The following is a 56,475-nucleotide window of genomic DNA, read 5'->3' as shown; positions in this document are numbered from 1 at the left end:
TCTTGGGGGGCGCTGATCAATATGGGTGCGGCGAACATGCGCAACGATACCCCTTGGATGCTGGGCTTTCCGCTGGCGTTCTTTGTGGTGTCGCTGTTTGCGTTTTTCTTCATTGGCGACGGGCTGCGTGATGCCCTCGATCCAAAGGACAGATAATGGCTTTGCTTGACGTAGAAAACCTTGCGGTAACCTTTCGCACCGCTGACGGCACGGTGAATGCCGTGAACGGGCTGTCGCTGTCCATTGAGGCGGGGGAAACCCTCGCTATCGTCGGCGAATCCGGTTCGGGCAAAAGCCAGACGGCCTTTGCGGTTATGGGGCTTCTGGCGCGTAACGGCTTGGCCAGCGGTTCGGTTCGTCTGGACGGGGATGAGCTGTTGGGCCTGTCGCAATCGGCGCTCAACAAGCTGCGGGCGCAGCAGATGGCGATGATCTTTCAGGACCCGATGACCTCGCTGAACCCCTACCTAAAGGTCGGTGACCAGATGGCCGAGGTTCTGACCCTGCATAAGGGCATGTCGAAACGTGACGCGCTCAAGGATTGTGTCGCCATGCTGGACGCGGTGCGCATCCCCGATGCGGCGGGTCGTTTGCGCATGTACCCGCATGAGTTTTCGGGCGGGATGCGCCAGCGGATCATGATCGCCATGGCGCTTTTGTGCCGCCCGCGTCTGTTGATCGCGGATGAGCCGACGACCGCGCTGGATGTCACCGTTCAGGCCCAGATCATGGAGCTTCTGGCCGAGGTCCGCCAAGAGTTCGGCACCGCGATGATCCTGATCACCCACGACCTTGGCATCGTTGCCGATACCTGCGAGCGCACGGTGGTAATGTATGGCGGGCGGGTGATGGAACAGGGGGCGACGACCGACCTTTTTGCCACCCCCTCGCACCCCTATACGCTGGGGCTTTTGCGGGCCGTGCCGCGGTTGGATATCGATCAGGATGAGCTGGCAACAATCCCCGGCGATCCCCCCGATATGTCGCGCCTGCCCAAAGGCTGCCCCTTTACCCCGCGCTGTGCCTTCCGGCTGGATCATTGCGGCGATGTGCAACCTGAACTGCTGGCCTACCGCGATGTGCGCCGTGCCTGCCATGCCGATCCGGAGGTGGTGAAATGACCCTGCTGCAAGTGCGTGATCTGGATGTAACCTTTGACGTGACCCCGCGCGGCGCTTGGCCCTGGACCAAACCGGGCAAGTTGCAGGCCGTCAGCAAGATGAGCTTTGACCTTGAGGCAGGGCAAACCATGGGAGTGGTCGGGGAATCCGGCTCGGGAAAATCAACGCTTGCCCGCGCGATCGTGGGCACCGTACCCACCACCGGCGGGCAGATCCTGTGGGAAGGCCGTGACCTGCGGCAAATGTCCCCGCGCGACCGGCGCACCCACCGGCGCGATGTGCAGATGGTGTTCCAAGACCCGCTTGCCGCCCTTAACCCGCGCATGACCGTGGGCGAGATCATCGCCGAACCCCTGACCACCCATCAGCCCGACATCAGCAAAAAGGACGCCCGCACCCGTGTCGGTGAGATGATGGAACGCGTGGGGCTGCTGCCCAACCTCCTCAACCGTTATCCGCATGAGTTTTCGGGCGGGCAGTGTCAGCGCATCGGCATCGCCCGCGCCCTGATCCTGAACCCCAAGCTGGTGATCTGTGATGAGCCGGTCAGCGCGCTGGATGTCTCGGTGCAGGCGCAGGTGGTGAACCTGCTCAAACAGTTGCAGCGCGAGATGAAGCTGTCGATGATCTTTATCGCCCATGATCTGAGCGTGGTGAAACATATCAGCGACCGCACCTTGGTGATGTATCTGGGCCGCCAGATGGAACAGGCCGAGGCCCGCCAGCTGGTTCGCGAACCCCGCCACCCCTACACACAGGCGCTGATTGCCTCGGTGCCGATCCCCGACCCTCTGCTTGAAGCCGCACGCAAACGCCCCGTGCTGGGCGGAGAGCTGCCCTCACCGCTGAGCCCGCCTTCGGGCTGTGCGTTTCGGACCCGTTGCCCCAAGGCACAGCCCGATTGCGCCGAGAGCCGTCCCTTGATGCAAGAGGCCGCGCCGGGGCATTTCGTTGCCTGCCCCTATCATGAGGTAATCTCCCCTCTCGCCACCACATAGCGCCCCAAGGCCCACGGTTGCCTGATCTGGCCTTGGGGGGGGGCTGAAACTGGTCTTGCGACACAACTTGAAAGATTTTTTTATCGATTTTTCTTGAAATTGTAACGATGCCGTGATTACGGCACTCAGCCGTCAGCAAATTATTAACCAACCGACAATTTCTGGTCGCAACAGGTGGTTTGCCGGTGGGGAAGGGCGCGGCCCTGATAGCAAAGGTATAAAAAATGAACAAAAACTTTTTAACTGCACTTGGTGCGGTTCTTGCAGTGAACGCCGGTTTGCAAATGCCGCGACTTTCGATCTGATCGTTAACTACCTGCCCGCAGGCGTCATCGTTGACAGTGACGGCGACGGAGATCCCTCAACCGGCGCGCAAAACGCGACAGAAGCTTTCTCGGCACGTCAAAAGCAGCTTTTCGGCGCGGCAGAGACATTCTGGGAAACCGTTTTGACCGGCTTCACCGGGTTGACCGATGCCGTCTACACGCTTGATGCCTGGATGACCTATGAAGATGGTTCCAGCGGATCGCTTGCTTTTGCCGGTCCCCTAGCCTTTGCGACGCAGTCTGGATTTGAGCGGGCTGTCGGCGGCTTCATGCAATTCGACGCAGCCGATTTTGGCGCTGATGCCGAATTCCCGCAGTCCGAGCAGCTTTTCCTCGACTCCGCTGTTCACGAAGTTGCACATGCGGTTGGCTTTGGCACGATGTTTGCCGACAACGATCTGACAGATGCTTCGGGCAACAACTACATCGGCGCAAATGCGCTGGCTGCATTCAATACGACGAACGGCACGTCGCTTTCGTCCATCCTGCTTGAAAATGGTGGCGGACATTGGAACGAATGCTGGATTGCCGGTTTGGACGGCGCGGCATGTTCGCCAGAAGACGGCTCCCCCATTTCGGGCCTTTATAATGATCCCGAACTGATGACACCTTATGCAGTGGATGACCCAGCGACTGTTTCGGCCGCGACCATCGCTGCGTTTCAGGATCTCGGGTATCTGACCATCGACCCCTTTACGGCTGTCTCCATCCCGCTGGCAGCCGATATCGGCACCACGCCAAGCCCGGTTCCATTGCCTGCAAGTGGCCTGTTGCTGCTGGGCGCACTCGGGTTTGTACCGGCCCTTCGCCGCAAGTCCAAACGTGCGTAATCGTAGCTAGGTTCGTTTCGTTTCAGGGGCGGTGCCATCGGGCATCGCCCCACTTTTTTCAGGAGGTATTGATGCGGTTTCTTTTGGTGATGTTGTTGGTATTACAGGGGCTTGCGACAAGCGCCCAAGCGCGGGATTTCGGCATGACACCTAACGCAATCGTGCTGACGTTCGATATGAGCAGCGGCCAGAAACCCCGCAAGGGCGAAGCGCCCATTTTGACCATTACATCGGATGGCACAATCACCGCACGCGGCCAGCGGCCGGGGGATCCCCCTGTGGTGTCGCATCTGGATGAAGCCGCCAAGGATACGCTTTTCAATGAACTGATTGATGAAAATGCGGCTTTGGCCATCTCCACCACGGCAATCGAGGCAGAGGTTTCCAACAGCGGGTTGCGCCTGCGCAATGTCCCGGATGCCCCCACCACAAGCCTTACGATCACATTGCCCGAAGGACAGACCCCGGTCACCCTGAAAGGCGTCTCTGCCATGGCAAGGCAACTGCCCGACGCCGCCGTTTTGCACCGGTTCTTCCGGGTTCAAACGCGCCTTCTGGATATTGCGGCGGGCTTGGCCAAACCCGCGCCATAGGCCGCTATTTCAGTAGTGTCGGCAGGACCAGCGACAGGTTTGGGAAGGCCGCCACAACTCCAAGCCCCAGAATGCTGATCAACAAGAACGGCAGACTGGCCCGCGCGATGCGTTCAATCGGCAAACGCGTGACATTGGCGGCTACATAAAGGTTGATCCCCACCGGCGGCGTGATCAGGCCGATCGCAAGGTTCACCATGACCAGCACCCCGAACCAGACCGGATCCCAGCCCAGCTCTCGCACCACCGGCAGGATAATGGGCAGGGCGATGAACATCACGGTAACCGGATCCATGAACATCCCCGCGATCAGGAAGATCAGCATGATCACGATCAAGATCACCGCGGAATTATCGCTCAGCCCCAAAAGCTGGCCCGAGTATTGACCGACCAGATCCTCTACCGTGACGACCCATCCGAACAGGCTGGCATAGGCGACCACCAGCATCACCACCGCAGATGACGCAGCTGCATCCGTCAGCGCATCATAAAGCCCGCGCAGGGTTAGGGTGCGGTAAACCAAGCCCCCAACCGCCAGCGCGTAAACGGTCGCCACCAGCGCCGCCTCGGTCGGGGTAAAGATACCGGAATAGATGCCGCCCAGAATAACCACCGGCGTCATCAACCCCCAAAAGGAGTCCCGAAAACTGTGCCAAAGGTCTTGGAAATAACCGGCCGAGGCAGGCGGTGGCGCAATGCGGTCAAGGCTCTCACGCCCTTTGGATTTCACAAAGGGCAGCACGACAAGCATCAACAACCCCATGAAAACACCGGGGATAATCGCGGCAATAAACAGCGATGAGATCGAGGTTTCTGCAATCACCCCGTAGATCACCAAACCGATCGAGGGCGGGATCACAATCGAAAGCGCAGCCCCCGTACAGACCAAGGCGGCAGCCGCCGCACGCGGATAGCCGTCCTCCTCCATCCCGCGAATGATCATCGGGCCGATGGCTGCAACAGAGGCCGGCCCCGAGCCCGAAACCGCCCCCCAAAACAGGCACACAACCGTGCCGACCACCCCCATACCACCGGGCAAATCCCCGATCAGCACCCGGAAAAAGCGGATCATACGTTCGGCAATGCCCAGCGACCCCATCAAGGTTCCGGCCAGAATAAAGAAGGGGATCGCCAAGAGCGCGTATTTGGCAATGCCGGTTGCGATCAGATCGCCCGCCAGCTCAAAGCCGAACCCGATCTGCCACATCGCATAGAGCGCTGACAGCCCAAGCGCAAAGGCCACAGGCACCCTCAAGGCCATGAACAGGAAAAACACCGCAATCATCTGGGTTCCGGCACCCATGCCAAACACCTCAGACATCGGGCTTGGCCCAAAACACCTCTGCGGCATGTTGCAGATAGCGGATGACCACCAGCGCAAACCCAAAGGGCAGCGCCGCCTGATACCACCACGCAGGCACCCCCAGCGCATAGCTGCGCATGCCGTTATCCATCAGGTTCATCAACGATTCCCAGGAAAACCATGCCGAGGCGGCCAAGAGCCCCACGCTCAGCACCACAGACAGCACAAATACCACCTGCGCCACGCGCTTGGGCAAAAGATCATGGATCAGGGTCACGGCCAGATGCTCACCGCGGCGCGCGGCAATGGCGGCGCCAAATACGGTCAGCAGCAAAAACCCGTTGGTCAGAATTTCCTCGGTCGCAGCAAAGGAGAAGTTGCTGCCATAACGGACCAGCACATTCGCAAAACCAAGCAGCGTCATGCCCAGAAAAAGCACGGCACAGACAATTTTCTCAAAATCCCGCAGAATGAACCGCAAGGCATTCCCCTTTGTGCGACGTGTGGCGCGGCAGGGTGCCGCGCCAGTTTCAATCAGCCGGCTTCGTCAATTGCCTTGCGGAAGGCACCTACGATCTCGTCACCAACCTTGGCGGCCCATGCGTCAAAGGCCGGTTTGGTGGCATCGCGGAACGCCTGCAGCTCTGCTTCACTCGGCTCATATACCTCCATGCCCTTTTCGCGCAAGAAGGCGACGCCGGCATCTGTGCCCTCACGGGTGATCTGGCGCTGGTATGCCATGGCCTCAACAGCGGCGTCGCGCATCTGGCCTTGGGTCTCGGCATCCAGCGACTCCCAGCGTTTTGCCGAAACGCCAAGGAAAATCGGGTCATAGGAATAGTGCCATGTGGTCAGATATTTCTGCATCTCATAGACCTGCTGCGGGATAATCACAGCGCCGATCGGGTTTTCCTGACCGTCAACCACACCTTGTTGCAGGGCAGTCAGGGTCTCTCCCCATTGCATCTGCTGCGGGTTCGCCCCCAGCGCGTTCATCACGTCGATATACATCGGGCCTGCAACGCGCATGTTCAGCCCCTCCATATCGGCGGGTGATTTGATCGGGCGGGTGTTATTGGTCACCTCACGAAAGCCGTTCTCGCCCCAAGCCAGAACCTCGATTCCCTTTTCGCGCAAGATATCTTCGAGCAAACCGGCCGCCGGACCTTGCGTGGTCGCATCTACCTGATCATAGCCAGCATAGAGATAGGGCAGCGAGAACACAGCCATTTCCGGCACCAAAGGGGTGACGTTGATCGCCGATGTCACCACCAGATCAAGTGCGCCACGCCCGACCATTTCGGCCTGACGCATCTGATCGCCGCCCGAAAGCTGCGCATTTGGGAAAACGCGTACATCAAAAGCACCGTCGGTTTTCTCTGCCAGCAGCTCTCCAAAACGGACCGCGCCTTGCTGCCAGGTGGTCGTATCACCGACATTATGTGACAGGCGCAGGGTTTCTGCCATCACAGCACCCGACAGCGCCGCCGTTGCAATCACGGCAACAAAACCGGATTTCAGGGCAATATTCATTCGTTTTCCTCCCATTCAGATTTGCGATATGGACCAGAAATCGAATTGAAGGACAAGATAATTTTTTAACGCGCCGCAAAGTCAGCCCGCGTCGGGGCTATATGCGCCTCGGCATCGATAAGATGGGCCAGAAGCCAGGCAGGGCGTGACCCTCCAGTATACGCATGATCGGCATCAGGCTGGCGGCATCGCGGTAAACATCCAGATAGGTGATGATGCCACCCTCTTCTTCTATCGGGCCATCTTGCGGGAAAAACTGGCCAAGCGATACAAAACCGTCCTCGGCCCAAGGCCCCTCCAGCCGCTGTGATCTCGGCTGAAATCCAAGGTTGATCTGGCAATCAAACCCGAAACGGCTGCGCTGCACATGAATAGAGACTAGCCCGAGCGCGCCCTCTTTGGCCCATGACTTCGGCTTTTGGGAAAACCCGTGCTGCTGCGCCACCCCATCAATCGCGGCGATAATGGCACTGACGGCGGCCTCTCGTTTCGCGGGAAAATCAGGATCACTGGCGGCAATATGCATACGGATGGCATTATCCGCGCGCGGTGGGTCCGATGGTGCAGACCGCGCAAAAAGCGCGCGCAGCCGCGAAGATAGATACATGTGCAGGCCTCTTTGATCGCTTGCCAATAAAATTGCACGGACGGGACGGCGAGGAAAGGCTTGGCAGGCCTCTTTTCGATCTGCCGGGGCACACCACGCCCCCAAGGCGAGAAATAAACACATTTTTACGGCCCACGCCCGTTTCGTAAATCTTGCCGAGTTGCAATCGGCCCCTACTGCGTTCATATATCCTTTGGTCCGATCAGGAGTATGCAATGAACTATCTCGAGTTTGAAAAGCCTCTGGCAGAGATTGAAGGCAAAGCCGAAGAGCTGCGCGCGATGGCGCGGTCCAACAAAGAGATGGATGTGGAAAAGGAAGCGGCGGCCCTTGATGCCAAAGCCGCGACCATGCTCCGCGATCTGTATAAAGGCCTGTCGCCATGGCAAAAGTGCCTTGTCGCACGCCACCCCGACCGGCCCCATTGCAAAGATTATATCGAGGCGCTTTTTACCGAATACACGCCGCTTGCGGGCGACCGGAATTTTGCCGATGACCATGCCGTCATGGGCGGGCTGGCGCGGTTCAACGATGTGCCGGTTGTGGTGATCGGCCATGAAAAGGGCAATGACACCAAAAGCCGGATCGAGCGTAATTTCGGCATGTCGCGCCCAGAGGGCTATCGCAAGGCCGTGCGCCTGCTGGATCTGGCGCATCGCTTTGGCCTGCCGGTGATTACGCTGGTGGATACTCCCGGCGCCTATCCCGGCAAAGGCGCAGAAGAGCGCGGCCAATCCGAGGCGATTGCGCGCTCTACCCAGAAATGTCTGGAAATCGGCGTGCCGCTGATCTCGGTGGTCATTGGCGAAGGCGGCTCGGGCGGTGCGGTGGCTTTTGCCACGGCAAACCGCATCGCGATGCTGGAACATTCGGTCTATTCGGTAATCAGCCCCGAAGGCTGCGCCAGCATCCTGTGGAAAGACGCCGAGAAAATGCGTGAAGCCGCCGAGGCCTTGCGTCTGACAGCGCAGGATCTGCAAAAACTGGGCGTGATTGACCGCATTATCGCGGAACCCATGGGCGGTGCACAGCGCGATAGCGTGGCCCAGATTGCGGCTGTCGGTGCCGCCATTCAGACCATGCTGGATGAGATGAAGGACATGACCTCGGATGCCCTGGTCAAGGACCGCCGGCAAAAGTTTATCGCCATGGGGTCCAAAGGCCTTGCGGCGTGACACTGGTCGGCGCCTGGCCTGCCCTTGTGCTTGCCGGTCTGTTTGAGGTCGGCTGGGCGCTTGGTCTGAAATATTCGGACGGGTTTACGCGGTTGGTGCCTTCGGTCCTGACGGTTATCGGCGCACTCATCAGCTTTTGGTTGCTGGCCTATGCGATGAAATCCCTGCCGGTCGGCACGGCATATGCAGTTTGGGTTGGCATTGGCATGGTCGGCACCGCGGTCTCGGCGATGGTGCTGCTTGGTGATCCGGTGAATGCAACAAGGCTGGCAGGTATCGGCCTGATCATTGCGGGTATTGTGGCCTTGAAACTGGCCTGAGAGGGCATTGAAACCCACCCCCTTGAGGGGTAAGGCGCGGACATCCCCGCGCCTTTGCCCATTTCAAAGGCTGGCATCCAATGCACCAACAATCGCATCGCCCATCTGGCTGGTGCTGATCGGGGTGCCGCCTTCTTTGCCCATCAGATCCGCGGTGCGTGCGCCATCGGCCAGCACTTTTTCCACGGCCTGTTCCAAACGGGTGGCCTCATCGCCCAGATCGAACGAATAGCGCAGCGCCATCGCAAAAGAGAGGATGCAGGCAATCGGGTTCGCCTTACCCTGACCCATGATATCAGGGGCAGAGCCGTGAACCGGCTCATACAACGCCTTTGGTCGACCGTTTTCCTGCGGCGCACCAAGGCTGGCCGAGGGCAACATGCCAAGCGAGCCGGTCAACATCGCGGCACAATCGGACAGGACATCGCCAAACAGGTTGTCGGTAACGATCACGTCGAACTGCTTGGGCCACCGCACCAGCTGCATCGCGCCGTTGTCGGCATACATATGCGACAGCTCCACCTCGGGGTATTCGTTGTCATGGACCCATTGCACCTCTTCACGCCACAGGATGCCGGATTCCATCACATTGGCCTTCTCCATAGAGCAGACCTTGTTATTGCGGCGTTTCGCCAGCTCGAACGCAGAGCGTGCAACGCGGCGGATCTCATTGGTGGTATAGCGTTGGGTGTTAACGCCAACGCGGCCACCCTCATTATCAGGGAAAATCCCCCGCGGTTCGCCGAAATAGACGCCCGAGGTCAACTCACGCACGATCATAATATCAAGACCGGAGATGATATCCTTTTTCAGGCTGGAGAAATCAGCCAATGCGTCGAAACATTGCGCCGGACGCAGGTTGGAAAACAAATCCATTTCCTTGCGCAGGCGCAAAAGCCCCCGCTCCGGCTTTACCGAGAAGTCGAGGTCATCATATTTCGGCCCACCAACAGCACCCAACAGCACCGCGTCCACCTCTAGCGCGCGCGCCATCGTGTCGTCATGCAAAGGGGTTCCGTGCTGATCATAGGCGCAGCCGCCGACCAGATCTTCGGAGACATCGAATTGAATGTCGCGCTTGTCACCGAACCAGGTGATGATCTTTTTGACCTCGGTCATGACTTCGGGGCCGATGCCGTCACCGGCAAGGATAAGAAGGGAAGGATTGGCCAAAATACGCTCCTGCAATTCAAGGGAAAAGGGTGGGTTCGGCCTAGCGTTTTGGTCAGGCATGGTCAAGGTAAAGGCAGGGCGATATCCACCCAAACCGGCCGATGACGCGATGCGCGGGCAAAGGTTTCGGCATTCGGCGCATCATCCCCGGGCCAGAGAACACCGGCATCGCGGACGCCCAGCCCCGCCGAGGGCAAAACATAATCCACCCGCAGCCCGCCAAAATCATAAAGCGTGGTATCAAGTGCTGCAGGACCTTTGTGCTCCGGCTCCTTGCGGCCATGCTGGCCTTGCGGCGCCGGATCTTGCAGTTTTGGATGGGTCAGCAGCGCGTTGATCGCACCATTGCGACCGTCGCCATCGATCGGGTCCAGCTTGGCCTCACCCAGCAGCACAAAGGGCGCATCCGGCGGCGCAAAGGGCAGCGTCCCATCCAGCATACGCAGCCAAAAGGCGGCCTCATCATGGTTGCGTCGGCCGTTGCGATCCTTGGGCCCGTCAAACACCGGCGGCGTAGCGTGCCAGATCAGCAAATGGAGCGGCGCGCCATCCGACAAGATCACCGGCACATCCCAATGGGAGGTATTGGACAGCCGCTGAATGGCGCGAGCCGGCGCGGTCAGGCTGTTGTCAATGATATTGCCGGGCAGATCCTGCCACAAAAAATCACTGAAATCGCGCACCCCCGCCGCATCGATCGGCAGGCGTGACAGAACGGCCAAGCCCCCTTTGCCCGCGAAAAAGCCAAAACCCTGCGCATCCCCCGGCCCGCCCAAACGCCCGTCGCCGTCCATATCCAACCCCGTGGCCATGCCGCTGTTGGGGCGCGCGGTAAAGCGGTGGGGATAGGGCGCACCAGCATGTGCCAGCGCCTCGGCCAGGGCGGTCAGGGCCACGCGCCCGTGATCGTAATCCACATCCGTCAGCACCAGAATATCGGCATCCAGCTCAACCAACGTGGCGATAACCGCCGCAATCTGCTTGTCCTTGCCTGCAAGGATATCGCGCAAAAGCAGGCCCGGCCCCTTACGGCTCAGATCCGGGTTATAGGTGGCGATGCGCAGCGTGGCGGGATCTTGCGCTTGGGCCGACACCGCCAGAAACATCAGACAAGAGATCAACGCGCAAAGAGGTTTTGACAGCACCGAAAGCCTTCCCGTGTTTGGGCCCAATTTGTGACAACACGCTGCGGTTCAGGCAATCCCCGCGCAATGGAAACCCTTGCATGTGTCGCCCGCCTGCATCAACCTCGGATTGCAAAAGGGCCACCCGATTTGGGCGGCCCTGAATGCAGTGTTCATTCGCAGGACATCAGACCCAAGGGCGAGAGGTTGCCGCCTTGGCCTCATAGCTGTCGATGCTTGCGGCTTTTTCCATCGTCAGGCCGATGTCATCCAGACCGTTCATCAGGCAATGCTTCTTGAAGCTGTCCACCTCAAAGTGGAACACCTCACCATCCGAGGTGGTGACGGTTTGCGCCTCAAGGTCCACATCCATCCGCGCGTTCGCCCCTTTTTCAGCGTCCTGCATCAAGACATCCACCGCCTCTTGGGGCAGCACGATCGGCAGGATGCCGTTCTTGAAACAGTTGTTGAAAAAGATATCTGCAAAGGAGGTCGAGACAATCGCCTTGATCCCGAAATCCGCCAAGGCCCAAGGGGCATGTTCGCGCGACGACCCGCAGCCGAAGTTATCGCCGGCCACAAGGATCTGTGCCTCGCGGTAGGCAGGTTTGTTCAGCACGAAATCAGCGATCTCATTGCCTTTGCGATCAAAACGCATTTCGTCAAAGAGGTTCGCACCAAGGCCCGACCGTTTGATGGTTTTCAAGAACACCTTGGGAATGATCATATCGGTATCGATATTGACCAAAGGCATAGGGGCCGCGATGCCCGAGAGTTTATCGAATTTTTCCATTACATCATCTCCCGTACATCTGTCAGCTTGCCGGTCACCGCAGCGGCGGCGGCCATTGCGGGCGACACAAGATGCGTGCGACCCTTATAGCCCTGACGCCCCTCAAAGTTGCGGTTGGAGGTGGCGGCGCAACGCTCCCCTTCCGAAAGCTGGTCGGGGTTCATCGCCAAGCACATCGAACAGCCCGCAAGACGCCATTCAAAACCGGCCTCTTTGAAGATATCGGCCAGACCCTCTTCCTCGGCCTGTGCGCGCACGAGGCCGGAACCGGGAACGATCATCGCGCGCATACCGTCCTTGATTTTCTTGCCTTTCAGGATCGCCGCCGCGGCGCGCAGATCCTCGATCCGGCCATTGGTGCAGGACCCGATAAACACCGTATCAATCTCGATATCCGTCAGCTTCATGCCCGGCGTCAGACCCATATAGTCAAGCGCGCGCTGCACCGCCTCTACCTTGCCACCCTTGAAATCGGTCGGCGCAGGGACGGTTGCCGTGATCGGCAGCACGTCCTCGGGGCTGGTGCCCCATGTGACCGCAGGGGCGATATCTTCGGCGCGGATGGTGATGACCTTGTCGAAATGCGCATCCTCATCGGAAAACAGGGTTTTCCAATAGGCAAGTGCGGCCTCCCATTGAGCGCCTTTGGGGGCGTGGGGACGGCCCATGCAATATTCAAAGGTTTTCTCATCCGGTGCGATCAGACCCGCGCGTGCGCCGCCCTCAATGGCCATGTTGCACACGGTCATGCGGCCTTCCATCGACAGATCGCGAATGGCCTCACCGCAATATTCGATGACATAGCCGGTGCCGCCCGCAGTGCCGGTTTTGCCGATCACGGTCATGGTGATGTCTTTGGCGGTCACACCATGTGGCAGCTTGCCGGTGATCTCGACCTTCATATTCTTGGATTTTTGCTGAATCAGCGTTTGGGTGGCCAGAACATGTTCCACCTCGGATGTGCCGATGCCGTGGGCAAGCGAACCGAAGGCGCCATGCGTGGCGGTGTGGCTGTCGCCGCAGACCACGGTCATGCCGGGCAGGGTCCAGCCCTGCTCGGGGCCAACGATATGCACGATGCCTTGGCGCACATCCGACACAGGGTAGTAATGCACCCCGAAGTCACGCGCGTTCTTGTCCAGCGCATCGACCTGAATGCGGGATTCCTCATTCTCGATGCCTTTGGCGCGGTCCAGCGTGGTCGGCACGTTATGGTCCGGCACGGCGATGGTCTTTTCCGGCGCACGCACTTTGCGGCCCGTCATCCGCAGCCCTTCAAAGGCTTGCGGGCTGGTGACTTCATGCACCAAATGCCGATCAATATACAAAAGGCAGGTGCCGTCTTCGGCTTGATGGACGACATGGTCATCCCAGATCTTGTCATACAGGGTACGAGCAGTCATGGCTCTGATCTCTCATCTGGCTAGGGAAATAGGCGCAGGGCAAAAGGCCCCGCAGTCACGTGACATTGCGGGCTGCGGTCAAAGTCGCGCAAGCACAGACCGGCATTGGCCGAAAAACCGCCAAGGCAAGCGTGCGCGATCATCAATGTCGAAAAAGCGTATCATGGCGCGGACACTACGCCTTTCTGGCGGGTGAGGCAATGTGATTTGCATCACACCCCCTCGCTCAATTCCCGCCCAACAGCCGTTTCAATGCACGGGCGGCCTCGGCCTCCAGCGCCTCTTGTGCGCGGCGTTTGGCGGCATCCTCCAGCCGCTCGCCTTCCTCACGCTGAAGGCCCAGTTCTTTTTCCAGCTTGGCCTTCGCGCGCTCTTCCTCGGCGCGGGCTTTTTCCTTCAGGCGTTCCTTTTCCTCGGCAAGGTTCTGGTCGATCAAGCCCTGCATATCCAAGCGGAACTTCGGCTGTGCCCAAGGGCCGGAAATCAGCAAAGGCACGGACACACCGCCGCTGCCATCGCTGTCGGCCAGGGCCGTTGCCGTCAGCCGGTAGTCCAGATCGCGCGCGCCGATACCAATCCGGCCCGACCCTGCCGCCGAGACATAGGGCGCGCTGAACTGCAAATCATCATTGCGCAAAACGCCGTCCTGCATCGTGAAGGAACCGGTGATCGCGTCAAAGATCGTCTTTTGCCCCTCACCGACATAGCCCACATCCAGCGACCGCAGCATCCCCACCAGATCAAGCCCCCGCAGCTCACCCTTGCCGAACCGCACAGAACCGTCACCGGAAATGGAATTCATGATGGCCGACATGCTGTTGCCGACGCCCAGAAATTTCAGGCTGATATCGCCGGTGCCGATCAGCCGGTCGAAATCGGCCACATCCTGCAACAAGGGCTGCATCGCCATGCCGGCAAAGCGCAGATCGCCACCAACCGACAGCCCCCCGCGCCCGTTGACTACGAAATTGCCGGTGATATTGCCGCCATACGCCTGCAATTCCTTGGCCTCGACCACCATCCGCGCGCGGTCCAGCGTGACCAGCAAACGCGTGCGCCCCAGCTTGGCCGTTCCCAGATCAATGCTCTCGGCCGTCAAGGCCACAGAGGCATCCAGCGCGTCAAGGCCGCTTACATCAATCACATCGCGCGACCAGCCCGAGGCCGCGTCACCTCCGCTGCCACCCGCGGATGTGTCACCCGCCAGCCTTGAAAAATCGAGCGCCCCCGCCGTCATTTTGGCCGTCAACTTGGGGCGCGGACCGTCAAAGCTCATATCCAGATCGCCAGAAAAACGGTTGCGGTCCAGTTCGATCACACCGCCGCGCAGATGCAGCGACCCCGCCTCGGCAAGGGTGACGGTGCCCGACAGCTTGCGCACAGATGCCCCCATCCCTTGCGAAAGCGTGGGTGCCGCCTGCCCCGCCACAGCCGCAACCGCCGTCAGATCGGCAAAATCGGCCGTCACCACGCCCTCAGCCACCAAGGGGGCGGTGCCGATCCGACCGTCAAAACCCGCCGTCGATCCGCCGATCTGCGTGTTCACGGTCACCTCGGTGATCTTACCGGCCAGAAACTGGTCAAACCCTGCGATGCGCGCCGCCAATTCCAGCGGCACATCATCCTTCATCGCCGTAAGGGTGACGGTGGCCGGCCCGGTAAAATCGGGCAGACGCACCTCGGCGGCAATATCCTGCAGCGCCATCCGCGTACCATTGCCATGGTCCAGAAACAGGACCGAGCCGCCCTCGATCACGCCATGGTCCAACGTGATCACCTGCGCGGTGGCGGTATCTTCACTTGGCCCCGTCGACGCCGCGCCCGATCCCGCAATTTCCCAATTGCCTGCACCATCCGCGTTGCGTTCCAGAATAATCTGCGGGCGGATCGCCTCGATCTTGGTGATCTTGATATTGCCCTTGAACAAAGAAGCCACATCGACCCCGATCGCCAGACCCTCTGCCTCCAGCATCGGGCCTGCGTCGGACCAATCGGCATTGGCAAGGCGCACCTGCCCCGTTCTGACGCCCAGCACCGGCCAGACCGAGGGGCTGACCCCGCCCTCAACCGTCAGGGCCCGCCCCGTTGCCTTGAAAAACTGTGCCGCGGCCAGATCGGCAACCTTTTGGGACGGGATCAGGAACACCACCCCCACCAGCGCCACGATGAGCAGTGCCAGAACTGCACCTATCCGAACCAACCACCGCATCCTGCGCCCTTTCCCGTTACTATGACCGGAATCCTACGTGTGCTTGGCCGCTTCGACAACAGCCCTAAACCAGCCGCCCCCAAAGATCGTAGTCACCGGCCTCTTCGACCTTGACCTTCACGATATCCCCGGGCGAAAGCGCGTCGAACCCCTCGTCGATAAAGAGGTTTCCGTCGATTTCGGGCGCATCGGCCTTGGTGCGGCAGGTGGCGCCCTCTTCGTCGACCTCATCCACGATCACCTCAATCGTGGCGCCGACCTTGGCCTCCAGCTTGGCCTCGGAAATCGCCTGGGCCTTTTCCATAAAGCGGTTCCAGCGGTCTTGCTTGACCTCATCCGGCACATGATCGGGCAGCGCGTTGGACCGCGCGCCATCCACGTTTTCGTACTGAAAACAGCCAACCCGATCCAGCTGCGCCTCATCCAGCCAATCCAGCAGGGTCTGGAACTCTGCCTCGGTTTCTCCGGGATAGCCGACGATAAAGGTAGACCGCAGGGTGATATCGGGGCAGGCACTGCGCCATGCGGCGATCTCGTCCAAGGTCTTGGCCGCCGCCGCCGGACGGGCCATACGTTTCAACACATCGGGATGCGCATGTTGGAACGGGATATCCAGATAAGGCAGGATCAACCCCTCGGCCATCAGCGGGATCAGGTCGCGCACATGCGGATAGGGATAGACGTAATGCAGCCGGATCCAAGCGCCAAGCGAACCGAGATCGCGCGCAAGATCGGTGATATGGGCGCGGTGCCCCTTGTCGATTGCATGTTTGATATCAACACCGTAGGCGCTGGTATCTTGGGAAATCACCAAAAGTTCGCGCACACCGGCATCCACCAGCTTTTCCGCTTCGCGCAGCACGGCATGGGCCGGACGGCTGGCCAGACGGCCGCGCATATCGGGGATGATGCAGAACTTGCACTTGTGGTTGCAGCCCTCAGAGATCTTGAGGTAACTGTAATGCCGCGGCGTCAGCGTAACGCCAGATGCAGGCAGCAGATCGATAAACGAATCGGGCGAAGGCGGCACGGCAAGATGGACCGCATCCAGCACCTGCTCATATTGATGCGGGCCGGTGACGGCCAGAATTTTGGGGTGATGTTCGCGGATATAATCCGGCTCGGCCCCCAAGCACCCCGTCACAATCACACGGCCATTTTCCTGAAGCGCCTCACCGATTGCATCCAGGCTCTCGGCCTTGGCACTGTCGAGAAAGCCGCAGGTGTTCACGATCACCGCATCCGCGCCGGTATAATCGGGCGAGATGGCATAGCCTTCAGCGCGCAGACGCGTCAAAATCCGTTCACTGTCGACCAGCGCTTTGGGACAGCCAAGGCTGACCATGCCGATCATGGGCTGCCCCTCTCGTCGGGGGGCGGCAATGCGCGCTTTGGGGGCAAGATCCGGGCGAAGGCTGGGTGGGTTCTGGGACATCAGCGCCGTATATCTGCGAATCAAGCCCGAGGAAAGAGCCTGAAATAATGCGGCTATGGCGCATCCTCAGCCGGGGCCAGCAACCCCGCATATTCCGTCAGGGCCGCATGCCCCTTGGGCGTCAGCGAATAGATCCCCAAAGAGACCCGCTCAAACCAGCCATAGTGGTCGCGGCGCATCAAATCACCGGCCCGCGTCACCCCCGTGACCTTGGCCACCACTGCCGCCTTGCACGGCCCCGCCTGAAGGTGGCGCGCACAGCGGATCGCATCCTGACGATAGGCCGTCATCTTTTTGACGCCGGTGATCCCGCCCTCATTCGGGTCGCCCACACGGCGGTCAAATTCACGCAACAACCGCGCGGCAGCTTTGGTTTTTATCCTGGGCGCATAGGGGGCGGGGTCCAGATGCGCCTCTATCCCTTTGGGGCCAACGGCAAGCAAGCCCAACGACAGCCTGCGGCACAGCGTGATGATATCGCGGTAGCGCAGCTTCCAGCCCTTGGAGACCGGAACCGCCAGATAGACATGGTCGAACATCCCCTGCCGCGCCACCCCCTGCATCACCAGTTGCAATGAGAACGTCAGCTTCATCTCCACCACCACCGGCGGCTCATCCCCGCGCCGTGCCATGATATCGCAATCGCCGATCTCGGCTTTGACGTCATAGCCTTGCTGGACCAGATAAGCCTTGAGGGGGGCGTAAAGGTCGGCTTCGCGCTTGGGCACCATTGCGGCGCATTATACCTTGCGCAGGCGGATCACCACATCGACCTTTGAGATCTCTGTACCTTCGGGCACATCCGGCAGGCGCGCGATCTCAAGCTGATCGGCGGCAGCATCGGTCAGCTCACCGCTGTCTTCCCAATAAAAATGGGGGTGATCATCCATCCGCGTGTCGAAATAGCTTTTCGCGCCGTCTACCACCACTTCCTGCATCAGCCCCGCCTCGCAAAAGGCGCGCAAGGTGTTATAGACCGTCGCAAGGCTGACGCCATCACCGGCCTTGGTAGAGGCTGCAAACAGGCTTTCGGCGGTGACGTGACGATCCTCGCCATCCCCCACCAGAAGCCGCGCCAAGGCAACGCGCTGACGCGTCGGGCGCAGGTCCCCCATCGCCAGCCATTCCGTTCCACGCTTCACTGCAAGATCAAGCATCCGTCATCCACCTTGTTTTCCAACCCTATATAACGTGCTTCTGTCCCGTTTTTCAAGCCGATACCATATATCGACATCCACCCCGCACTTGCCAGTTGGTAAATCCGGATGATAATGGAGGGGAAAGACCAGCCAGAGGAAGGGGCATTGCCGCATGACGCAATATCCGACAAGTTTCGATAAAGAAGACCTGCTGAAATGCGCACGCGGTGAATTGTTCGGCCCCGGCAATGCACAATTACCCGCACCACCCATGCTGATGATGGACCGCATCACCGAGGTTTCGGGCGATGGCGGCGAACACGGCAAGGGCCATATCGTGGCCGAATTCGATATCACGCCTGATCTGTGGTTCTTTGACTGCCACTTTCCCGGCAATCCGATCATGCCCGGCTGCCTTGGCCTTGACGGGCTGTGGCAGCTGACCGGCTTCAACCTTGGTTGGCGCGGCTGGCAGGGGCGCGGTTATGCGCTTGGCGTGGGTGAGGTCAAGCTGACAGGCATGGTGCGCCCTGAGCGCAAGATGCTGCGGTATTACGTCGACTTTACCAAGGCCATCCAGACCCGCCGCCTGACCATGGGCGTTGCCGATGGCCGCGTCGAGGCGGATGGCGAGGTGATCTATCTCGTCAAGGATATGAAGGTCGCCCTGTCCGAGAGCTAACAACCCGAGAGCTGATCCCAAACGATTTGAAATAAGGAGAGCGCCCATGCGTCGCGTCGTCATCACCGGTCTCGGTATCGTGTCATCCATCGGCAATAACGCGGCCGAGGTTGAGGCCTCCTTGCGGGCCGGAAAATCCGGTATCACTGCCGCCCCCAAATATGTCGAGCACGGCTTTCGCAGCCAGATCCACGGCATGCCGCAGATCACGCTAGAGGACCATATCGACAAGCGCGACCTGCGCTTTATGGGTCCCGGTGCGGCCTATAACTTTATCGCAATGGAACAGGCGATTGCGGATGCGGGGCTTGAGGCCTCGGATGTCTCGAATGAGCGTTCCGGCCTGATCATGGGGTCCGGCGGGCCGTCGACCTCCAACTTTTTCCAGGCCCATAACATCGTGATCGAAAAGGGCGCGCCCAAGCGGATGGGCCCGTTTATGGTCACGCGATGCATGTCCTCGACCAACTCGGCCTGCCTTGCCACGCCGTTCAAGATCAAGGGCGTGAATTACTCCATCACCTCGGCTTGTTCCACCTCGGCGCATTGCATCGGCAATGGTGCGGAACTGATCCAGATGGGCAAACAGGATATCGTCTTTGCCGGCGGTGGCGAGGAACTTGACTGGACGCTGTCGTGCTTATTCGATGCCATGGGCGCGATGAGCAGCAAATATAACGACACGCCCGAACTGGCCGCCCGCGCCTTTGACGCCACCCGTGACGGCTTTGTCATTGCCGGCGGTGGCGGGGTTGTGGTGCTGGAAGAGTTGAACCACGCGCTGGCCCGCGGTGCCAAAATCTATGGCGAGGTCACCGGCTATGGCGCCACATCCGACGGTGCCGATATGGTTGCCCCATCCGGTGAGGGCGGTGAACGGTCAATGAAGCTGGCCATGTCCACCCTACCCGAGGGCCGCCGCGTTACCTATATCAACGCGCATGGCACCTCGACCCCCGCAGGCGATGTGACCGAGGTAAAGGCCATCCGCCGCGTCTTTGGCGAAGGGGCGGTTCCGCCGATTTCCTCGACCAAATCGCTGACGGGGCACTCCTTGGGTGCGACCGGCGTGCATGAGGCGATCTATTCCCTTTTGATGATGCAGGGCGGCTTTATCACCGCCTCGGCCAATGTCACCGAGCTGGACCCCGAGCTGAAGCCCGAGGAAATCGCCACCGAGTACCGCGATGCAGACCACGACAGCATCCTGTCCAACTCTTTCGGGTTCGGCGGCACCAATGCCACGCTTTTGATGAGCAAATACAAGGGTTAATCCATGGCCGATCTGATGAAGGGCAAGCGGGGCCTTGTGATGGGCGTCGCCAATGAGCGATCCATCGCCTGGGGCTGCGCACGCGCACTGGCGGCCGAGGGGGCAGAGCTGGCCTTCACCTATCAAGGTGAGGCCTTTGGCAAGCGGTTGGAGCCGCTGGCCGCAAGTGTCGGGTCCAATCTGATGGTGGATGTTGATGTCACCGATGACGCCTCGCTTGATCTGGCATTCCAGCGGATCAAGGACGAATGGGGCAGCATCGATTTTCTGGTCCATGCCATCGCCTATTCCGACAAGAACGAGCTGACAGGCCGGATCAGCAACACCAGCCGCGCGAATTTCAAGCAATCGCTGGATATCAGCTGTTATTCCTTCATCGACGTGTCGCGCCGTGCGGCGGAATTAATGCCTGATGGTGGCTGTCTGATGACGATGACCTATGGCGGTTCCAACCGTGTGACGCCGAATTACAACGTCATGGGCGTGGCCAAGGCAGCACTTGAGGCCTCGGTCCGCTATCTGGCGGCGGACCTTGGGCCGCAAAAGATCCGCGTGAACGCGATCTCTCCCGGCCCAATGAAAACGCTGGCGGGGGCGGCCATTGGCGGCGCGCGCGCAACCTACCGCCACACCGAGGCAAATGCGCCCCTACAAACCAATGCCACTCTCGAATCAGTTGGCGGTACGGCGGTGTTTCTGGCCTCCGACTACGGGATGCACACAACGGGCGAGATTGTGCGCGTTGACGGCGGCTATCACGTCTTGGGCATGCCCCGCGGCGAAAACATCAGCTAAAGACCTTCGCGTGGCCGCGTAAAGCGGCTGCGTGATCAAAGTGTTGGGATTGGAGCGGGTGACGGGAATCGAACCCGTGTCTCTAGCTTGGAAGGCTAGGGTCTTACCATTACACAACACCCGCGCTGGGGTAGATATAATCAACCCGCCAGCCCTGTGCAAGCACACATTGGAAAAACACACAGTCCAAAAGCACAGGCCGCAACATCTGCGCGGCCTGTGCGAAACCTGTTACTGGCCCAGTTGCTTCACCCGGCCTTCGACCTTGCTGGTCACACCGCCCATCTTGGTGATGTAATCCATCACGTCATTCGCCATCAGATTGCCATTCCCGGCATTGATCAGAACGTTGCCGCCCCCCAAGGCGTCAAACCCGTCGCCGCCATCCAGGATATAATCATTGGCCGCAACCTTATAGAGCTTGTCGACATCCAAAGGCGCATCACCCACAAGCGCCTCTACAATGCGCGAACCGGCAGGGGCGGTCGGATCAAACACAATCGACGCCCCCGACAGCTGCAAGAACCGCCCTGCCCCTTTTTCAAACTGGCTTACGCCGTTTTCAAAGGCGGCAAGCACCTGACTGCCCGGAAGCTCGGTCAAAACGGTCACATTGCCAAAGGGCAGCTCGGTCAGGATATCACGGCGGGTCAATTCGCTGCCTGCCTCATGGGTCGTATCCCCGCGAATACCGCCGCCATTCGCCAACCCGATATCGGCCCCTGTCGCATCGCGGATCGCATCGGCTATCAGGTTGCCCATGGCGGATTCCTCACCGCGGATCACATTGCGACGAGAATCCAGCATATTCTCGGTCGTGCCCAAGGCGATGTTGAGGCTGTCATCCAGCTGCGCCTGAAAGGCCTCGACCATCGCCTGGCTTTCGGGGTCGGGTTCGACATTCACCGTATCGATAAAGCGGAAAATCGGCGTCCAGGACACGGAGCGCTTGCCATCCTCTTCGGTCACATCGACATAAAGATCCAATGGCGCCACAAACCGCGCGTCGATCGAGGTTTCGACATAGGCCGTTATCCCATCATAAGAGGTGCCATAGCTATGATCATCACCCGACAGGATCACGTCAAAGGCCTTGGAGGCGATCAACAGCTCATCATTGCGCTTGTCGGTCTGGACCACACCGATCACCAGATCGGCGCCATCCTCCCGTGCCTGCCGCGCTGCATCGACGCCCATATCCACCGTTGGCCCAAAGATCAGATCGCCGGTTGCGGCCACCGTGGGCGAGGTATCCTGCGCCACCGGAATAAGCGCGACCGTCAGCCCCGCCACCTCTTTGACCATCACACCGCCCAAACCGGGCAAGGGCGACCCATCTGCCTGTGAAATGTTCACCGCCGCCCAAGGATAGTTCGAGGCCTCCACCTTGGCCAAGAAATTCTCTGGCCCGAAGTCAAATTCATGGTTCCCCGGCACCGCCAAATCAAAGGGTTCCAGATTGGTCAGATCAACCGTATTTTGCCCCTTGTCGAACCCCGAAAGGATCGAGGGCGACAGCATATCACCGTCAAACACATAGATCGTATTGGGGTTGGCCGCGCGTTCCGCCTTTGCCACCGCGTTCAGCCGCGCAAAGCCGCCGCGCCCGTTGTCATCGGCAAAGTTGTAAATATCGCCCACGCCCAGCAGCGTCAGTTTCACCGTCTCGGCCAGCGTGGCCTGAGGCAAGCCAACCAAAGCGGTCGCCCCCAGTGCCACGGTTAAAAAGCCCTTGGTCAGGATGGTCATAGCCGTACTCCTATCGGTTTATGTCCGTATCTTTACGCCCGCATCCCCTTCTGTCAAAGCCTTCCGCGCCTTGACGCTGATTTCGCGGCAGTGCATGAACGCAGCCATGCTTATATTCAAAATCCTCCGCCGCGCTGAATGGAACGCCTTGCAAGCTGCGGGCGAAACCGCTGGTGCCCCGATTGATCTGATCGACGGTTATGTGCATTTCTCCACCGCCGCTCAGGCCGCCGAAACGGCTGCCAAGCATTTCGCCGATCAATCCGATCTGGTTCTGGTCGCGGTTGAAGCCGATGCTTTGGGCGACGCCCTGAAATGGGAGCCGTCGCGCGGCGGGGCGCTGTTTCCGCATCTTTACCGCAATCTGCGCATGACGGATGTGCTGTGGGACAAGGCGCTGCCGCTGGGTGCCTCGGGACATATCTTCCCGGAGGGTCATATGTTCGCAGGGGGCACGCCATGACACCGCTGGAAAAAATCGCCCTCAGATCCCTGCATCTGCTCGATCCTGAACAGGCGCATACGCTGTCACTATTGGCGCTGCGGGCCGGATTGGCGCCGACACCGGGGCCGTTTACGTCGCCACGCCTGCAAACTACTTTGGCCGGCCTGTCCTTGCCCAACCCTGTGGGGCTTGCGGCGGGATACGATAAAAATGCCGAAGGGCTGCCTGCGCTGATGCGCGCGGGCTTTGGCTGGCTGGAGGTGGGGGCCGCAACCCCCCTTCCCCAGCCCGGCAATCCCAAACCGCGCCTGTTCCGCCTGACCGAGGACCGCGCCGCCATCAACCGCTTTGGCTTTAACAACCAAGGGATGGGGCCGATCGCCGCCCGCCTGGCCAAACGCCCCGACGGGGTGCCGGTGGGCCTTAACCTTGGTGCGAATAAAACCTCGGACGACCGCGCCGCCGATTTCGCAAAAGTGCTGGCACATTGCGGGCCGCATGCCGATTTTGCAACGGTCAATGTCTCTTCGCCCAACACCGAAAAGCTGCGTGACCTGCAGGGGGCTGCGGCGCTGACGGGGCTGTTGGCGGGTGTGATGAAGGTGCGCGCGGGCCTTGCCACACCGATCCCCGTGTTCCTGAAGATCGCGCCGGACCTGAGCCCAGATGAGCTGGCACAAATCGCCGAGGTGGCGCTGACCACCGGTATTTCAGGCATCATCGCGACCAATACCACCCTGTCGCGCGACGGCTTGCACAGTGCCCATGCGCATGAGGCGGGGGGGCTGTCGGGGGCGCCGCTCTTTGAACGCTCTACCCGTATTCTGGCGCAATTGTCCAAGCTGACCGAGGGCAAGATCCCCTTGGTTGGCGTCGGCGGGATCAGCAATGCCGATCAGGCCTATGCCAAGATCCGCGCGGGCGCGTCGGCGGTACAGCTTTATACCGCCATGGTCTATCAAGGGATCAGCATCGCGGGCGAGATCGCCCAAGGTCTTGATGCGCTGCTGCAACGTGATGGCCATAACAGCATCGAGGACGCCGTGGGAACCGCGCGCGAAAGCTGGCTTTAGAACGCCTTGAAGGTCATCGTGGTCAGGGTGCGCACAATGCCCGGAATGTCGAACAAGGTCTTGGACAGGTAATGTCCCACGTCCTGACCGTCAGGGATATAGATCTTGGCGATCAGGTCGTATTCGCCACTGGTGGAAAATAGCTCTGACACCACCTCACGGTCATAGATCGCATCGGCCACCTCATAGGTTTTGCCGGGGGTGCAACGGAACTGGACAAAAACGGCGGTCATAACTTTCTCCTATCTGGGCCAGCGGTGGCCCTATTCCTCTGCTTGCAATTCCAATGGCGCGGGCTTGGCCGACAGATCGGACACACCCAACACCTCAACCGGGCGGGCCAGACGGTTGCGCACCACCCACAGCAGCCGGTTTTGCGCACGCGTGATCGCAACATAGGCCAGCCGTTTCCACAGCGGCATCCCCGCCTCGGTCCGGCCGGCTTGGGCGGCGGCCCAAAGGTCGGGCGCAAAGACCTGCACCGTGTCCCATTGGCTACCCTGTGCCTTGTGGATCGTCACGGCGGCCCCGTGCAAAAATGCGGCGCCCATTTTGGCGGCAGACGGGATGAAAGGTTCATCCTCATCCGGTTTCTCGATCTTGATAATGCTGGCGGCCGATACCTGTGGCTCTTCGGCACCGACCACATGCAGGCGGGCAAAGCCATCCCGGTTTCCCGGCCCCATATAGATCACCTGCGCGCCTTTGATCAGGCCGCGCGCCTCCAGATCAATGCGCTTTTTGCGGTGCTTCACCGGCAGTTCAATCCCGTCACAGATCAGCGGCTCACCGGGGATCAGCGCGAATTCCGGCGCATTATGAGCGGCCCGAAAGGCGGTTATCAGGCGGATACGCGTCGCATTGCGCCACACGAGAACCGGAGAACGTGACATCAGATCGCTGTCCACGCGCTGTGCCACCTCCACACGCGGATCGCGGGCGGCGGCCTCTTCGACCATACGCTCAAAAGCCTCAAAGGTCAGGTCAGGGTCGGCCAAGGCATGCGCCAGATCTAGGATCGGATTGCCCGCCGTCTGGCGGTGGATCCGGCTCAGCTCCAACCGCCGTGTCGGGCCAAGTTTATCAAAGACCATCTCACCGGAGTTGCCAACGGGGGCAAGCTGTGCCGGATCGCCAAAGAGCACCAAGGTCGGGAAAATCTCACGCAGGTCATCGAACTGACGTTGGTCCAGCATCGAGGATTCGTCAACGAACCCCACATCCAGCGGCTCCTCGCGCCGTTTCCAGCCCTTGATGAAATCAGACCCCCGCAAGCCGGCCGCCGCCAAGGCACCGGGAATAGAGGCAACCGTATCGTAAAACGCCTTGGCGCGGTCCAGCGCCAGCTCGGTCAGCCCCTCAACCTCGGGGCGCGGGCCATTGCCGGCCAGCCATTCGGCGATCTTTTCATATTCCGGATCATAGAGCGGGGTATAAAGGATACGGTGGATCGTCGTCGCAGGCACCCCCCGCAGCCGCAAAACCGATGCGGCCTTATTCGTAGGCGCCAGAATGGCCAAGGTACGCCGGTCCTTGCGCTTTTTACCTTCATAGTCGCCCGAGACGATATCCACGCCCGCCGCGACCATCGCCTTATAAAGGCTGGCCAAAAGCATGGTCTTGCCCGACCCTGCCTTGCCGATCACGGCCGTGACACTGGCCTTGCCCTCCATCGCGGGAACAAGGGCTTCGCTTTGCAAATCAATGCCCATCCCCCGAAGCTGATCGGAGAGCCTGTCCCAGGCCTCTGCCTGATCGTCGGAGAATGTCAGCGCGGTATTTTCCATCACGCGACCATAGCTGCGCCCGCTCGCCAAGACCAGCGAGCAAGGCAGGTTTTCATACCGGCCACAGCGAAAATCGTATCAATGTGCGCGGCGACGCTTTTCGGCAATGACTGCCGCCACAACATCCAATGCCGGCGGCGCTTGCCCAGCCTCCGCACCGATTTCAAGCTCTGCTATCTGCAGGGCCGTTACAACCTGCGCCGCCAGGGCGGGAAGGTCGTTTTCGCTCGCATAGACCTGCAGATCGGCCAACACGTCAAAGATCCAGTCATGGCGCATTGCGCCCCCAATATAAGAGGTTGAAATTGTCGCCTAATGCATAGGCCGCTCTCCCAACTCTAATCACCCATCCGTCAATAAATAGTAACCACAAATAGCCCCCCCCTACGCAAGCAAAAAGCCGCGTCCCCAAGCTGGAGACGCGGCTTTATTGGCTAATAGTCGCAAATCAACGGTTTTTACTGGCCTCAAGCGTATCTTCAAAGGTGCGCAAGCCCGTATGTGGTGCCTGAACCAATACCGACATATTGCCCGGCTTATGCTGATTTTTCAGCATTTTCATATGGGCTGCCGGGATTTCATCCCATGGAAACACCTCGGACATGCAAGGGTCCAGCCGCCGCTCCAGCATCAGCTTATTGGCCGACGACGCCTGCTTGAGGTGGGCGAAATGGCTGCCCTGAACGCGCTTTTGGTGCATCCACAAATAGCGTACGTCAAAGGTACAGTTAAAGCCGGTGGTCCCGGCACAGATCACCACCATGCCGCCTTTTTTACACACCAGCGTCGACACTGGGAAAGTCGCCTCGCCCGGATGTTCAAACACCATATCGACGTTATTGCCCTTGCCGGTGATATCCCAGATCGCCTTGCCGAATTTGCGCGCCTCGGTGAACCATTCCTTATATTCTGGCGTGTTCACTTTGGGCAGTTGGCCCCAGCAACTGAAATCCTTGCGGTTGATGACACCTTTCGCGCCAAGCCCCATCACGAATTCGCGCTTGTCCTCTTCCGAGATCACGCCAATCGCATTGCCGCCCGCCGCGTTGATCAGCTGGATCGCAAAGGACCCCAGCCCCCCCGAGGCGCCCCAGACCAGCACGTTCTGGCCGGGTTTGAGGTCATGCGGCTCATGGCCGAACAGCATCCGGTAAGCGGTGGCGAGGGTCAGCGTGTAGCAAGCGCTTTCCTCCCATGTCAGATGCTTGGGGCGTGGCATCAACTGTTGCGCCTGCACGTTGGTGAACTGCGCAAAAGAGCCGTCCGGCGTCTCATAGCCCCAGATCCGCTGGCTGGTCGAGAACATCGGATCGCCACCGTTGCACTCTTCATCATCGCCATCGTCCTGATTGCAGTGGATCACCACCTCGTCGCCGACTTTCCAGCGCTTTACCTTGTCGCCCACGGCCCAGATGATGCCCGACGCGTCAGAACCGGCGATGTGATATGGCTGTTTGTGACCGTCAAACGGGCTAATCGGCAGGCCTAAGGCCGCCCAAACCCCGTTGTAGTTCACGCCAGCGGCCATCACCAATACCAGCACTTCGTGGCTGTCGATCTTGGGCGTATCGACGACTTCAACCAACATGGCGGTATCAGGGTCGCCGTGACGTTCGCGGCGGATGGTCCAAGCGTACATCTGCTTTGGCACATGCCCCAAGGGCGGCATTTCACCGACCTCATAAAGGTCCTTTTTCGGTGCATCATAGGCAACGATATCGTGCTGCGTATCCAGTGCCATGCGGGCCTCCTCTTGGCGTAATGTCATGCCGCATCGCAGAATCGGCGCGGCCTTACGACAGAGATAAAAGGCATTGCGCAACATTGCAATGCCAAACGGGCTGTTTTTGTAATTTTATGTCCGCCGCATTGCAGCGCACCCTTGACGAGGGCGAACGCCCTCGAAACCTGTCCAACAGTGCCTGCCGACTACAGGCTTGGTCTTTATTCTAGTCAACACCTCGCCAAAAGACAGAAGTTTACGCATCCCGAGCAGCAATTTCGCGCTGCTGCGCTGCGGCGAATTGACAATGATGCAATATGTCGCCTATCAATCGCATAAGGTAATAAAATTGCGCGCCAGATGTAAGGAGGCCCTATGACCGCCCCGACCAAAGACAAGCCATGGCTGTTTCGGACCTATGCCGGCCATTCCACCGCTGCGGCCTCCAATGCGCTTTATCGCGGGAACCTTGCCAAGGGCCAGACCGGGCTTTCGGTTGCCTTCGACCTGCCCACGCAAACTGGATATGATTCGGACCATGAGCTGGCACGGGGCGAGGTGGGAAAGGTCGGCGTGCCTGTCTCTCATCTTGGTGACATGCGGGCGCTGTTTGCGAATATTCCGCTGGAACAGATGAATACCTCGATGACGATCAATGCCACCGCGCCGTGGCTTTTGTCGCTTTATGTCGCTGTGGCAGAAGAACAGGGCGCGGATGTATCCAAGCTGAACGGGACCGTACAAAACGACCTGATCAAAGAATATCTATCACGCGGGACCTATATCTGCCCGCCTGCGCCCAGTTTGCGGATGATCACCGATGTGGCCGCCTATACGCAGAAACATCTGCCAAAGTGGAACCCGATGAACATCTGCTCTTATCACCTGCAAGAGGCGGGCGCGACGCCAGAGCAAGAGCTGGCCTTTGCGCTGGCCACCGCCTGTGCGGTGCTGGATGACCTGAAGGGCAAAGTCTCGGCCGATGATTTTCCGAATATGGTTGGCCGCATATCCTTCTTTGTGAATGCGGGCATCCGTTTCATCACCGAAATGTGCAAAATGCGGGCCTTTGTCGACCTTTGGGATGAGATTTGCCTGACCCGTTACGGCGTGCAGGATGCGAAATATCGTCGGTTCCGCTATGGCGTACAGGTCAACTCGCTTGGTCTGACCGAGCAGCAGCCCGAAAACAACGTCTACCGGATTTTGATCGAGGCGCTGGCGGTGACGCTTTCCAAAAGAGCCCGCGCGCGTGCCGTGCAATTGCCCGCGTGGAATGAAGCGCTTGGCCTGCCGCGCCCTTGGGATCAGCAATGGTCGCTTCGGATGCAGCAGATTCTGGCGTATGAATCCGATTTGCTGGAATATGAGGACCTGTTTGATGGCAACCCGGCCGTTGATCGCAAGGTAGAAAGCCTGAAAGAAGGGGCGCGCGAAGAGCTGGCCCGTATCGACGATATGGGCGGGGCCGTGGCGGCGATCGGCTATATGAAGGGACGGTTGGTTGAGGCGAACGCAGAGCGCATTACCCGGATCGAAAGCGGGGAAACCACCGTCGTTGGCGTAAACCGCTGGGTCGAGACGACGCCGAGCCCGCTGACGGCGGGGGACGGCGCGATTATGGCCGCCGATCCAGAGGCCGAGGCGGACCAGCTGGAACGGCTGGCCGAATGGAAAACAGCCCGCAGCGCGGCGGCCGTTGAGGCCGCTCTTGCTGCGCTGCGCAGTGCCGCGCAGAGTGGCGCCAATATCATGCCGCCCTCAATTGCTTGTGCGAAAGCGGGGGTGACGACCGGCGAATGGGGCGCCACGATCCGCGCGGCCTTTGGTGAATACCGCGCACCCACCGGCGTTTCGCAAAACCCGTCGAACCGTACCGAAGGATTGGAACCGATCCGTGAGGCGGTGCAGGCGGTTTCGTCAAAACTGGGGCGGCCATTGAAGTTTTTGGTGGGCAAACCCGGGCTGGACGGTCATTCGAACGGGGCCGAACAAATCGCCGCCCGTGCGCGGGATTGCGGCATGGACATCCACTATGAGGGGATCCGCCTGACTCCAACGGAAATCGTAAACGCCGCGATTGAACAGGATGCGCATATCGTAGGCCTTTCGATCCTGTCAGGGTCCCATCTGCCATTAATCACCGAGACATTGGAGATGATGCGCGAGAACGGCCTCGCGGATATTCCGCTGGTCGTTGGCGGCATTATCCCTGAAAGCGATGCCGAGGCCCTGCGCAAGATGGGTGTGGCCGCCGTTTATACGCCCAAAGACTTTGAGCTGAACAAAATCATGATGGATATTGTGGTCTTGGTCGACCCCAGCCCCGTCGCCGCAGAATGAAAAAGGGGGCCATTGGCCCCCTTTTATGTCTTAGGCGTGGATCGCGCCATCGCCGCAAGCGAGGGCGGCTTCGCGCACTGCCTCGCTATAGGTCGGGTGTGCGTGGCAGGTCAGCGCCAGATCTTGGGCCGAAGCGCCAAATTCCATTGCAACGCAGACCTCATGGATCAGATCACCCGCCATTGGCCCGATGATGTGCGCGCCCAGAATGCGGTCGGTGTCTTTGTCGGCAAGGATTTTCACAAACCCTTCAGCCTGGAAAATCGCCTTGGCCCGCGCGTTCCCCATAAAGGAAAATTTGCCAACCTTATAGGCGCGACCGGCCTCTTTCAGCTGCTCTTCGGTTTTGCCAACCGATGCGATCTCTGGCGTGGTATAGACCACACCGGGGATCACATCATAGTTCACATGACCCGCCTTACCGGCCAGAATCTCGGCCAGCGCCATGCCTTCATCTTCGGCCTTATGCGCAAGCATCGGCCCGACAATCGCATCACCAATCGCATAGATGCCCTTGATGTTGGTCGCGAAATGATCGGTCTTGATCTGGCCGCGCGGCTCCATCTCTACGCCCAAAGCGTCCAAGCCCAGACCATCGACGAACGGCCTGCGCCCTGTGGCAACCAGCACGCAATCGGCATCCAGCACCGCCTCGCTGTCATCCTTGCGCAGCTTATAGGTAACCTTGGCCTTGCCACCCTTGGTCGTCACACCCTGAACCGCAGCGCCAAGCACGAATTTGATCCCTTGCTTGGTCAGAATCCGCTGGAAGGTTTTGGCGACATCGCCGTCCATACCCGGCGTGATAGCGTCAAGGTACTCCACCACGGTCACTTCGGACCCCAAACGCGCATAGACAGAGCCCATTTCCAGCCCGATCACGCCAGCCCCGATCACCACCAGTGATTTCGGCACCTTGTTCAAGACCAAAGCGCCGGTCGAGGTCACGACCGTCTTTTCATCGACCTCAACACCCGGCAGGCTGGACGCTTCCGAACCCGAAGCGATCACGATGTTTTTGGCCTCATGCACCTCATCGCCGACCTTGACCTTGCCCGCCTCAGGGATAGAGCCCCAGCCCTTCAGCCAAGTTACCTTGTTCTTTTTGAACAGGAATTCGATACCCTTGGTGTTGCCGTCAACAACGTCCTGCTTATAGGCTTTCATCTGCTCCCAATCGACCGAAGGCGATTTGCCTTTCAGGCCCATCTTGGCAAAGTTATGCTCTGCCTCATGCAGGGAGTGCGTCGCATGGAGCAGCGCCTTGGACGGGATGCAGCCCACATTCAAGCAGGTCCCGCCCAGCGTTTCGCGCCCTTCAACCACAGCGGTCTTCAGGCCGAGCTGTGCGCAACGGATGGCGCAAACGTAGCCGCCAGGCCCAGCGCCGATGATGATGACGTCAAAACTTGCCATGGATAGGGTTCCTTATTGTTATGTCGTCGGGGGCTGCCTGCCCCCGAACCCCGAAGGTATTTCCGAACAGATAGATTACAAGAGTGCAGCCACGATCATCGCCACGGTTGCAAAGAAGCCTACGCCCCATATCGCAGAACGCCAAGGGTTCCAGCCAAAGGCATAGGCAGGGATAAACAGGACCCGCGCCACGAGATAGACCCAAGCGCAGGCGGCGGTGAAGCCGGTGGATTGATCGCCAAGCGTGACGACAACCACGGCAATAGTGAACAGGATCAACCCCTCAAAGTGGTTATTCAAGGCCCGCTGCAGCCGCCCCGTGCGAACCGAGAGTTCGCGGCTTGGTGGCCGGTCCCGCGCAGAAGACGTGTAGCCGGTGCCCAACTCCCGGTTCGCGGGAATGGCGAACAGGATGAACTGGACGGCTTGGAGCACGGCCGCGAGGGCGAGGGTGGTGAGTTCTGGGGTCATGAATGGGCCTTTTTCGCAAGGGCAATGTCGTCCTCAAGACTGCGGCCGCGAATGGCTGCATAATTTGCATGAAGCGCCGCGCCCTTGGCAGGATTATCCTTGGGCAGTATGCGCATCACTTTCGCTGCATCCCCCAAAGCCGAACGAACGCCAGACACAAGCTGCGATGGGCTAAGACCTTTTCCGAGCCTGCCAAGCATCTGAACACGGGAAGGCACACAGGAATAATCAATGCCTTCAATGGGGGCATGGGCGGCCATGGACGCTTCAAAACAGTCATAAAGCCAATGAAACTCGGCCAATATCTGCTCTTTGCTTCGTCGCGTGCCGCCCATATGTTGTTACAAATCCATCAGCAACCGGCGTGGATCCTCAAGCGCTTCTTTGACGCGCACGAGGAAGGTCACGGCCCCTTTGCCGTCGACGATCCGGTGGTCATAGGAGAGCGCCAGATACATCATCGGACGGATGACGATCTCTCCGTTCACAACGACAGGGCGGTCCTGGATTTTGTGCATCCCCAAGATACCCGATTGCGGCGGGTTCAGGATGGGCGAGGACATCAGCGAGCCGTAAACACCACCGTTGGAGATGGTGAACGTGCCGCCTTGCATCTCGGCCATGGTCAGCTTGCCATCACGGGCGCGCGCCCCTTTTTCGGCAATCGCTTTTTCGATCTCGGCAAAGGACATGCTGTCGGCATCGCGGATCACCGGCACGACAAGACCCGAAGGCGTACCAGCCGCCACGCCCATATGGACATAGTTTTTATAGACGACATCGGTGCCATCAATCTCGGCATTCACCTCAGGCACTTCTTTCAGCGCGTGGCAGCAAGCCTTTGTAAAGAAGGACATAAAGCCCAAACGCACTTTGTGTTTCTTTTCGAACTGGTCTTTGTACTGGTTGCGCAGCGACATCACCTCGGACATGTCCACCTCGTTATAGGTGGTCAACATGGCGGCGGTGTTCTGGCTTTCTTTCAGACGGCGCGCGATGGTTTGGCGCAGCTTGGTCATCTTGACCCGCTCTTCACGGCTGGCATCATCGGTTGAGACAGGCGCGCGCGGGGCGGCCGCAACCGGCGCAGGGGCGGACGCCGCTTTGGCCACATCTTCTTTCATCACACGACCATCACGGCCAGAACCCTGAACCTGATCGCGGTTCAAACCGGCCTCTGCCATTGCCTTTTTGGCGGAAGGTGCATCCTCGACGTCCTTGGATTTGACGGTATCCTCAGTCTTGCGTGGCTTGGTCTCTTCGGGGCCTGCGTCAATCGCGACGGTGCCTGCTTCGCCTTCGGCGATCACAGCCAGTTTGGCGTTTGCGGAAACCGTTTCGCCCTCGGCGGCGACGATCTCTTTCAAAACACCCGCGACGGGGCTTGGAACCTCAACCGAGACCTTGTCGGTTTCCAGCTCACACAGCATTTCGTCTTGGGCAACCGCGTCACCCACCTTTTTGAACCAAGTGGAAACGGTTGCCTCGGATACGGATTCGCCAAGGGTCGGTACATTTACGTCGGTCATTTTACCCTCTTTCACGCTGGCCTCGGCCTTTGCGTCTTTGTCATCGGTTGTCGGGGCGGCGGCCCCTGTGTTTTCAGATTGCGCGCCGATTTGGGCCAGAAGGGCCGCAACGCCCACGGTCTCGCCCACGGCTGCGACAATCTCTGTCAGGGTGCCTGCAACTGGGCTCGGCACCTCAACGGTGACTTTATCGGTTTCCAGCTCACAGAGCATCTCATCAACAGCAACGGTGTCACCCAGCTTTTTATACCAGGTGGCGACCGTCGCCTCCGACACGCTTTCACCCAGCGTTGGAACCCGTACTTCAGTAGCCATGCGCCTTATTCCCCCGTCAGCGCATCAGCAATCAGCGCCTCTTGTTCCGTTTTATGACGACTGGCCAACCCTGTCGCTGGCGAGGCCGAGGCCGCACGACCGGCATAGCGCGCACGGCTGCTTTTCGCCTTCACCTTGCCCAATGCCCATTCAAGGTTAGGCTCGACAAAGGTCCAGTACCCCTGGTTTTTCGGTTCTTCCTGGCACCAGATAACCTCGGCACCCTTGAACCGCTCCAACTCTTTGACCATCGTCATTGCGGGGAACGGATAGAACTGTTCCAGACGCAGAAGGTAAACATCATCAAGCCCTTGCTCATCTCGCGCGGCCAACAGATCAAAATAGACCTTGCCCGAGCAGATCACGACACGTTTGATCTTGTCATCCGCCTTCAACGTCAGCTCGGAATGGCCCTGTTGCGCATCATCCCACAAAACACGGTGGAAGCTGGATCCAGTGGTAAATTCAGCGGCAGTTGAGACGCACATCGGATGGCGCAACAAGGATTTCGGCGTCATCAAAATCAGCGGCTTGCGGAAATCGCGGTGCATCTGGCGGCGCAGAATGTGGAAATAGTTGGCCGGGGTCGAACAGTTCGCCACAATCCAGTTGTCATTTGCCGACATCTGCAAAAAGCGTTCGGGACGGGCGGAAGAGTGTTCCGGCCCCTGCCCCTCATAGCCATGCGGCAACAGGCAAACGAGGCCTGACATCCGCAACCATTTGCTTTCACCCGAATTGATGAATTGGTCGAACATGATCTGCGCGCCATTGGCAAAATCACCAAACTGCGCTTCCCACATTGTCAGGGCATTCGGCTCGGACAAAGAGTAGCCATACTCAAAGCCCAGCACCGCATATTCCGACAGCATGGAATCGATCACCTCATAGCGCGCCTGACCCGGCTTGATATGGTTTAGCGGGTAATGGCGGTCTTCGGTCACCTGATCCACAAAAGCAGAGTGGCGTTGGCTGAATGTCCCACGGGTACAATCCTGCCCGGAAAGGCGCACGGGATATCCTTCGGAGACAAGGCTGCCAAAGGCCAGCGCCTCGGCCGTGGCCCAGTCAAAGCCAACGCCTTCCTCGAACATCTTGGCCTTTGCCGCCAGTTGGCGACCGACCGTCCGGTGCAAATCAAACCCGTCAGGCACGGTGGTCAGGGCTGTGCCAATCTCTGCCATCATCTCGTTGCTGATCGCGGTCTGGCCGGATTCGTAATCATCCCCCTTGTGGGTCATGTGTTTCCAGCGGCCATCCAGCCAGTCGGCCTTGTTCGGCTTATAGTCTTTGCCGGCCTCGAATTCCGCGTTCATATGCGCCTGGAATGTGGCCTTCATATCCTCGATTTCACCCTCGGGGATCAGGCCATCCTTGACCAAACGCTCGGTATAAAGCGACAGGGTCGTCTTGTGCTTTTTGATCTGCGTGTACATGGCCGGGTTGGTGAACATCGGCTCATCGCCTTCGTTGTGACCAAAGCGGCGATAACAGAAGATATCCAGAACCACGTCCTTGTGGAACTTCTGGCGGAATTCGGTCGCCACTTTTGCCGCATGGACCACCGCCTCAGGATCATCCCCGTTCACGTGGAAAATCGGCGCCTCAACCATCATCGCGATATCGGTCGGATAGGGCGAAGAGCGGCTGAAATGCGGCGCTGTGGTAAAGCCGATCTGGTTGTTCACCACGATATGGATCGTACCACCCGTCCGGTGCCCGCGCAGGCCCGAAAGGCCAAAGCATTCCGCAACGACGCCCTGCCCCGCAAATGCCGCATCGCCATGCAGCAAAATCGGCAGGACCTTTTCACGGTTTGGATCATTCAGCTGATCCTGCTTGGCGCGGACCTTGCCCAGAACGACGGGGTTCACCGCCTCAAGGTGGCTGGGGTTTGCGGTCAACGACAGGTGAACTGTGTTGCCATCAAATTCCCGGTCGCTGGACGCGCCGAGGTGGTATTTCACATCGCCCGAACCACCAACGTCCTCGGGCTTGAAGCTACCGCCCTGAAACTCGTTGAAAATGGCGCGGTACGGCTTTTGCATCACATTGGCCAGAACCGACAGACGGCCCCGGTGCGGCATGCCGATCACGATATCCTGTACGCCCAAAGCGCCACCGCGTTTGATGATCTGCTCCATCGCGGGGATCAGGCTTTCGCCGCCATCAAGGCCAAAACGTTTGGTCCCCATGTATTTCACATGCAGGAATTTCTCAAAACCCTCGGCCTCGACCAGCTTGTTCAGGATGGCTTTGCGCCCCTCACGGGTAAAGGCGATTTCCTTGCCGTAACCCTCAATCCGTTCCTTCAGCCATGCAGCCTGCTCGGCATCCGAGATGTGCATGTATTGCAGCGCGAATGTGCCGCAATAGGTCCGCTTCACGATCTCAACGATCTGGCGCATGGTGGCCACCTGCAGCCCCAGCACATTGTCGATGAAGATCGGACGGTCCATATCAGCACCGGTAAACCCGTAAGAGGCCGGGTCCAGTTCTGGGTGGTTGGTCTCATCGCGGATGTTCAGCGGGTCAAGGTCGGCGGCCAGATGGCCACGGATACGGTAGGCGCGGATGATCATCAACGCACGGATACTGTCCAGAACCGCACGCTGCACCTGCGCATCCGACAGCGAGACACCCGCCTCAGCAGCTTTGGCGACAATCTTTTGCCCTGCGGCCTTACCTTCCTTGGAGGGCATCACCGGCCATTCACCCGTCAGCGCGCCTGTCAGATCATCCGATGGCACCGGTGGCCAGTCGTTGCGCGCCCATGATGGGCCTGCAGCAGCCGCTTCGGCTACCTTATCCGCCTCGGCAATCTCGGCAAAGAATGCGGCCCAGCTGGCATCGACCGACGCAGGGTCCACCGCGTGCTTTGCCGCCATTTGATCGATATATTCGGCATTCGCCCCATCAAGGAAATCTTGGGCACGGAATTGGGCGTTCGGGGATTGTTCAGTCATTGCTAGACCTCATCAGGGTTGGGGCCGGGTGGATGGCGAGAAAAAACCACCATTGTCTGAAAAGTGTGAAGGCGGGGTTTCCCCCGCCCCAAAGTTTATGCCTTGATCGCGGCCATGACGGCCTCACCAAGGTGGGCTGGGCTTTCGGCCACAACGATACCGGCGGCTTGCATCGCCTCAATCTTGCTTTCTGCGTCGCCTTTGCCACCGGCAACGATCGCGCCTGCGTGGCCCATACGGCGGCCGGGAGGGGCGGTGCGACCGGCGATAAAGCCTGCTGTCGGTTTCCAACGGCCTTTCTTGCGCTCATCGGCCAGGAATTGCGCTGCTTCTTCCTCGGCAGAGCCACCGATCTCACCGATCATGATGATCGACTGGGTTTCGGGATCGGCAAGGAACATTTCCAGAATGTCGATATGCTCGGACCCTTTGATCGGGTCGCCGCCGATGCCCACAGCCGAGGACTGGCCAAGGCCCAGATCGGATGTCTGCTTCACCGCTTCATATGTCAGCGTGCCGGAGCGCGAGACAACACCAACCGACCCGCGGCGGTGAATATGGCCCGGCATGATGCCGATCTTGCAAGCGTCAGGCGTGATAACGCCGGGGCAGTTTGGCCCGATCAGACGGGATTTGGAGCCTTCGAGAGCACGTTTCACGCGCATCATGTCCAGAACCGGAATACCTTCAGTGATGCAGACGATCAGCTCCATCTCGGCGTCGATCGCCTCAAGAATGGAATCGGCCGCAAAGGGTGGCGGCACATAGATCACGCTTGCATTTGCCTCTGTGACCGCGCGGGCCTCATGCACCGAGTTGAACACCGGCAGGTCCAGATGCGTCGTGCCACCCTTGCCGGGGGTTACGCCACCAACCATCTTGGTGCCATATGCGATTGCTTGTTCACTGTGGAACGTGCCTTGGCTCCCCGTCAGGCCTTGACAGATCACACGGGTATTTTCGTTGACGAGTACGGCCATCCGGGCCTCCTTCATTAGGTCGGCAGCGTTGCGCTGCTATCTGAATACCGGGACGACAGCCCCGGCGGATTACGTTATTTTGCGGTGTGGACTTTCATAAAGCCATCCCAACCAGCGCGGTACATATCAGCGTTACGGTTGTATTCGTTGCCAGGTGTTGAACCTGCGGCACCAGTGACAGGGCGGGCACCTTCAGGGCAGGTGATGGTTACATCGCCACCGCCAACCTTGCCGCTGCGCGCCCAATCGGACTGTTCGCCACATACCTGCGCTTCATTGCCAGTGCTGTCTGTGCCACCGGTCATCATGCCGCCGCTACAAGCTGAAAGTGCCAGCAACATCGCGGAACCGAGTAGAGTTTTCTGCATGGCACAACCTTTCACCACAATTGATGCTTGTCGCGGGCGGGCCTGTACGGCCCACCTGCTTGCTGCCTTAGCCTTTGACGGCCTTCACGATTTTCTGCGCACCGTCTTTCAGGTTTTCCGCAGCGATAACATTCAGGCCGGAATTGTTGATGATGGCTTTGCCTTCTTCAACATTTGTCCCTTCGAGACGCACAACCAATGGCACCTGCAGGCCCACTTCCTTCACCGCAGCAACAACGCCCTCGGCGATCACGTCACAGCGCATGATACCACCAAAGATATTCACCAGAATGCCCTTAACATTGGGGTCCGAGGTGATGATCTTGAAGGCCTCGGTGACCTTTTCTTTGGTCGCACCGCCACCAACATCAAGGAAATTCGCAGGCTCGGCGCCATAGAGTTTGATGATATCCATCGTTGCCATCGCAAGACCGGCACCGTTGACCATGCAGCCAATCTCACCGTCCAGCGCGATATAGTTCAGGTCGAACTTGGAGGCTGCCAGCTCTTTGGGGTCTTCTTCGGTTTCGTCGCGCAATGCGGCAACATCGCCGTGACGGTACATCGCGTTGTCGTCAAAGGAGACCTTGGCGTCCAGAACCTTGAGCTGACCTTCGGGTGTGACGATCAGCGGGTTGATTTCCAGCATCTCCATGTCTTTCTCAAGGAAAGCCTTGTAGAGCAGCTTGACCAACCCCACGCATTGTTTGACCAGCGCACCTTGCAGGCCCAATGCGAATGCAACGCGGCGACCGTGGAAATCGGACAGGCCCGACGCAGGGTCGACCGAGAAGGAAACGATCTTGTCGGGCGTATTGGCCGCAACCTCTTCGATGTCCATCCCGCCCTCGGTCGAGGCGACAAAGGACACACGGCTGGTCTGGCGGTCCACCAACAGCGCAAGATAAAGCTCACGCTCAATATCGGAACCATCTTCGATATAGATGCGGTTCACTTGCTTGCCCGCAGGGCCGGTCTGATGCGTCACCAGCGTGCGGCCCAGCATCTGCTTGGCCATCTCGGCGGCTTCCTCAACGGATTTGGCAAGACGCACGCCGCCTTTTTCGCCGGCTTCCGCCTCTTTGAAATGGCCCTTGCCACGGCCACCTGCGTGGATCTGCGCTTGACAACCCAAAGCGGGCCGTCCATTTCGCCCGCTGCTGTCTTGGCTTCTTCTGCCTTCAAAACAGCGCGACCATCGGACACAGGCGCCCCATAACTGCGCAACAGGGCTTTGGCTTGGTATTCGTGAATGTTCATCGGCTGTCCTATCGGTAAGGAATTTGCCCCTTGATGACATATTCCGGGGCCAGTTCAAAAGGTATTTCTTTAAAAAACCCCTTTTGAATGTAAATACCGACGTTTGTGATCACAGCCCCGAAACGTGTGATCACAAAAGCGCTGCGTTATGTTTTGGAGGTGATTCGCATCGCTGGAAAATGCTGCTTTGCGGCAATAAACCTTGCCCTGCGCAAACAAAAAGGGCGCCCGAACGGACGCCCTTGAAACGTGATAAGCCAAATCTTAGGCCAGTGACGGATCGATTTCTTTACAAGCCGCAACCAAACCTTGTACGGCAGCAACCGACTTGTCGAACATCGCCTGCTCGGCTGCGTTCATCTTGATCTCTGCGATACGCTCGATGCCGCCAGCGCCGATGATGGTTGGCACGCCAACATACATGCCCTTCACGCCCAACTCGCCATCACAATAGGCCGCACATGGCAGCATACGCTTTTGGTCCTTGAGATAGGCTTCGGCCATTTCGATCGCCGAGGTTGCAGGCGCATAGAATGCCGAACCGGTTTTCAGCAGGCCAACGATTTCCGCGCCGCCGTCACGGGTCCGCTGGATGATCGCATCCAGCTTGTCCTGTGTGGTCCAGCCCATTGCCACCAAGTCGGGCAGCGGGATGCCGCCAACGGTGGAATAGCGTGCCAGCGGCACCATGGTGTCACCATGACCGCCCAGAACAAAGGCCGTCACATCGCGCATGGAGCAGTTGAACTCTACCGAAAGGAAATGGCGGAAGCGGGCGCTATCGAGAACGCCGGCCATGCCAACCACTTTGTTGTGCGGCAGGCCCGAAAACTCACGCAGAGCCCAGACCATTGCGTCCAGCGGGTTGGTGATGCAGATCACAAAAGCGTTCGGCGCGTGTTTGGCAATGCCTTCGCCCACGGATTTCATAACCTTGAGGTTGATGCCCAGCAAGTCATCACGGCTCATGCCGGGTTTGCGCGCCACACCTGCGGTGACGATGCAGACATCAGCGCCTGCGATGTCGGCGTAATCATTTGCGCCTTTCATCACGGCGTCAAAGCCTGCGGAAGGGCCGGATTGCGCGATATCCAGCGCTTTGCCCTGCGGGGTGCCTTCAGCAATATCGAACAGGACGACATCGCCCAATTCCTTGATCGCGGCGAGATGGGCGAGTGTTCCGCCAATCTGCCCCGCGCCGATAAGTGCAATCTTGGGTCTGGCCATGATTTCAATCTCCGGGTCGGGTTGATTTGAATGCGCGATGCGTAGACCCTTGAAGCGCATTAAGCAAGGGCACAGCGTCGCCGCACCGCCCTTTGCGCTGTTGCACGCCGTGATGTTTGCGCTAAAGCTGCGACAGGAACGGTAAAGAGGTGGGTATGGAGGGGCTGGGCTTTTGGGCGGTGGCCGTGTTGGCATCGGTTACGGTCGGACTGTCCAAGGGCGGTTTGCCCGTGGTCGCGATGATGTCCGTGCCGATTCTATCGCTGGTCATGCCACCGATGCAGGCCGCAGGGCTGATGTTGCCGATCTATATCGTGTCGGATTGGTTCGGGGTTTATGCCTATCGGCGCGCCTATGATCTGACGGTGCTAAAGATTATGATCCCCGCAACCGCGATCGGCGTGGGGATCGGCTGGGCGACGGCCAGTCTGGTCTCTGAAGGCGTGGTTGGCGGGGTCATCGGCCTGCTCGGCAGCAGTTTTGCCATCAGCCGCTTGCTGGGATGGGGCGCACGATCCGAGGCACAACGCCCGAAGGTTATGCCCGGATTATTCTGGGGGGCCGCCGCCGGTTTTACCAGCTTCATCAGCCACGCAGGTGCCCCCCCCTATCAGATTTATGCGGTCCCCCTACGGATGCCAAAGGCCATTTTCGCAGGCACCTCGACCCTGCTTTTTGCGTGGGTAAATGCGGTCAAACTGCCGGCCTATTGGTCAATCGGGATATTGCACTTTGACAATCCGGCCCTCGTGATCTGGCTGATCGTTCCGGCCATTCTGGCAGTGTTCGCCGGGGTGCGGCTGGTCCACATTCTTCCGGAAAAACTGTTTTATAATTTGGTATTATGGGCGCTACTGCTGCTCTCGCTACGCATGCTCTGGGTCGCCGTGGCATAGCAGGCGACCTGTTGACCTGTATCAAACACCTGTGCATGCGCCTTGGTGAAAAGGATCAGCGCGGCAAACCCGAACGAGAGCGCAAAAAGTTTATCTTTCATAACCATCCCCTTGATTTCAATCCATCCCACCGCATCCTTCGGGTCTACGGCATAGGGGAAACCTGCACATCAAAGACGTATAAAAAGTTAACGCTTCGTTCAGGGGTTGCTGCACTGCGGCAAATATCTTCTTGCCGATTGTGCCAAAAACGGAAACCATAGCGCAACATTATTGCTTGGGAGAGAATCATGACCACACGCCCCTACCGTTCTGCACTTTACATCCCCGGATCAAAGGAGCGGGCGCTGGAAAAGGCCAAGACCCTTGCCGCCGATGCGATCATCTTTGATCTGGAGGATGCCGTCGCCCCTGATGAGAAAACCGCCGCGCGCGCACTTTTGGTCGAAACACTGGCCACAGCGGATTACGGAAAACGTGTGCGCATCGTGCGGGTAAACGGGTTGGACACGGAATGGGGCGCGGATGACATCGCGGCCTTTAAGGGCGCCAAGATTGACGCGCTGTTGATCCCCAAGGTCTCCTCGGCCAAGGATCTGGATGCGGTGGCCGCCCTTATCCCCGATGTGCCGCTTTGGGCGATGATGGAGACCGCGCTTGGCATGCTCAACGCCGCCGAGATCGCCGCCCATCCGCGGCTGGCAGGGATGGTGATGGGCACCAATGATCTGGCCAAAGAGCTTAACAGCCGTTTCCGTGCCGACCGTCTGCCGATGCAGGCGGGGCTTGGCCTGTGCCTTTTGGCCGCCAAGGCGCAGGGGCTGACGATTGTCGACGGCGTCTATAACGCCTTCAAGGATGAGGACGGGCTGCGCATTGAATGCGAACAGGGGCGCGACATGGGCTTTGACGGCAAAACCCTGATCCACCCCGCCCAGCTTGAGATCGCCAATCAGGCCTTTGCCCCCAGCGACGCCGAGGTTGAGACCGCCCAACGTCAGATCGACGCCTTTAACGCCGCCAAAGCCGCCGGTCAGGGCGTGGCCGTTGTCGATGGCAAGATTGTTGAGAACTTGCATATCGTGACCGCAGAGGCGACTCTGGCCAAAGCTGCGGCCATCAAGGCCATGAGCCAAACATAAAAGGCGATTTATGCTTCTGATCCTTCTTGGACTGCTGTTGTGGTCCGGCGTGCATTTCTGGAAACGCATTGCCCCCGCTCACCGCGCAAGGTTTGGCGACAAGGGCAAGGCAATTGTGGCCATCGGTTCGGTGGTCGCGATTGTGCTGATGACCGTCGGTTACCGCGCTGCCGAGGGCACCTTCTTTTGGGGCCGCAGCCCGATGCTGACGGGGATCAACAACCTGTTGATGCTGTTTGCGTTCTACCTCTTTGCGGCCTCGGGCGCCAAAACCCGGATCACCAAATGGGTGCGCAATCCGCAGCTGACGGCGGTCAAGCTCTGGGCCTTGTCGCACCTGTTGGTCAATGGCGATACGCCCTCATTCCTGCTGTTTGGCGGCTTGTTCGCTTGGGCCTTGGCCGAGGTCATCGTGCTGAACCGTGTCGCCCCGCCCGGCCCATATCACGCGGTGGCGGTGAAAAAAGAGATCACCGCGCTGATCGCGACCGTGGTCGTATTCTCACTCACTGCTGCCATCCATATCTGGCTTGGCTATAACCCCTTTGGATAATCCCATGAAACTTTACCGCTTGCTGACCGAAGAAGACACCTCGGCGTTTTGCCACAAAGTGACCGATGCGCTGAACAAAGGGTGGGAGCTGCACGGCTCTCCGACCTATGCGTGGGATGCGGCCAAGGGCGTGATGCGCTGTGGTCAGGCCGTGGTCAAGGAGGCCCCCGGCACCTATTCACCCGACATCAAACTGGGTCAACACTGATCCCCGCTGCCAAGGAGCGATGCCATGAAAACCAATCCCGGCCGATTTTTCGAAGATTACACTTTGGGCGAGGTGATCCAACATGCCGTCCCCCGCACCTTGGCCGAGGGGGAGCGCGCGCTTTACCATGCGCTTTATCCAGCGCGACATGCGCTTTATTCCTCGGATAATTTCGCGGTGGCCTGCGGGCTGGAGGGGTCACCTATGGATGACCTGATCGCCTTCCACACCGTCTTTGGCAAAACCGTGCCCGACATTTCGCTGAATGCCGTGGCCAATCTTGGCTATGGCGACGGGCGCTGGCTGGCGCCGGTCTATCCGGGCGATACGCTGCGTTCGGAATCGCAGGTCATCGGGTTAAAGCAGAACTCAAACGGGAAATCCGGCGTGGTCTATGTGCGCACGCGGGGGATCAACCAAAGCGGCGAGGCGGTGCTGGAATATGTCCGCTGGGTCATGGTGCGCAAAAACCGCGATACGGCCGCGCCCGAGACCGTGATCCCTGATCTGCCTAAAACCGTCACGCCTGACCGTTTGGTGATCCCCGAGGGGCTGGATTTCACGGATTACGATTTCACCTTGGCCGGAGAGCCGCATCGCTGGGGCGACTATGCCATTGGTGAGCAGATCGACCATATCGACGGCGTCACCGTCGAGGAGGCCGAACATATGCTGGCCACCCGTCTGTGGCAGAACACCGCCAAGGTGCATTTCGACGCCACCAACCGCGAGGATGGCCGCCGCCTGATCTATGGCGGGCATGTAATCTCGCTGGCGCGGGCGCTGTCGTTCAACGGGCTGGCCAATGCGCAGATGATTGTGGCGCTGAATGCGGGTGCCCATGCCAACCCCTGCTTTGCCGGCGATACGGTGCGGGCTTGGTCCGAGGTGCTCGACAAGGCCGAAACCTCTGCCCCCGGTGTCGGTGCCATCCGCCTTCGGCTTGTGGCAGTCAAACATGGTGCCGCCCCCTTTGCCTTGCGCGGTGAGGACGGGAAATACAATCCATCCGTCTTGCTGGACCTCGACTACTGGGCGCTGATCCCCACCTAGCGGCTACGTTTGGATCGGGCGTATATTTGTGATCACAAATATACGCCCGATCCCCAGACCTTGCCATTTGCCTCCTATGGTTTTCCTGCGCCATGGCCTTTGCTGTTTCTTTGGCGTGTAAAACAAGAGTCCACGGGACAAAGAAACGCCCCTCAATGTGATCACAGACTGCAATAACGTGATCACATACATCATTTTTCTGCATCAACTACCGTGAAACCATCGATTTTTCGCGTCTCCTCTCGTGACTCGGGCTGAAAATAGGCTATGCATATATCAAAGCAGCAAGCCTACAGCGCGGGCCTACCCCGCCGGGCGCAGCCACGAGGGATGAAACAATGGCAAACGCAAAGCGGGTTGAACGCCCCCTTTCCCCACACTTGCAGATTTACCGCCCACAGTTGACGTCGATGACATCGATCTTGACGCGGATCACCGGCAACGGGTTGATCGTTGGTACAATGCTGGCGGTATGGTGGCTATTGGCCGCCGCAACATCGCCGGACGCTTTCGCCACCGCCAATGCGGTTGCGACATCGTGGTTCGGGGATCTGGTCTTTACCGCCTCACTTTGGGCCATCTGGTATCACTACCTTGCAGGGCTGCGGCATCTGTATTGGGATTCGGGCAAGGGCTTCGATATTTCCACTGCCGAAAAGCTGGGCTGGGCCTGCATCATCGGTTCGGTCGTTCTGACCATCATCACAATCATTCTTGTGCAATAAGGGGGCTGTCATGCGTTATCTGACCGACCGCAAGCGCGCTATGGGCAAGGGCTCTGCCCATTCCGGCACCGAACACCATTGGTATATGACTGTCTCTGCCGTCGGGCTGGCCTTTATGGTGCCTGCGTGGCTCTATATCTTCGGCTCTGCTCTTGGCGGCACCCAAGAAGAGGTCGTTGCAACCTTTGCGCGCCCCTTCCCCGCGATCCTGACCGCGCTGGTCATCTTCGTCGGCATGCGCCATTTCGCCAAAGGCGCCACCATGATGATCGAGGATTACTCGCAGGGTTCGACCCGCCGCGTGCTTGTCATCATCGCCATTTCACTTTCCTACGCGATCACCGCAACCGGGCTTTTCGCCCTTGCGCGCATCGCGCTTTGAGGGACAGACCATGACCGCTTATGAATACGAGACGCATGAATATGATGTCGTTGTTGTGGGGGCTGGCGGTGCCGGCCTGCGCGCAACGCTTGGCATGGCCGAACAGGGCCTGCGCACCGCCTGCGTCACCAAAGTTTTCCCGACCCGTTCGCATACTGTTGCCGCCCAAGGGGGCATCGCCGCCTCTCTTTCCAACATGGGGCCGGACAACTGGCAGTGGCATATGTATGACACCGTAAAAGGGTCCGACTGGCTGGGCGACACCGATGCGATGGAATACCTCGCACGCGAAGCCCCCAAGGCGGTTTACGAGCTGGAACACTACGGCGTGCCGTTTTCGCGCACCGAAGAAGGCAAGATCTATCAGCGCCCCTTTGGCGGCCACACCACCGAATTCGGCGAAGGCCCCCCTGTGCAGCGCACCTGCGCCGCAGCGGACCGGACCGGCCACGCGATCCTGCACACGCTTTACGGTCAGTCGCTGAAAAACAACGCCGAATTCTTTATCGAATATTTCGCGCTGGACCTGATCATCACCGACGGGCGTTGCACCGGCATCGTTGCGTGGAAACTTGATGACGGCACCATCCATGTGTTCAACGCCAAGATGGTTGTGCTGGCCACTGGCGGCTATGGTCGTGCGTTCTTCTCGGCCACCTCGGCGCATACCTGCACCGGCGACGGCAACGGCATGGTTGCCCGCGCAGGTCTGGCCCTTCAGGATATGGAATTCGTTCAGTTCCACCCCACCGGCATCTATGGCTCCGGCTGTTTGATCACCGAAGGGGCGCGGGGCGAAGGCGGCTATCTGACCAACTCCGAAGGGGAGCGTTTTATGGAACGTTACGCCCCGACCTATAAGGACTTGGCCAGCCGCGACGTTGTCAGCCGCTGCATGACGATCGAGATCCGCGAAGGACGTGGTGTCGGGCCGAACAAGGACCACATCCACCTCCACCTCAACCACCTGCCCAAAGAGACGCTGGACCTGCGCCTGCCGGGCATTTCGGAATCCGCGCGCATCTTTGCCGGTGTCGACCTGCAAAAAGAGCCGATCCCGGTTATCCCGACCGTGCATTACAACATGGGCGGCATTCCGACCAACTACTTTGGTGAGGTGTTGAACCCGACCAAGGACAACCCCGATGCCATCTTCCCCGGCCTGATGGCTGTGGGTGAGGCGGGCTGTGCCTCGGTACATGGTGCCAACCGACTTGGCTCCAACTCCTTGATCGACCTTGTGGTATTCGGTCGTGCCGCCGCCATTCGCGCCGGTGAGATCGTGAACCCCAAAGAGCGTAATGAGCCGGTGAACAAGGCCGAGGTCGACAAGGCGCTTGATCGCTTTGATGCGGTGCGCCACGCAGACGGCTCTCTCCCCACCGCCGAGCTGCGGATGGAGATGCAGACCACGATGCAGGCTGATGCCGCCGTGTTCCGCACCGACAAAACGCTGGCCGAAGGTGTGGTCAAGATGACTGCGATCGCCGCCAAGATGGATGACCTCAAGGTGACGGACCGCTCGATGGTCTGGAACTCGGATCTGATGGAAACGCTGGAGCTGGGCAACCTGATGCCCAACGCGCTGGCAACCATCGTGGCCGCCGAGGCACGCAAGGAATCCCGCGGTGCCCATGCCCATGAGGATTATCCCGATCGTGACGATGTAAACTGGCGGGTCCATTCGCTGGCACATGTTGACGGCAACAAGGTAACGCTAACGACCCGGCCGGTGCATATGGACCCGCTGACCAAGCAAGAAGAAGGCGGTATCGACCTGAAAAAGATTGCCCCCAAAGCGCGCGTGTACTGATGCGTGCTCTGGCCCTGCCTTTGATTTTTGTGCTGGCAGCCTCTGCCTGCACAACCACCAACCCGGTGGAGCAAATCACGCGCAGCACGGCAAAAACGGTCGTCCTGCCGGTGGTGCAACAACGTCTGCCCGGCCCTCAGGCCGAGGCGGTGACTGTTTGCGTCCTCGACAATGCCAGCACGGATGAGATTTTGCTTTTGGCCAAGGACGTTGGCACCCGTGCCGGCACACGCACCGTACAAACCATCGCGACCATCCTGAAACGCCCGGCCACCGTGCAATGTGTGCTTGGGGCCGGAATTCCGGGGTTATCGCTATGATCGGGCGCGGCGCGGCAGCAGCACTTTTGGCCCTGACGGCCTGCGGTCCGGTTTCGGTTGAGCAGGCTGAACGTCAATGCCTTGGCCGCGCCTATTCAACCACTGGTCCGCATGGCGAAATGGGGGTCGGGGTCAACAGCGAGGGCAACGCGCTTGCGCGCTTCAAAATGGGCGTCACCTCTGATTATCTGATGGGGCGCGACCCTTCGGCGGTGTTTGATCAATGCGTCTATCAAAAATCGGGGCAGCCACCGTCGCAGCCGCTCTATTCCCGCAGCGACTGGAAGGGCTAGCATATGGCCCTGCAACACGCCCAGATCGACCGCCCCCAAGTGAACCGCTTTTTGCGGCGCAAGGGGCTGACGGCGGTTGCGGATAAGTCCAAATCCGGGCATCTGCAAAGTTTTGGCCTTGCGCCTGATGTGGTGTTTGATGTCGGCGTCGACCTTGGCACGCCTTTTCTTTATGGGGCTTTTCCCGACGCCCGCTTTGTTCTGGTCGATCCGCGCGTGGAATCACGGGCCGTACTGAATGATGCCAAGACCCCCAAGAAAGCGCAGTTTTTTGAAACCGCATTGGGCCGGATGCCGGGGCGAATGACGCTTAACATCCCCTTTTCCGACAAGGGTGAGCATGGCGAAATGGCCAGCCTTGGCACCCGTACGGACCGTATTTCCTCTACTTTTACCCGGATAGAGGCGCGCGAGGTTGCCGTGACCACGCTTGACCTGCTTGCCGCTGATTTTCCCGGCCGTGTCGGCCTCAAGATCGATACCGAAGGGTTTGAGGATGAGGTGCTTGCAGGCGCCAAGCAAACCCTCAAACGCACAGACTTTGTGATATTGGAACTGTCGCTGACAAAGCGCTTTGCCGGTATCGCCCCGCCCAGCCAGATCATCACCCGCCTTGCCGCTGCCGGCCTTGAATTCCGCGATGTCTTGCGGATGACCGGCGATGGCAAAGGTGGCGGCGCCCCGCGCCTGATGGATGTCCTGTTCACCCGGTGGCATTCACCGGACCCCGCATAACCCAAGACGTAAGGAGAGGGACCGATGGTTCAATTCACCCTGCCCAAAAACTCCACCATTCGCACTGGCAAAACTTGGCCAAAACCAAGCGGTAGCAACGTGCGCAAGTTCCAGATCTATCGCTGGACGCCGGACGATGGGGAAAACCCACGGGTCGACACTTATTTCGTCGACATGGACAGTTGCGGCCCGATGGTTCTGGACGCGCTGATCAAGATCAAGAACGAGATTGACCCGACGCTGACCTTCCGCCGCTCTTGCCGCGAGGGGATCTGCGGATCTTGCGCGATGAACATTGGCGGCATCAACACGCTGGCCTGTATTCACGGCTTGGACGAGGTAAAGGGCGATGTGAAAATCTACCCATTGCCGCATATGCCTGTGGTCAAGGATTTGATCCCCGATCTGACGCATTTCTATGCCCAGCACGCCTCTATCATGCCATGGCTGGAAACCAAGACCAACACGCCCGCGAAAGAGTGGCGTCAAAGCATTGAGGACCGCGAAAAGCTGGACGGTCTTTATGAATGTGTGATGTGCGCTTGCTGCTCTACGTCCTGCCCGTCCTACTGGTGGAACTCTGACCGCTACCTTGGGCCGGCGGCGTTGCTGCATGCCTACCGGTGGATCATCGACAGCCGCGATGAGGCGACACCGGAGCGGCTTGATGATCTGGAAGATCCCTTCAAGCTTTACCGTTGCCATACCATCATGAACTGCGCCAAGACCTGCCCCAAAGGGTTGAACCCTGCCAAGGCGATTGCGGCGATCAAGAAAAAGATGGTCGAACGGGTCGTCTGATCCCACGCTATTCTGAAAAGCGGCCCCTTTGCGGGCCGTTTTTTTGTGCGCCAAACGCAATGCTGCAATGCAGAAATAGCAACTTGTTATGCTGTGCCATCAAGACTAGATACTAAGGCGGGAGGAACCTTTTACCCTTACGAGGTTCACATGACGAACGAAATCAACGTCGCCGACGACACAGCCAAAGCCGCTTTGGAAGCTCTTGAGCAGGCCTATGCCTATTTCGACGCCGAAACAGAGGTTACCTGTGAAACGCCGGAATATTGCGAATATCTGACCGCTGCCTGATATTCGAAAAAGACCAAAAATCACGCAGGGGCGTAACCCGCGCCCCTATATCCGGATAGGATAGGTCGACCATTTATCAGGCAGAACGCTTGACAGTCGACACACTCTGGCTAGCCTTGCCTGAACATATCCCCTACCCTCAGGTCAGAATGCCTCTGCTTCTTCTTGCGCTTCTTATCGGCACCTTGCTGTACATGTGGCTGTCACGCCGCAACTCCACGCTGACCCGCGCATGTCGTTGGCGGCTGGACCGGACGGGCGGGCCGAACCACTATGTCTGCGCGGCCTGCGGGGCGCATATGGACCCACCCGCGGGCAAGGAACCCCGCGACTGCCTGAGGCCACGCAAGAATTAGGCAAAGGCCGCCGTCAGCGCCACTTCAACCATATCGCCAAAGCTGCGTTCACGCTGATCGCTTGGCAAGGACTCATGGGTCAGCAAATGATCCGAGATCGTCAGCACCGCCAAGGCCCGACGACCATAGCGCGCCGCCAGCGTATAAAGCTCTGCCGCCTCCATCTCTACGGCCAGAACGCCGTGACGTTGCATCTGTTCATTCAGGTCGGGCCGTTCGTCATAGAACACATCGGACGAGTAGATCTGTCCCGCGTGGCAGGTCGCATCCATATCCTGTGCCGCCGCCCATGCCGCATGCAGCAAGCCAAAATCAGCGGTGGGGGCAAAATTCAGCTCTTTGAAAATGCCGCGCGACGGGGTGCTAAGGGTACAGGCCGACATCGCCAGAACAAGGTCGCGCACCTTGACATGCGGCTGCATCGCCCCCGCCGAACCGATACGGATCAAGGTCTGCGCACCGTAATCGCGGATCAACTCATTCGCATAGATCGACAAGGACGGCATCCCCATCCCTGAGCCTTGGATCGTAATCCTATGGCCGCGCCAGGTGCCGGTATAACCCAGCATCCCGCGCACCTCATTGACCAGCTTGGCGTCCTCAAGAAAGGTCTCGGCGGCCCATTTTGCGCGATAGGGATCGCCCGGCATCAAAACGGTTTCGGCAATGTCGCCGGGCTTGGCGCCGATATGAATGGTCATCTGATCCTCCGCTGCGGTTCACCGACAGCCTAAGCGACCGGAACGCCCAGTAAAAGCCCTGAAATCAACTGGCCAGATGCCGCAACCCTTGGGTGACATCGGTGCGGATGGCCAGACGCAGGCCGGGTTCATCACCGGCCTTCAGTGCGCCCAAAATCAGGCGGTGATAGGGCGGCGGCTCATTCCGGCGCAAACGGCCATAAAGCGCGCGCATGGTCGGGCCAAGCTGCAGCCAGACAGTTTCGGTCAGCGCCAGCATCGCAGGCGCTTGGGCGCGCAGGTAAAGTGTGCGGTGAAATTCCAGATTGGTGCGCAGATAGGCCACCGCATCCTGACGTTGGACGGCCTCGGTATTGGCGACATTGATTGCGGCCAGCCGGTCGATCAGCGCGAAATGGGCCCGCGGCAAGGCACGGGCCGCCAGCTCTGGCTCCAACAGCGCGCGGATAGAGGCCAGTTCTTCCAAGCGTTCGGGCGAGAGTTCCGGCGTGGCCACCCGCCCCGAAGACGAGAGCGACAAGGCCCCTTCGGCCACCAGACGGCGCACGGCCTCTCGGGCCGGGGTCATGGAAACGCCAAAGGTCCGCGCAAGGCCGCGCAAGGTCAGTGCCTGTCCCGGCGGCAATTCCCCGTACATCACCTGACTGCGCAACGTCCGGTAAAGCCGTTCATGCGCGGCGGCATTCGGGTCCACTGCGCGCAACATCGGCGTGCCGCTTGACGTCAACATCCCCTTCCCCCCATCATCCCGTAAACCGATAGCTGTGCAAGACATGGCCTTCGGATTTCAACCAACGGCGATGGACTTCGTAATCAGGCCTCAGATCAGCCACAATGGCCCAGAACCGGGGCGAGTGGTTCATCTCGATCAAATGCGCGACCTCATGTGCGGCGACATAATCCAACACCTCCGGCGGTGCCATGATCAAACGCCACGAATACATCAAGCCCGCCTCAGAGGTACAAGACCCCCAACGCGACCGCGTATCGCGCAGGGTCAATGTCCGGTACTGTCGCCCGATACGGCCCGCATAATGGTCCGAGGCCGCAGCAAGCCGGTCCCGCGCGCGGGTTTTAAGGTAGGCGGCCACCCGCGCGCCTGCCCGCTCGGCCGTGCCCGGCACCAAAAGCGTATCCTGCGTCAGCACCAGATTGCGGCCCTGCCCCGGCATCAACCGAACCAAGCGTCCCTCAACCGGGATCTCATCCCCCAATGCCACAACACCGCCCTGCACCACGTTCAACAGCGCCTTGCGGATCCAGCCCTCTTGCGCGTGTAAAAAGGCCATCGCCTCGGCCTCCCGCACCACGGGTGGCAGTGACAATGTCACACGTCCGTCCAGCCGCGACACACGCAACGACATACGCCGCGCCCGCGCAGTGCGGCGCAACGTCACTTCAACAGGAGGGGGGCCAGGCAAGACGGGCATAAGATCCTTGTTCCTTTGCGCGAGCCAGAATGCCCGTGCTGCGCGCCTGCTGCAAGCCCCTTAGACGTCCAGCAGCGACCAGAAAGACCAAACACCAGCCAGCCACACGCAAAAGCCTTTGACAGGGGCGCAGACCTGTGGCAAGCGACCCTTTTGCTGGTATGGTCCGGCCCATCATGGGTACCGTTGCCAGCCGATGTCACAAGGGGAATATGATGCCCAAGGAAGAATGGGGTACAAAGCGCCTTTGCCCCACCACCGGGAAGCGCTTTTACGACCTGAACAAGAACCCGATCGTCAGCCCCTATACGGGTGAGGTTGTGGATATCGACAGCGCACGTCGCAAAATCACGTCGACCGCGTCTAGCCGTGCCGAAACCGCAAAAGACGATGATGAACCACTGGTCGACGATCTGGATGCAGATGACGATCTGCTGGCTGTTGTCGAAACCGATGATTCGGACGATGAGGGTGATGATCTGCTGGAAGATGACAGCGATGATACCGTATCGCTGGACGATCTGGCTGATGTCAGCAGCCCTGACGACGACAACTGAGCCTTATGGGGAAGGCTTGGGCACAGGCGTTGCCGCGAAAACCCGACCTTGTTTAACGGTTTTCGCATTTGGATGATTTTTCCTCTTGCAGCGCCTGCGCCCCTCCCCTAAATAGCAGCTACCGATGCAGCGGTTCTGCAAAATGATGGGGCCTTAGCTCAGCTGGGAGAGCGCCTGCATGGCATGCAGGAGGTCAGCGGTTCGATCCCGCTAGGCTCCACCATCACAAATTCTTAAACACCCATAATAGACTACTTCTGGTAGGGTAAGTTTTACGGTTTTGCAGGAAATTAGCATTTTAGCTAAATTGATTCAGTTTATCGGGCTATGTTGGCAACTTGTTTGTTGTCCTAACAACCAGCACTTTACGCTGTACCGATAGCCGAACAGTGTAACAGATAAGATGCGATGCGAAACAACCTAACGATGTTACTGATGATCAGCGGTAAGCAACTGATATCGGGGCAACGTTGCACTCTGATGCATCTCTCGCACAACGTATGACTGAGCTGCCCCCCGAAATTCGGACAGTCCTGCAGCCCCACTAGGCGGTTCCCTTCGAGCACGTAAAGCCGGGTGAATGTCTGGATGTAGAGGTAGCGATCCGTGTCCAGGACCCGGATCGGCGCGCTGCCCACATCGTATAGAGCGATCGGCTTGCCGGAAGCATCGATGCGCAGGACCCGCCCCTGGGAGGTTCCCAGCAACACCGAGTCGCCACGCCCCGAGAAGGCCGCAGCCTGAAGGCGGTCAGGACCGCCGCCAGTCATGAACGTCACGGTGGCGGAGAACGTCAGCAAGTCTTCGGCATTTCCCTTACCCTGCAGATCATCGTGGCTGGCCCCAGTCAGCGCCTCGTAAGCCGCGTTGACCGCCTTCATCCACTCTTCGTTGCCGGGGTTGAGGTCCGGGTGCAGCTGACGAACCAAGCCGCGGTATTTCTGCCGGATCTCATCCGGCGTTACCGGTAGCGCAAGCTCAAGCTTTTCGAGTGCCTCCTCGATTTCCGCGGCGGTTCCCGTATGCCCGCGTATGCCGCCCACTTCGAAGGTCTGATGATAGGTCTCTACAGGACACTCAGGCATGCGGACGCCCCAGAGAGGTTTTCCGTCCCGGTCGATACACCACGCTTCATCCACATGCGTGTAAAGATAGCGGTCCCGGCTAGGGCTGAGCGCGATGCAGTTGAGCGCCAAGTGGGGTTCACCCCAAAGGAAACCACCTTCCACGTCAAGATCGAGACGGCGGCGCCCTGCTGCGACTTCGGGCGTGGCGGAAAGGTCTGTCTCGAAATCGACTTTCAGGTCCTCACGATAGACGGTCAGGATAGTCGTTTTCGACCGTGTCGCGAAGCCCTTGCCCTCGGGATGGATATCGAGCGCATAGATCGGGCGCTCCAGTCGTTCGATCACTGGGGTGCCGCCCTGCTCGGAGGTGAACATCACTGCGCCCGGCGCACCGAGGCTTGCCTCGGACTTTGCAAGATCATCGAAGGAAAGGACTCCGCCACGTGTGGTGAAGTGCTTCCGGAAGGCAGGGTCCGGGCGATCCGCGGGCGCTATCGCCTCTACGGTGAGTTCACGCCAAGCGCCTTCGGCATCCTCGAATGTTTCAGAGGTCGCAGGCAGCGCAACCTGGCTGGTCCAGACCTCCGGAGATGGTGGCAGCGGCAACAAGGTCAGCTTTTCGAGGTTGACCTTCGGCTTCCCGGCAAGATGCTGCGGTGCGATCCGTCGAAGGAGACATTCGTCAAATCAATCTTAATATCAGTGCTGCACTCTTATCTACGCCCCATTTTCGAGTTCTTTCAGAGACCTTCGCTGTTGATTGTCACTGAGAACTGACCCACCTGTTCGTTATGATCTGCTGATTATGATGGCGTCAATGCTGTTGCCTCCTTTCGCTTTTTCTTTGCTGTTTCGGAGCTTGCCTTGAAGCGGTAGCTGTCATTGCCGGTCTCGAGGATATGGCAGCGATGGGTGAGACGATCGAGCAGTGCTGTGGTCATTTTGGTATCGCCAAAGACGCTGGCCCATTCACTGAAGCTCAGGTTGGTGGTGATGATGACGCTGGTGCGTTCATACAGTTTGCTCAGAAGATGGAAGAGCAGCGCGCCGCCAGAGGCGCTGAACGGCAGATATCCCAGCTCATCCAGTATCACCAAGTCAGTTTTGACCAATGCCTCAGCGATCTTTCCGGCCTTACCCAGTGCCTTTTCCTGCTCCAGCGCATTGACCAGTTCAACCGTCGAGAAGAAGCGCACACGCTTGCGGTGATGCTCAATGGCCTGAATGCCGAGGGCGGTTGCAACATGCGACTTTCCTGTTCCCGGGCCTCCGATCAGCACCACATTCTCGGCAGCGTCCATGAACTCACAACGATGGAGTTGGCGGACCAAGGCTTCACGGATCTCGCTGGCAGCGAAGTCAAAGCCAGAGAGGTCTTTATAAGCCGGAAAGCGCGCCGCCTTCATGTGATAGGCGATAGAGCGCACCTCGCGTTCGGCCATTTCCGCTTTGAGCATCTGCGACAGGATCGGCGTCGTGCCAGAGGCACGCTTTCAGCGTGACGCGGCTTCAAATGCGGGCGACCCTTGCTCATGCAGATCCTGCACAGCCTGCGCCATGCGTCGTGCTGCAAGCACGCCTTCGGCGTGACGCATCTTCAGGCTGCGCAGCATGATGACGATGGCAGCTCCAGCGGGATCATGACGCATCGCGCGCTCCTTTCTGGACCCGCAACCCATCATGAGCCGTGCGACATTGGCCTCTGGCTCCTTACTCAGCGGCAAGGCAGCTGGAGGGTCCACGTCTGGCTGGTCAGTCAGCTTACCATCCAACAGGCGATGCAGCAGGTTCAGCACATGGGTCTTGGTCGGCACGCCAGCCTCCAATGCCAATTCTACCGCGCAGAGCACCGCCTGTTCATCGTGATGCAAGACCAGTGACAAGATATCGACCATCTCCCGATCTCCACCGGGCTGCCGCAGCATCTTCGCTTGCAGCAAGCGGAAGGGTTCGGGCATTTCGACGAAGGGCGCGCCATTGCGCAGCGCCCCGGGTTTGCGCTGAACGACAGCCAGATAATGGCACCAATCATAGATGATGCGCCCAGGCTGGCGGTGGGATCGCTCAATGATCCGCTGATGTGTGCAGATCACATGCCCCTCGGCGACACTCACCAACCGGTCGGGGTAGATGCGCAGGCTCACCGGCCGGTTCGCAAAGCTGGCGGGCACGGAATAGCGATTGCGATCGAAAGTGATCAGGCCCCCTCTCGCGCATGCTCGAATGCGCGAGAGGGGGCATCACGCACGCTCTTCTCAACCTGACCCTTCTCCCAGCCCGCCGCCGGATTGCAGAACTCGGGATCGAAGACGTAGTGGCTGGTCATGGCCAGAAACCGCGCATTTACATCGCGCCGTTTACCGACGCCAACCCGGTCGACGGCTGTCTTCATGTTGTCGTAGATGCCGCGCCCGGGGACGCCCTCAAAAACGCGGAACCCGTGCCAGTGGGCATCAAACAGCATCTCATGTGTTTGCAGCAGATAGGCCCGCACCAAGAATGCGCGGCTATGCGACAGCTTGATATGGGCGACCTACAGCTTGATGCGCTCACCGCCGACATAGGCCCAGTCCTCACTCCAGTCGAACTGGAAAGCCTCGCCCGGCGCGAACACCAGCGGCACGAAAGTCCCGCGATCTGTCGTGTGATGCGCACGCTGCCGTTCACC

57 protein-coding genes, 2 tRNA genes and 3 pseudogenes (1 of these 62 only partly in view) are annotated in these 56,475 nt (G+C 59.2%); 29 read left to right on the top strand and 33 right to left on the bottom strand.

Going from position 1 to position 56,475, the window contains the following annotated elements; all coding sequences use genetic code 11:
* From AKU94_RS11920 to AKU94_RS11900, 5 genes are all read left to right on the top strand, one after another.
* A protein-coding gene (locus AKU94_RS11920; RefSeq protein WP_050527482.1) for an ABC transporter permease subunit crosses the window boundary here: on the top strand, positions 1–156 show its 3' end. It extends 762 nt beyond the left edge of the window; 156 of the gene's 918 nt are visible here — the last part of the coding sequence; its start codon lies beyond the left edge, outside the window; it ends in the stop codon at positions 154–156.
* Positions 156–1,121, top strand: a complete 966-nt coding sequence (locus AKU94_RS11915) for an oligopeptide/dipeptide ABC transporter ATP-binding protein (protein ID WP_050527481.1) — start codon at positions 156–158, stop codon at positions 1,119–1,121. The genes AKU94_RS11920 and AKU94_RS11915 overlap by 1 nt, the downstream gene beginning before the upstream one ends.
* On the top strand, positions 1,118–2,119 hold the full coding sequence (locus tag AKU94_RS11910) for an oligopeptide/dipeptide ABC transporter ATP-binding protein (RefSeq protein ID WP_050527480.1): 1,002 nt from the start codon (positions 1,118–1,120) through the stop codon (positions 2,117–2,119). The genes AKU94_RS11915 and AKU94_RS11910 overlap by 4 nt, the downstream gene beginning before the upstream one ends.
* Positions 2,120–2,567: 448 nt before the next feature.
* On the top strand, positions 2,568–3,275 hold the full coding sequence (locus AKU94_RS11905; protein ID WP_157056531.1) for a leishmanolysin-related zinc metalloendopeptidase: 708 nt from the start codon (positions 2,568–2,570) through the stop codon (positions 3,273–3,275).
* A gap of 71 nt (positions 3,276–3,346) precedes the next feature.
* The gene (locus AKU94_RS11900; protein ID WP_050527478.1) at positions 3,347–3,868 is read left to right on the top strand and encodes a hypothetical protein; all 522 of its coding nucleotides are present in this window, start codon (positions 3,347–3,349) and stop codon (positions 3,866–3,868) included.
* A 4-nt stretch (positions 3,869–3,872) separates the two neighbouring features.
* On the opposite strand, the gene AKU94_RS11895 is transcribed toward AKU94_RS11900, so the two are convergent.
* The 4 genes from AKU94_RS11895 to AKU94_RS11880 all read right to left on the bottom strand — a co-directional run bounded on the left by AKU94_RS11895 (position 3,873) and on the right by AKU94_RS11880 (position 7,311).
* A complete protein-coding gene (locus AKU94_RS11895; RefSeq protein ID WP_050527477.1) occupies positions 3,873–5,189 on the bottom strand; it encodes a TRAP transporter large permease in 1,317 nt (438 codons plus the stop codon).
* Positions 5,182–5,652: a TRAP transporter small permease gene (locus tag AKU94_RS11890; protein ID WP_050527476.1), complete on the bottom strand. Its 471-nt coding sequence runs from the start codon at positions 5,650–5,652 to the stop codon at positions 5,182–5,184. Before AKU94_RS11890 ends, AKU94_RS11895 begins: the two co-directional genes overlap by 8 nt.
* Before the next feature lie 53 nt (positions 5,653–5,705).
* Positions 5,706–6,704, bottom strand: a complete 999-nt coding sequence (locus AKU94_RS11885) for a DctP family TRAP transporter solute-binding subunit (RefSeq protein ID WP_050527475.1) — start codon at positions 6,702–6,704, stop codon at positions 5,706–5,708.
* Positions 6,705–6,801: 97 nt separating this feature from the next.
* Positions 6,802–7,311: a DUF4304 domain-containing protein gene (locus tag AKU94_RS11880; protein ID WP_050527474.1), complete on the bottom strand. Its 510-nt coding sequence runs from the start codon at positions 7,309–7,311 to the stop codon at positions 6,802–6,804.
* Positions 7,312–7,526: 215 nt separating this feature from the next.
* On the opposite strand from AKU94_RS11880, the gene AKU94_RS11875 reads away from it, so the two are divergent.
* The gene (locus AKU94_RS11875; protein ID WP_050527473.1) at positions 7,527–8,486 is read left to right on the top strand and encodes an acetyl-CoA carboxylase carboxyltransferase subunit alpha; all 960 of its coding nucleotides are present in this window, start codon (positions 7,527–7,529) and stop codon (positions 8,484–8,486) included.
* A complete protein-coding gene (gene sugE, locus AKU94_RS11870) occupies positions 8,483–8,806 on the top strand; it encodes a quaternary ammonium compound efflux SMR transporter SugE (RefSeq protein ID WP_269744965.1) in 324 nt (107 codons plus the stop codon). The genes AKU94_RS11875 and sugE overlap by 4 nt, the downstream gene beginning before the upstream one ends.
* Positions 8,807–8,869: 63 nt before the next feature.
* Here sugE and leuB read toward each other — a convergent pair whose 3' ends face one another.
* The 8 genes from leuB to irrA all read right to left on the bottom strand — a co-directional run bounded on the left by leuB (position 8,870) and on the right by irrA (position 18,100).
* Entirely contained in the window at positions 8,870–9,979 is a 1,110-nt protein-coding gene (gene leuB, locus AKU94_RS11865) for a 3-isopropylmalate dehydrogenase (RefSeq protein ID WP_050527594.1), read from the bottom strand.
* Positions 9,980–10,041: 62 nt separating this feature from the next.
* Positions 10,042–11,085: an endonuclease/exonuclease/phosphatase family protein gene (locus AKU94_RS11860; RefSeq protein ID WP_083445047.1), complete on the bottom strand. Its 1,044-nt coding sequence runs from the start codon at positions 11,083–11,085 to the stop codon at positions 10,042–10,044.
* Positions 11,086–11,290: 205 nt separating this feature from the next.
* The gene (gene leuD, locus AKU94_RS11855; protein ID WP_050527472.1) at positions 11,291–11,896 is read right to left on the bottom strand and encodes a 3-isopropylmalate dehydratase small subunit; all 606 of its coding nucleotides are present in this window, start codon (positions 11,894–11,896) and stop codon (positions 11,291–11,293) included.
* Positions 11,896–13,299, bottom strand: coding sequence for a 3-isopropylmalate dehydratase large subunit (gene leuC, locus AKU94_RS11850; RefSeq protein ID WP_050527471.1), 1,404 nt, complete (start codon positions 13,297–13,299; stop codon positions 11,896–11,898). The genes leuD and leuC overlap by 1 nt, the downstream gene beginning before the upstream one ends.
* 226 nt (positions 13,300–13,525) lie before the next feature.
* Positions 13,526–15,508 (bottom strand): AsmA family protein, encoded by a 1,983-nt coding sequence (locus AKU94_RS11845; protein ID WP_050527470.1) that lies wholly within the window; start codon positions 15,506–15,508, stop codon positions 13,526–13,528.
* Between the two features lie 64 nt (positions 15,509–15,572).
* The gene (rimO, locus tag AKU94_RS11840) at positions 15,573–16,943 is read right to left on the bottom strand and encodes a 30S ribosomal protein S12 methylthiotransferase RimO (protein ID WP_050527469.1); all 1,371 of its coding nucleotides are present in this window, start codon (positions 16,941–16,943) and stop codon (positions 15,573–15,575) included.
* Between the two features lie 53 nt (positions 16,944–16,996).
* Positions 16,997–17,674 (bottom strand): DUF2161 domain-containing phosphodiesterase, encoded by a 678-nt coding sequence (locus AKU94_RS11835; protein WP_050527468.1) that lies wholly within the window; start codon positions 17,672–17,674, stop codon positions 16,997–16,999.
* A gap of 9 nt (positions 17,675–17,683) precedes the next feature.
* Complete coding sequence (gene irrA / locus AKU94_RS11830) at positions 17,684–18,100, bottom strand: iron response transcriptional regulator IrrA (protein ID WP_050527467.1); 417 nt, start codon at positions 18,098–18,100, stop codon at positions 17,684–17,686.
* 154 nt (positions 18,101–18,254) lie between these two features.
* On the opposite strand from irrA, the gene fabA reads away from it, so the two are divergent.
* Genes fabA through AKU94_RS11815 form a run of 3 tightly spaced genes read left to right on the top strand, consistent with a single transcriptional unit; the run spans position 18,255 to position 20,832 of the window.
* Positions 18,255–18,764, top strand: a complete 510-nt coding sequence (fabA, locus tag AKU94_RS11825) for a bifunctional 3-hydroxydecanoyl-ACP dehydratase/trans-2-decenoyl-ACP isomerase (RefSeq protein WP_050527466.1) — start codon at positions 18,255–18,257, stop codon at positions 18,762–18,764.
* A gap of 46 nt (positions 18,765–18,810) precedes the next feature.
* Entirely contained in the window at positions 18,811–20,037 is a 1,227-nt protein-coding gene (gene fabB, locus AKU94_RS11820; RefSeq protein WP_050527465.1) for a beta-ketoacyl-ACP synthase I, read from the top strand.
* Between the two features lie 3 nt (positions 20,038–20,040).
* A complete protein-coding gene (locus AKU94_RS11815; RefSeq protein ID WP_050527464.1) occupies positions 20,041–20,832 on the top strand; it encodes an enoyl-ACP reductase FabI in 792 nt (263 codons plus the stop codon).
* A 50-nt stretch (positions 20,833–20,882) separates the two neighbouring features.
* Here the strand turns inward: AKU94_RS11815 and AKU94_RS11810 are convergent.
* Positions 20,883–20,956: transfer RNA gene (locus AKU94_RS11810), tRNA-Gly, on the bottom strand.
* A 107-nt stretch (positions 20,957–21,063) separates the two neighbouring features.
* Positions 21,064–22,581, bottom strand: a complete 1,518-nt coding sequence (locus AKU94_RS11805; RefSeq protein ID WP_050527463.1) for a bifunctional metallophosphatase/5'-nucleotidase — start codon at positions 22,579–22,581, stop codon at positions 21,064–21,066.
* Positions 22,582–22,687: 106 nt separating this feature from the next.
* Between AKU94_RS11805 and AKU94_RS11800 the strand changes: the two genes are divergently transcribed.
* Both AKU94_RS11800 and AKU94_RS11795 read left to right on the top strand, forming a co-directional pair.
* Positions 22,688–23,044 (top strand): DUF952 domain-containing protein, encoded by a 357-nt coding sequence (locus tag AKU94_RS11800; protein ID WP_050527592.1) that lies wholly within the window; start codon positions 22,688–22,690, stop codon positions 23,042–23,044.
* Positions 23,041–24,099: a quinone-dependent dihydroorotate dehydrogenase gene (locus AKU94_RS11795; RefSeq protein ID WP_050527462.1), complete on the top strand. Its 1,059-nt coding sequence runs from the start codon at positions 23,041–23,043 to the stop codon at positions 24,097–24,099. Before AKU94_RS11800 ends, AKU94_RS11795 begins: the two co-directional genes overlap by 4 nt.
* Here AKU94_RS11795 and AKU94_RS11790 read toward each other — a convergent pair.
* From AKU94_RS11790 to ccrA, 4 genes are all read right to left on the bottom strand, one after another.
* Positions 24,096–24,332: an Lrp/AsnC ligand binding domain-containing protein gene (locus AKU94_RS11790; RefSeq protein ID WP_050527461.1), complete on the bottom strand. Its 237-nt coding sequence runs from the start codon at positions 24,330–24,332 to the stop codon at positions 24,096–24,098. The two genes, AKU94_RS11795 and AKU94_RS11790, sit on opposite strands and share 4 nt — an antisense overlap.
* A 30-nt stretch (positions 24,333–24,362) precedes the next feature.
* Positions 24,363–25,886, bottom strand: a complete 1,524-nt coding sequence (locus AKU94_RS11785) for an ATP-dependent DNA helicase (RefSeq protein ID WP_050527591.1) — start codon at positions 25,884–25,886, stop codon at positions 24,363–24,365.
* Between the two features lie 78 nt (positions 25,887–25,964).
* On the bottom strand, positions 25,965–26,165 hold the full coding sequence (locus tag AKU94_RS11780) for a hypothetical protein (protein ID WP_050527460.1): 201 nt from the start codon (positions 26,163–26,165) through the stop codon (positions 25,965–25,967).
* Between the two features lie 169 nt (positions 26,166–26,334).
* On the bottom strand, positions 26,335–27,627 hold the full coding sequence (ccrA, locus tag AKU94_RS11775; protein ID WP_050527590.1) for a crotonyl-CoA carboxylase/reductase: 1,293 nt from the start codon (positions 27,625–27,627) through the stop codon (positions 26,335–26,337).
* Between the two features lie 357 nt (positions 27,628–27,984).
* Here ccrA and AKU94_RS11770 point away from each other — a divergent pair, with 357 nt between their 5' ends.
* Positions 27,985–29,952 carry a protein meaA gene (locus tag AKU94_RS11770; protein ID WP_050527459.1) on the top strand — a complete coding sequence of 656 codons (1,968 nt, stop codon included), beginning with the start codon at positions 27,985–27,987 and terminating at the stop codon, positions 29,950–29,952.
* Positions 29,953–29,982: 30 nt separating this feature from the next.
* Here AKU94_RS11770 and lpdA read toward each other — a convergent pair whose 3' ends face one another.
* From lpdA to mdh, 9 genes and pseudogenes are all read right to left on the bottom strand, one after another.
* On the bottom strand, positions 29,983–31,368 hold the full coding sequence (gene lpdA / locus AKU94_RS11765) for a dihydrolipoyl dehydrogenase (RefSeq protein ID WP_050527458.1): 1,386 nt from the start codon (positions 31,366–31,368) through the stop codon (positions 29,983–29,985).
* Between the two features lie 75 nt (positions 31,369–31,443).
* Positions 31,444–31,839, bottom strand: coding sequence for an MAPEG family protein (locus AKU94_RS11760; RefSeq protein WP_050527457.1), 396 nt, complete (start codon positions 31,837–31,839; stop codon positions 31,444–31,446).
* The gene (locus tag AKU94_RS11755) at positions 31,836–32,141 is read right to left on the bottom strand and encodes a hypothetical protein (protein ID WP_157056530.1); all 306 of its coding nucleotides are present in this window, start codon (positions 32,139–32,141) and stop codon (positions 31,836–31,838) included. Before AKU94_RS11755 ends, AKU94_RS11760 begins: the two co-directional genes overlap by 4 nt.
* A 39-nt stretch (positions 32,142–32,180) precedes the next feature.
* Positions 32,181–33,683, bottom strand: coding sequence for a 2-oxoglutarate dehydrogenase complex dihydrolipoyllysine-residue succinyltransferase (gene odhB, locus AKU94_RS11750; RefSeq protein WP_050527455.1), 1,503 nt, complete (start codon positions 33,681–33,683; stop codon positions 32,181–32,183).
* A 5-nt stretch (positions 33,684–33,688) separates the two neighbouring features.
* Positions 33,689–36,649 (bottom strand): 2-oxoglutarate dehydrogenase E1 component, encoded by a 2,961-nt coding sequence (locus AKU94_RS11745; RefSeq protein ID WP_050527454.1) that lies wholly within the window; start codon positions 36,647–36,649, stop codon positions 33,689–33,691.
* A 95-nt stretch (positions 36,650–36,744) separates the two neighbouring features.
* A complete protein-coding gene (sucD, locus tag AKU94_RS11740; protein WP_050527589.1) occupies positions 36,745–37,629 on the bottom strand; it encodes a succinate--CoA ligase subunit alpha in 885 nt (294 codons plus the stop codon).
* Positions 37,630–37,703: 74 nt separating this feature from the next.
* A complete protein-coding gene (locus tag AKU94_RS11735) occupies positions 37,704–37,997 on the bottom strand; it encodes a hypothetical protein (RefSeq protein WP_157056529.1) in 294 nt (97 codons plus the stop codon).
* A gap of 67 nt (positions 37,998–38,064) precedes the next feature.
* A pseudogene (sucC, locus tag AKU94_RS11730) lies at positions 38,065–39,257 on the bottom strand (ADP-forming succinate--CoA ligase subunit beta).
* 264 nt (positions 39,258–39,521) lie between these two features.
* Complete coding sequence (mdh, locus tag AKU94_RS11725) at positions 39,522–40,484, bottom strand: malate dehydrogenase (RefSeq protein WP_050527588.1); 963 nt, start codon at positions 40,482–40,484, stop codon at positions 39,522–39,524.
* A gap of 155 nt (positions 40,485–40,639) precedes the next feature.
* Between mdh and AKU94_RS11720 the strand changes: the two genes are divergently transcribed.
* The 14 genes from AKU94_RS11720 (at position 40,640) to AKU94_RS19280 (ending at position 50,052) form a co-directional block, all read left to right on the top strand.
* Positions 40,640–41,380, top strand: a complete 741-nt coding sequence (locus AKU94_RS11720) for a sulfite exporter TauE/SafE family protein (RefSeq protein ID WP_050527452.1) — start codon at positions 40,640–40,642, stop codon at positions 41,378–41,380.
* Positions 41,381–41,670: 290 nt separating this feature from the next.
* Positions 41,671–42,522, top strand: a complete 852-nt coding sequence (locus AKU94_RS11715; RefSeq protein ID WP_050527451.1) for a (3S)-malyl-CoA thioesterase — start codon at positions 41,671–41,673, stop codon at positions 42,520–42,522.
* Positions 42,523–42,532: 10 nt separating this feature from the next.
* Positions 42,533–43,075, top strand: a complete 543-nt coding sequence (locus tag AKU94_RS11710) for an NnrU family protein (protein WP_050527450.1) — start codon at positions 42,533–42,535, stop codon at positions 43,073–43,075.
* A gap of 4 nt (positions 43,076–43,079) precedes the next feature.
* Positions 43,080–43,283 (top strand): DUF1737 domain-containing protein, encoded by a 204-nt coding sequence (locus AKU94_RS11705; RefSeq protein ID WP_050527449.1) that lies wholly within the window; start codon positions 43,080–43,082, stop codon positions 43,281–43,283.
* A 24-nt stretch (positions 43,284–43,307) separates the two neighbouring features.
* Positions 43,308–44,336 (top strand): MaoC family dehydratase, encoded by a 1,029-nt coding sequence (locus tag AKU94_RS11700; RefSeq protein ID WP_050527448.1) that lies wholly within the window; start codon positions 43,308–43,310, stop codon positions 44,334–44,336.
* 338 nt (positions 44,337–44,674) lie between these two features.
* Positions 44,675–45,061, top strand: a complete 387-nt coding sequence (gene sdhC / locus AKU94_RS11695; protein ID WP_050527447.1) for a succinate dehydrogenase, cytochrome b556 subunit — start codon at positions 44,675–44,677, stop codon at positions 45,059–45,061.
* Between the two features lie 10 nt (positions 45,062–45,071).
* Positions 45,072–45,443 carry a succinate dehydrogenase, hydrophobic membrane anchor protein gene (locus AKU94_RS11690; protein WP_050527446.1) on the top strand — a complete coding sequence of 124 codons (372 nt, stop codon included), beginning with the start codon at positions 45,072–45,074 and terminating at the stop codon, positions 45,441–45,443.
* 10 nt (positions 45,444–45,453) lie between these two features.
* Positions 45,454–47,256 (top strand): succinate dehydrogenase flavoprotein subunit, encoded by a 1,803-nt coding sequence (sdhA, locus tag AKU94_RS11685; protein WP_050527587.1) that lies wholly within the window; start codon positions 45,454–45,456, stop codon positions 47,254–47,256.
* A complete protein-coding gene (locus tag AKU94_RS11680; protein WP_050527445.1) occupies positions 47,256–47,576 on the top strand; it encodes a hypothetical protein in 321 nt (106 codons plus the stop codon). Before sdhA ends, AKU94_RS11680 begins: the two co-directional genes overlap by 1 nt.
* On the top strand, positions 47,573–47,869 hold the full coding sequence (locus AKU94_RS11675; protein ID WP_050527444.1) for a hypothetical protein: 297 nt from the start codon (positions 47,573–47,575) through the stop codon (positions 47,867–47,869). The genes AKU94_RS11680 and AKU94_RS11675 overlap by 4 nt, the downstream gene beginning before the upstream one ends.
* A 3-nt stretch (positions 47,870–47,872) precedes the next feature.
* Entirely contained in the window at positions 47,873–48,604 is a 732-nt protein-coding gene (locus tag AKU94_RS11670; protein WP_050527443.1) for an FkbM family methyltransferase, read from the top strand.
* Positions 48,605–48,628: 24 nt separating this feature from the next.
* Positions 48,629–49,405, top strand: a complete 777-nt coding sequence (locus AKU94_RS11665; protein WP_050527442.1) for a succinate dehydrogenase iron-sulfur subunit — start codon at positions 48,629–48,631, stop codon at positions 49,403–49,405.
* Positions 49,406–49,555: 150 nt separating this feature from the next.
* Positions 49,556–49,696, top strand: coding sequence for a hypothetical protein (locus AKU94_RS19755; protein ID WP_157056528.1), 141 nt, complete (start codon positions 49,556–49,558; stop codon positions 49,694–49,696).
* Between the two features lie 149 nt (positions 49,697–49,845).
* Entirely contained in the window at positions 49,846–50,052 is a 207-nt protein-coding gene (locus AKU94_RS19280) for a hypothetical protein (RefSeq protein ID WP_083445046.1), read from the top strand.
* Here AKU94_RS19280 and deoD read toward each other — a convergent pair.
* The 3 genes from deoD to AKU94_RS11650 form a co-directional block, all read right to left on the bottom strand.
* Positions 50,049–50,753, bottom strand: a complete 705-nt coding sequence (deoD, locus tag AKU94_RS11660; protein WP_050527441.1) for a purine-nucleoside phosphorylase — start codon at positions 50,751–50,753, stop codon at positions 50,049–50,051. The two genes, AKU94_RS19280 and deoD, sit on opposite strands and share 4 nt — an antisense overlap.
* A 64-nt stretch (positions 50,754–50,817) precedes the next feature.
* A complete protein-coding gene (locus tag AKU94_RS11655; RefSeq protein WP_050527586.1) occupies positions 50,818–51,459 on the bottom strand; it encodes a GntR family transcriptional regulator in 642 nt (213 codons plus the stop codon).
* Positions 51,460–51,496: 37 nt separating this feature from the next.
* A complete protein-coding gene (locus tag AKU94_RS11650; RefSeq protein WP_050527440.1) occupies positions 51,497–52,183 on the bottom strand; it encodes a M48 family metallopeptidase in 687 nt (228 codons plus the stop codon).
* A gap of 215 nt (positions 52,184–52,398) precedes the next feature.
* Here AKU94_RS11650 and AKU94_RS11645 point away from each other — a divergent pair, with 215 nt between their 5' ends.
* Complete coding sequence (locus AKU94_RS11645; protein ID WP_050527585.1) at positions 52,399–52,740, top strand: TIGR02300 family protein; 342 nt, start codon at positions 52,399–52,401, stop codon at positions 52,738–52,740.
* 147 nt (positions 52,741–52,887) lie between these two features.
* A tRNA-Ala gene (locus AKU94_RS11640) sits at positions 52,888–52,963 on the top strand.
* 142 nt (positions 52,964–53,105) lie between these two features.
* Here the strand turns inward: AKU94_RS11640 and AKU94_RS11635 are convergent.
* The 3 genes and pseudogenes from AKU94_RS11635 to istA form a co-directional block, all read right to left on the bottom strand.
* A complete protein-coding gene (locus AKU94_RS11635) occupies positions 53,106–54,413 on the bottom strand; it encodes a DnaJ domain-containing protein (protein ID WP_232295756.1) in 1,308 nt (435 codons plus the stop codon).
* 197 nt (positions 54,414–54,610) lie between these two features.
* Positions 54,611–55,456 (bottom strand): annotated as a pseudogene (istB, locus tag AKU94_RS11630) (IS21-like element helper ATPase IstB).
* Between the two features lie 36 nt (positions 55,457–55,492).
* A pseudogene (istA, locus tag AKU94_RS11625) lies at positions 55,493–56,475 on the bottom strand (IS21 family transposase); the annotation flags it as partial.

Origin of the sequence: Pseudorhodobacter aquimaris (assembly GCF_001202025.1) — a bacterium.
Taxonomy (GTDB): domain Bacteria; phylum Pseudomonadota; class Alphaproteobacteria; order Rhodobacterales; family Rhodobacteraceae; genus Pseudorhodobacter; species Pseudorhodobacter aquimaris.
The sequence above is the reverse complement of the archived record's forward strand: the minus strand, read 5'-3'. Positions and strand labels throughout refer to the sequence as shown.

Coding starts and splice junctions, on each gene's coding strand:
- leuD (WP_050527472.1), bottom strand. CDS start 11,896: ATGGAAAAATTCGATAAACTCTCGGGCATCGCGGCCCCTATGCCTTTG.
- AKU94_RS19755 (WP_157056528.1), top strand. CDS start 49,556: ATGACGAACGAAATCAACGTCGCCGACGACACAGCCAAAGCCGCTTTG.
- sucD (WP_050527589.1), bottom strand. CDS start 37,629: ATGGCCGTACTCGTCAACGAAAATACCCGTGTGATCTGTCAAGGCCTG.
- AKU94_RS11690 (WP_050527446.1), top strand. CDS start 45,072: ATGCGTTATCTGACCGACCGCAAGCGCGCTATGGGCAAGGGCTCTGCC.
- AKU94_RS11910 (WP_050527480.1), top strand. CDS start 1,118: ATGACCCTGCTGCAAGTGCGTGATCTGGATGTAACCTTTGACGTGACC.
- AKU94_RS11880 (WP_050527474.1), bottom strand. CDS start 7,311: ATGTATCTATCTTCGCGGCTGCGCGCGCTTTTTGCGCGGTCTGCACCA.
- sdhC (WP_050527447.1), top strand. CDS start 44,675: ATGGCAAACGCAAAGCGGGTTGAACGCCCCCTTTCCCCACACTTGCAG.
- deoD (WP_050527441.1), bottom strand. CDS start 50,753: ATGACCATTCATATCGGCGCCAAGCCCGGCGACATTGCCGAAACCGTT.
- AKU94_RS11875 (WP_050527473.1), top strand. CDS start 7,527: ATGAACTATCTCGAGTTTGAAAAGCCTCTGGCAGAGATTGAAGGCAAA.
- AKU94_RS11795 (WP_050527462.1), top strand. CDS start 23,041: ATGACACCGCTGGAAAAAATCGCCCTCAGATCCCTGCATCTGCTCGAT.
- AKU94_RS11770 (WP_050527459.1), top strand. CDS start 27,985: ATGACCGCCCCGACCAAAGACAAGCCATGGCTGTTTCGGACCTATGCC.
- AKU94_RS11665 (WP_050527442.1), top strand. CDS start 48,629: ATGGTTCAATTCACCCTGCCCAAAAACTCCACCATTCGCACTGGCAAA.
- ccrA (WP_050527590.1), bottom strand. CDS start 27,627: ATGGCACTGGATACGCAGCACGATATCGTTGCCTATGATGCACCGAAA.
- AKU94_RS11710 (WP_050527450.1), top strand. CDS start 42,533: ATGCTTCTGATCCTTCTTGGACTGCTGTTGTGGTCCGGCGTGCATTTC.
- AKU94_RS11735 (WP_157056529.1), bottom strand. CDS start 37,997: ATGCAGAAAACTCTACTCGGTTCCGCGATGTTGCTGGCACTTTCAGCT.
- AKU94_RS11720 (WP_050527452.1), top strand. CDS start 40,640: ATGGAGGGGCTGGGCTTTTGGGCGGTGGCCGTGTTGGCATCGGTTACG.
- AKU94_RS11845 (WP_050527470.1), bottom strand. CDS start 15,508: ATGCGGTGGTTGGTTCGGATAGGTGCAGTTCTGGCACTGCTCATCGTG.
- rimO (WP_050527469.1), bottom strand. CDS start 16,943: ATGTCCCAGAACCCACCCAGCCTTCGCCCGGATCTTGCCCCCAAAGCG.
- irrA (WP_050527467.1), bottom strand. CDS start 18,100: ATGCTTGATCTTGCAGTGAAGCGTGGAACGGAATGGCTGGCGATGGGG.
- AKU94_RS11680 (WP_050527445.1), top strand. CDS start 47,256: ATGCGTGCTCTGGCCCTGCCTTTGATTTTTGTGCTGGCAGCCTCTGCC.
- AKU94_RS11915 (WP_050527481.1), top strand. CDS start 156: ATGGCTTTGCTTGACGTAGAAAACCTTGCGGTAACCTTTCGCACCGCT.
- AKU94_RS11835 (WP_050527468.1), bottom strand. CDS start 17,674: ATGGTGCCCAAGCGCGAAGCCGACCTTTACGCCCCCCTCAAGGCTTAT.
- AKU94_RS11675 (WP_050527444.1), top strand. CDS start 47,573: ATGATCGGGCGCGGCGCGGCAGCAGCACTTTTGGCCCTGACGGCCTGC.
- AKU94_RS11670 (WP_050527443.1), top strand. CDS start 47,873: ATGGCCCTGCAACACGCCCAGATCGACCGCCCCCAAGTGAACCGCTTT.
- fabA (WP_050527466.1), top strand. CDS start 18,255: ATGACGCAATATCCGACAAGTTTCGATAAAGAAGACCTGCTGAAATGC.
- AKU94_RS11790 (WP_050527461.1), bottom strand. CDS start 24,332: ATGACCGCCGTTTTTGTCCAGTTCCGTTGCACCCCCGGCAAAACCTAT.
- AKU94_RS19280 (WP_083445046.1), top strand. CDS start 49,846: ATGCCTCTGCTTCTTCTTGCGCTTCTTATCGGCACCTTGCTGTACATG.
- AKU94_RS11700 (WP_050527448.1), top strand. CDS start 43,308: ATGAAAACCAATCCCGGCCGATTTTTCGAAGATTACACTTTGGGCGAG.
- AKU94_RS11650 (WP_050527440.1), bottom strand. CDS start 52,183: ATGCCCGTCTTGCCTGGCCCCCCTCCTGTTGAAGTGACGTTGCGCCGC.
- AKU94_RS11745 (WP_050527454.1), bottom strand. CDS start 36,649: ATGACTGAACAATCCCCGAACGCCCAATTCCGTGCCCAAGATTTCCTT.
- AKU94_RS11815 (WP_050527464.1), top strand. CDS start 20,041: ATGGCCGATCTGATGAAGGGCAAGCGGGGCCTTGTGATGGGCGTCGCC.
- AKU94_RS11885 (WP_050527475.1), bottom strand. CDS start 6,704: ATGAATATTGCCCTGAAATCCGGTTTTGTTGCCGTGATTGCAACGGCG.
- lpdA (WP_050527458.1), bottom strand. CDS start 31,368: ATGGCAAGTTTTGACGTCATCATCATCGGCGCTGGGCCTGGCGGCTAC.
- mdh (WP_050527588.1), bottom strand. CDS start 40,484: ATGGCCAGACCCAAGATTGCACTTATCGGCGCGGGGCAGATTGGCGGA.
- AKU94_RS11900 (WP_050527478.1), top strand. CDS start 3,347: ATGCGGTTTCTTTTGGTGATGTTGTTGGTATTACAGGGGCTTGCGACA.
- AKU94_RS11715 (WP_050527451.1), top strand. CDS start 41,671: ATGACCACACGCCCCTACCGTTCTGCACTTTACATCCCCGGATCAAAG.
- AKU94_RS11895 (WP_050527477.1), bottom strand. CDS start 5,189: ATGTCTGAGGTGTTTGGCATGGGTGCCGGAACCCAGATGATTGCGGTG.
- fabB (WP_050527465.1), top strand. CDS start 18,811: ATGCGTCGCGTCGTCATCACCGGTCTCGGTATCGTGTCATCCATCGGC.
- sdhA (WP_050527587.1), top strand. CDS start 45,454: ATGACCGCTTATGAATACGAGACGCATGAATATGATGTCGTTGTTGTG.
- AKU94_RS11805 (WP_050527463.1), bottom strand. CDS start 22,581: ATGACCATCCTGACCAAGGGCTTTTTAACCGTGGCACTGGGGGCGACC.
- AKU94_RS11785 (WP_050527591.1), bottom strand. CDS start 25,886: ATGGAAAATACCGCGCTGACATTCTCCGACGATCAGGCAGAGGCCTGG.
- AKU94_RS11780 (WP_050527460.1), bottom strand. CDS start 26,165: ATGCGCCATGACTGGATCTTTGACGTGTTGGCCGATCTGCAGGTCTAT.
- leuC (WP_050527471.1), bottom strand. CDS start 13,299: ATGACTGCTCGTACCCTGTATGACAAGATCTGGGATGACCATGTCGTC.
- odhB (WP_050527455.1), bottom strand. CDS start 33,683: ATGGCTACTGAAGTACGGGTTCCAACGCTGGGTGAAAGCGTGTCGGAG.
- AKU94_RS11705 (WP_050527449.1), top strand. CDS start 43,080: ATGAAACTTTACCGCTTGCTGACCGAAGAAGACACCTCGGCGTTTTGC.
- AKU94_RS11760 (WP_050527457.1), bottom strand. CDS start 31,839: ATGACCCCAGAACTCACCACCCTCGCCCTCGCGGCCGTGCTCCAAGCC.
- AKU94_RS11655 (WP_050527586.1), bottom strand. CDS start 51,459: ATGTTGCGCGCAGTGGACCCGAATGCCGCCGCGCATGAACGGCTTTAC.
- AKU94_RS11860 (WP_083445047.1), bottom strand. CDS start 11,085: ATGTTTCTGGCGGTGTCGGCCCAAGCGCAAGATCCCGCCACGCTGCGC.
- AKU94_RS11645 (WP_050527585.1), top strand. CDS start 52,399: ATGCCCAAGGAAGAATGGGGTACAAAGCGCCTTTGCCCCACCACCGGG.
- AKU94_RS11800 (WP_050527592.1), top strand. CDS start 22,688: ATGCTTATATTCAAAATCCTCCGCCGCGCTGAATGGAACGCCTTGCAA.